General features: G+C 65.0%; 60 protein-coding genes and 1 tRNA gene (2 of these 61 running past the window's edge). 36 read left to right on the top strand and 25 right to left on the bottom strand.

The window, feature by feature from the left end:
* Window positions 1-1,796, top strand: the 3' portion of a protein-coding gene (locus ABIA30_RS17670; protein ID WP_370067641.1) for an RND family transporter. It extends 1,087 nt beyond the left edge of the window; the window shows 1,796 of its 2,883 coding nt (coding positions 1,088-2,883); the start codon falls outside the window, past its left edge; the stop codon is at window positions 1,794-1,796.
* Window positions 1,797-1,818: 22 nt separating this feature from the next.
* Here ABIA30_RS17670 and ABIA30_RS17665 read toward each other — a convergent pair whose 3' ends face one another.
* Window positions 1,819-2,451, bottom strand: a complete 633-nt coding sequence (locus tag ABIA30_RS17665) for an NAD(P)-dependent oxidoreductase (RefSeq protein WP_370067639.1) — start codon at window positions 2,449-2,451, stop codon at window positions 1,819-1,821.
* Between the two features lie 307 nt (window positions 2,452-2,758).
* Between ABIA30_RS17665 and ABIA30_RS17660 the strand changes: the two genes are divergently transcribed.
* The 3 genes from ABIA30_RS17660 (at window position 2,759) to ABIA30_RS17650 (ending at window position 3,893) form a co-directional block, all read left to right on the top strand.
* Complete coding sequence (locus ABIA30_RS17660) at window positions 2,759-3,202, top strand: MarR family winged helix-turn-helix transcriptional regulator (RefSeq protein WP_370067708.1); 444 nt, start codon at window positions 2,759-2,761, stop codon at window positions 3,200-3,202.
* A gap of 188 nt (window positions 3,203-3,390) precedes the next feature.
* The gene (locus ABIA30_RS17655) at window positions 3,391-3,660 is read left to right on the top strand and encodes a hypothetical protein (protein WP_370067637.1); all 270 of its coding nucleotides are present in this window, start codon (window positions 3,391-3,393) and stop codon (window positions 3,658-3,660) included.
* Window positions 3,657-3,893 carry a hypothetical protein gene (locus tag ABIA30_RS17650; protein WP_370067635.1) on the top strand — a complete coding sequence of 79 codons (237 nt, stop codon included), beginning with the start codon at window positions 3,657-3,659 and terminating at the stop codon, window positions 3,891-3,893. Before ABIA30_RS17655 ends, ABIA30_RS17650 begins: the two co-directional genes overlap by 4 nt.
* Before the next feature lie 143 nt (window positions 3,894-4,036).
* Here ABIA30_RS17650 and ABIA30_RS17645 read toward each other — a convergent pair whose 3' ends face one another.
* Together ABIA30_RS17645 and ABIA30_RS17640 are read right to left on the bottom strand one after the other, a co-directional pair.
* Window positions 4,037-6,019, bottom strand: a complete 1,983-nt coding sequence (locus ABIA30_RS17645) for an ATP-dependent DNA helicase (protein WP_370067633.1) — start codon at window positions 6,017-6,019, stop codon at window positions 4,037-4,039.
* Entirely contained in the window at window positions 6,016-7,287 is a 1,272-nt protein-coding gene (locus tag ABIA30_RS17640; RefSeq protein WP_370067631.1) for a nicotinate phosphoribosyltransferase, read from the bottom strand. The genes ABIA30_RS17645 and ABIA30_RS17640 overlap by 4 nt, the downstream gene beginning before the upstream one ends.
* Window positions 7,288-7,340: 53 nt before the next feature.
* Here ABIA30_RS17640 and clpS point away from each other — a divergent pair, with 53 nt between their 5' ends.
* From clpS to ABIA30_RS17600, 8 genes are all read left to right on the top strand, one after another.
* Window positions 7,341-7,652, top strand: coding sequence for an ATP-dependent Clp protease adapter ClpS (clpS, locus tag ABIA30_RS17635; RefSeq protein WP_370067629.1), 312 nt, complete (start codon window positions 7,341-7,343; stop codon window positions 7,650-7,652).
* 4 nt (window positions 7,653-7,656) lie between these two features.
* Window positions 7,657-8,217 (top strand): DUF2017 domain-containing protein, encoded by a 561-nt coding sequence (locus ABIA30_RS17630; protein ID WP_370067627.1) that lies wholly within the window; start codon window positions 7,657-7,659, stop codon window positions 8,215-8,217.
* The gene (locus tag ABIA30_RS17625) at window positions 8,214-9,248 is read left to right on the top strand and encodes a P1 family peptidase (protein ID WP_370067625.1); all 1,035 of its coding nucleotides are present in this window, start codon (window positions 8,214-8,216) and stop codon (window positions 9,246-9,248) included. Before ABIA30_RS17630 ends, ABIA30_RS17625 begins: the two co-directional genes overlap by 4 nt.
* Window positions 9,245-9,898: a rhomboid family intramembrane serine protease gene (locus ABIA30_RS17620; RefSeq protein WP_370067623.1), complete on the top strand. Its 654-nt coding sequence runs from the start codon at window positions 9,245-9,247 to the stop codon at window positions 9,896-9,898. Before ABIA30_RS17625 ends, ABIA30_RS17620 begins: the two co-directional genes overlap by 4 nt.
* A gap of 162 nt (window positions 9,899-10,060) precedes the next feature.
* Window positions 10,061-10,828: a cyclic nucleotide-degrading phosphodiesterase gene (locus tag ABIA30_RS17615; protein ID WP_370067621.1), complete on the top strand. Its 768-nt coding sequence runs from the start codon at window positions 10,061-10,063 to the stop codon at window positions 10,826-10,828.
* A 26-nt stretch (window positions 10,829-10,854) separates the two neighbouring features.
* Window positions 10,855-11,637: a ribonuclease PH gene (gene rph, locus ABIA30_RS17610; RefSeq protein ID WP_370067619.1), complete on the top strand. Its 783-nt coding sequence runs from the start codon at window positions 10,855-10,857 to the stop codon at window positions 11,635-11,637.
* Complete coding sequence (rdgB, locus tag ABIA30_RS17605; RefSeq protein ID WP_370067617.1) at window positions 11,630-12,235, top strand: RdgB/HAM1 family non-canonical purine NTP pyrophosphatase; 606 nt, start codon at window positions 11,630-11,632, stop codon at window positions 12,233-12,235. The genes rph and rdgB overlap by 8 nt, the downstream gene beginning before the upstream one ends.
* Before the next feature lie 212 nt (window positions 12,236-12,447).
* On the top strand, window positions 12,448-13,359 hold the full coding sequence (locus ABIA30_RS17600) for an endonuclease domain-containing protein (RefSeq protein ID WP_370067706.1): 912 nt from the start codon (window positions 12,448-12,450) through the stop codon (window positions 13,357-13,359).
* A gap of 105 nt (window positions 13,360-13,464) precedes the next feature.
* On the opposite strand, the gene ABIA30_RS17595 is transcribed toward ABIA30_RS17600, so the two are convergent.
* Entirely contained in the window at window positions 13,465-14,082 is a 618-nt protein-coding gene (locus ABIA30_RS17595) for a TetR/AcrR family transcriptional regulator (protein WP_370067615.1), read from the bottom strand.
* Window positions 14,083-14,138: 56 nt separating this feature from the next.
* On the opposite strand from ABIA30_RS17595, the gene ABIA30_RS17590 reads away from it, so the two are divergent.
* A complete protein-coding gene (locus ABIA30_RS17590) occupies window positions 14,139-15,023 on the top strand; it encodes a haloalkane dehalogenase (RefSeq protein ID WP_370067613.1) in 885 nt (294 codons plus the stop codon).
* 6 nt (window positions 15,024-15,029) lie between these two features.
* On the opposite strand, the gene ABIA30_RS17585 is transcribed toward ABIA30_RS17590, so the two are convergent.
* The 5 genes from ABIA30_RS17585 to ABIA30_RS17565 all read right to left on the bottom strand — a co-directional run bounded on the left by ABIA30_RS17585 (window position 15,030) and on the right by ABIA30_RS17565 (window position 19,120).
* Window positions 15,030-15,362 (bottom strand): DUF3817 domain-containing protein, encoded by a 333-nt coding sequence (locus tag ABIA30_RS17585; RefSeq protein ID WP_370067611.1) that lies wholly within the window; start codon window positions 15,360-15,362, stop codon window positions 15,030-15,032.
* The gene (locus ABIA30_RS17580) at window positions 15,359-15,724 is read right to left on the bottom strand and encodes a hypothetical protein (RefSeq protein ID WP_370067609.1); all 366 of its coding nucleotides are present in this window, start codon (window positions 15,722-15,724) and stop codon (window positions 15,359-15,361) included. Before ABIA30_RS17580 ends, ABIA30_RS17585 begins: the two co-directional genes overlap by 4 nt.
* A 32-nt stretch (window positions 15,725-15,756) precedes the next feature.
* On the bottom strand, window positions 15,757-16,836 hold the full coding sequence (locus ABIA30_RS17575) for an alpha/beta hydrolase (protein WP_370067607.1): 1,080 nt from the start codon (window positions 16,834-16,836) through the stop codon (window positions 15,757-15,759).
* Between the two features lie 3 nt (window positions 16,837-16,839).
* Window positions 16,840-17,616, bottom strand: a complete 777-nt coding sequence (locus ABIA30_RS17570; protein ID WP_370067605.1) for a glucose 1-dehydrogenase — start codon at window positions 17,614-17,616, stop codon at window positions 16,840-16,842.
* Between the two features lie 118 nt (window positions 17,617-17,734).
* A complete protein-coding gene (locus ABIA30_RS17565; RefSeq protein WP_370067603.1) occupies window positions 17,735-19,120 on the bottom strand; it encodes a wax ester/triacylglycerol synthase family O-acyltransferase in 1,386 nt (461 codons plus the stop codon).
* A 368-nt stretch (window positions 19,121-19,488) separates the two neighbouring features.
* Between ABIA30_RS17565 and ABIA30_RS17560 the strand changes: the two genes are divergently transcribed.
* The 6 genes from ABIA30_RS17560 to ABIA30_RS17535 all read left to right on the top strand — a co-directional run bounded on the left by ABIA30_RS17560 (window position 19,489) and on the right by ABIA30_RS17535 (window position 22,982).
* Window positions 19,489-19,571, top strand: a tRNA-Leu gene (locus ABIA30_RS17560).
* A gap of 548 nt (window positions 19,572-20,119) precedes the next feature.
* Window positions 20,120-20,692 (top strand): MspA family porin, encoded by a 573-nt coding sequence (locus tag ABIA30_RS17555; protein WP_370067704.1) that lies wholly within the window; start codon window positions 20,120-20,122, stop codon window positions 20,690-20,692.
* Window positions 20,693-20,718: 26 nt separating this feature from the next.
* Entirely contained in the window at window positions 20,719-21,348 is a 630-nt protein-coding gene (locus ABIA30_RS17550) for a hypothetical protein (RefSeq protein WP_370067601.1), read from the top strand.
* A 17-nt stretch (window positions 21,349-21,365) separates the two neighbouring features.
* On the top strand, window positions 21,366-21,740 hold the full coding sequence (locus ABIA30_RS17545; RefSeq protein WP_370067600.1) for a hypothetical protein: 375 nt from the start codon (window positions 21,366-21,368) through the stop codon (window positions 21,738-21,740).
* A 152-nt stretch (window positions 21,741-21,892) separates the two neighbouring features.
* Complete coding sequence (locus ABIA30_RS17540; RefSeq protein WP_370067599.1) at window positions 21,893-22,450, top strand: hypothetical protein; 558 nt, start codon at window positions 21,893-21,895, stop codon at window positions 22,448-22,450.
* Between the two features lie 100 nt (window positions 22,451-22,550).
* Window positions 22,551-22,982, top strand: coding sequence for a DUF732 domain-containing protein (locus ABIA30_RS17535; RefSeq protein WP_370067598.1), 432 nt, complete (start codon window positions 22,551-22,553; stop codon window positions 22,980-22,982).
* A 52-nt stretch (window positions 22,983-23,034) separates the two neighbouring features.
* Here ABIA30_RS17535 and ABIA30_RS17530 read toward each other — a convergent pair whose 3' ends face one another.
* Complete coding sequence (locus tag ABIA30_RS17530) at window positions 23,035-23,166, bottom strand: hypothetical protein (RefSeq protein WP_370067597.1); 132 nt, start codon at window positions 23,164-23,166, stop codon at window positions 23,035-23,037.
* A 231-nt stretch (window positions 23,167-23,397) separates the two neighbouring features.
* Here ABIA30_RS17530 and ABIA30_RS17525 point away from each other — a divergent pair, with 231 nt between their 5' ends.
* The 6 genes from ABIA30_RS17525 to ABIA30_RS17500 all read left to right on the top strand — a co-directional run bounded on the left by ABIA30_RS17525 (window position 23,398) and on the right by ABIA30_RS17500 (window position 29,646).
* A complete protein-coding gene (locus tag ABIA30_RS17525) occupies window positions 23,398-24,486 on the top strand; it encodes a fatty acid desaturase (protein WP_370067596.1) in 1,089 nt (362 codons plus the stop codon).
* A gap of 52 nt (window positions 24,487-24,538) precedes the next feature.
* Complete coding sequence (locus ABIA30_RS17520) at window positions 24,539-25,267, top strand: GAF and ANTAR domain-containing protein (RefSeq protein WP_370067594.1); 729 nt, start codon at window positions 24,539-24,541, stop codon at window positions 25,265-25,267.
* Window positions 25,268-25,283: 16 nt separating this feature from the next.
* Window positions 25,284-25,622, top strand: a complete 339-nt coding sequence (locus tag ABIA30_RS17515; protein WP_370067592.1) for a hypothetical protein — start codon at window positions 25,284-25,286, stop codon at window positions 25,620-25,622.
* Window positions 25,623-26,015: 393 nt separating this feature from the next.
* On the top strand, window positions 26,016-27,161 hold the full coding sequence (locus ABIA30_RS17510; RefSeq protein ID WP_370067702.1) for a glycosyltransferase: 1,146 nt from the start codon (window positions 26,016-26,018) through the stop codon (window positions 27,159-27,161).
* A complete protein-coding gene (locus tag ABIA30_RS17505; RefSeq protein ID WP_370067590.1) occupies window positions 27,149-28,171 on the top strand; it encodes a glycosyltransferase in 1,023 nt (340 codons plus the stop codon). The genes ABIA30_RS17510 and ABIA30_RS17505 overlap by 13 nt, the downstream gene beginning before the upstream one ends.
* Window positions 28,168-29,646 carry a glycoside hydrolase family 130 protein gene (locus tag ABIA30_RS17500; protein ID WP_370067588.1) on the top strand — a complete coding sequence of 493 codons (1,479 nt, stop codon included), beginning with the start codon at window positions 28,168-28,170 and terminating at the stop codon, window positions 29,644-29,646. The genes ABIA30_RS17505 and ABIA30_RS17500 overlap by 4 nt, the downstream gene beginning before the upstream one ends.
* A 9-nt stretch (window positions 29,647-29,655) precedes the next feature.
* On the opposite strand, the gene ABIA30_RS17495 is transcribed toward ABIA30_RS17500, so the two are convergent.
* From ABIA30_RS17495 to ABIA30_RS17475, 5 genes are all read right to left on the bottom strand, one after another.
* Window positions 29,656-30,525, bottom strand: a complete 870-nt coding sequence (locus ABIA30_RS17495) for an NYN domain-containing protein (RefSeq protein ID WP_370067586.1) — start codon at window positions 30,523-30,525, stop codon at window positions 29,656-29,658.
* A 66-nt stretch (window positions 30,526-30,591) separates the two neighbouring features.
* Window positions 30,592-31,719, bottom strand: coding sequence for an FAD-dependent oxidoreductase (locus ABIA30_RS17490; RefSeq protein WP_370067585.1), 1,128 nt, complete (start codon window positions 31,717-31,719; stop codon window positions 30,592-30,594).
* 16 nt (window positions 31,720-31,735) lie between these two features.
* A complete protein-coding gene (locus tag ABIA30_RS17485) occupies window positions 31,736-33,010 on the bottom strand; it encodes an ABC transporter substrate-binding protein (protein ID WP_370067583.1) in 1,275 nt (424 codons plus the stop codon).
* The gene (locus ABIA30_RS17480; protein WP_370067581.1) at window positions 33,007-34,314 is read right to left on the bottom strand and encodes an MFS transporter; all 1,308 of its coding nucleotides are present in this window, start codon (window positions 34,312-34,314) and stop codon (window positions 33,007-33,009) included. The genes ABIA30_RS17485 and ABIA30_RS17480 overlap by 4 nt, the downstream gene beginning before the upstream one ends.
* Window positions 34,315-34,356: 42 nt before the next feature.
* A complete protein-coding gene (locus ABIA30_RS17475; protein WP_370067579.1) occupies window positions 34,357-34,482 on the bottom strand; it encodes a hypothetical protein in 126 nt (41 codons plus the stop codon).
* A gap of 76 nt (window positions 34,483-34,558) precedes the next feature.
* On the opposite strand from ABIA30_RS17475, the gene ABIA30_RS17470 reads away from it, so the two are divergent.
* Together ABIA30_RS17470 and ABIA30_RS17465 are read left to right on the top strand one after the other, a co-directional pair.
* The gene (locus ABIA30_RS17470) at window positions 34,559-35,215 is read left to right on the top strand and encodes a DsbA family protein (RefSeq protein WP_370067577.1); all 657 of its coding nucleotides are present in this window, start codon (window positions 34,559-34,561) and stop codon (window positions 35,213-35,215) included.
* A gap of 55 nt (window positions 35,216-35,270) precedes the next feature.
* Window positions 35,271-35,672: a DUF4267 domain-containing protein gene (locus ABIA30_RS17465; RefSeq protein ID WP_370067575.1), complete on the top strand. Its 402-nt coding sequence runs from the start codon at window positions 35,271-35,273 to the stop codon at window positions 35,670-35,672.
* Window positions 35,673-35,726: 54 nt separating this feature from the next.
* Here the strand turns inward: ABIA30_RS17465 and ABIA30_RS17460 are convergent, their stop codons facing one another.
* Complete coding sequence (locus ABIA30_RS17460; RefSeq protein WP_370067573.1) at window positions 35,727-36,446, bottom strand: ion channel; 720 nt, start codon at window positions 36,444-36,446, stop codon at window positions 35,727-35,729.
* Between the two features lie 147 nt (window positions 36,447-36,593).
* Between ABIA30_RS17460 and ABIA30_RS17455 the strand changes: the two genes are divergently transcribed.
* From ABIA30_RS17455 to ABIA30_RS17445, 3 genes are read left to right on the top strand one after another with little or no spacing between them, the layout of a single operon-like run.
* Window positions 36,594-37,592 (top strand): glycosyltransferase family 4 protein, encoded by a 999-nt coding sequence (locus ABIA30_RS17455; RefSeq protein WP_370067571.1) that lies wholly within the window; start codon window positions 36,594-36,596, stop codon window positions 37,590-37,592.
* On the top strand, window positions 37,589-39,280 hold the full coding sequence (locus tag ABIA30_RS17450; protein ID WP_370067569.1) for an alpha-glucosidase: 1,692 nt from the start codon (window positions 37,589-37,591) through the stop codon (window positions 39,278-39,280). Before ABIA30_RS17455 ends, ABIA30_RS17450 begins: the two co-directional genes overlap by 4 nt.
* Window positions 39,281-39,328: 48 nt before the next feature.
* The gene (locus ABIA30_RS17445; protein ID WP_370067568.1) at window positions 39,329-40,747 is read left to right on the top strand and encodes an SDR family NAD(P)-dependent oxidoreductase; all 1,419 of its coding nucleotides are present in this window, start codon (window positions 39,329-39,331) and stop codon (window positions 40,745-40,747) included.
* A gap of 356 nt (window positions 40,748-41,103) precedes the next feature.
* Here ABIA30_RS17445 and ABIA30_RS17440 read toward each other — a convergent pair whose 3' ends face one another.
* Complete coding sequence (locus ABIA30_RS17440; RefSeq protein WP_370067566.1) at window positions 41,104-41,988, bottom strand: HNH endonuclease; 885 nt, start codon at window positions 41,986-41,988, stop codon at window positions 41,104-41,106.
* A gap of 212 nt (window positions 41,989-42,200) precedes the next feature.
* Window positions 42,201-42,899, bottom strand: coding sequence for an SDR family oxidoreductase (locus tag ABIA30_RS17435; RefSeq protein WP_370067564.1), 699 nt, complete (start codon window positions 42,897-42,899; stop codon window positions 42,201-42,203).
* A gap of 186 nt (window positions 42,900-43,085) precedes the next feature.
* Here ABIA30_RS17435 and ABIA30_RS17430 point away from each other — a divergent pair, with 186 nt between their 5' ends.
* Window positions 43,086-43,997, top strand: coding sequence for a mechanosensitive ion channel family protein (locus tag ABIA30_RS17430; protein WP_370067562.1), 912 nt, complete (start codon window positions 43,086-43,088; stop codon window positions 43,995-43,997).
* Window positions 43,998-44,018: 21 nt separating this feature from the next.
* Here the strand turns inward: ABIA30_RS17430 and ABIA30_RS17425 are convergent, their stop codons facing one another.
* A complete protein-coding gene (locus tag ABIA30_RS17425; RefSeq protein WP_370067560.1) occupies window positions 44,019-44,771 on the bottom strand; it encodes a GreA/GreB family elongation factor in 753 nt (250 codons plus the stop codon).
* Between the two features lie 254 nt (window positions 44,772-45,025).
* On the opposite strand from ABIA30_RS17425, the gene ABIA30_RS17420 reads away from it, so the two are divergent.
* The 3 genes from ABIA30_RS17420 to ABIA30_RS17410 all read left to right on the top strand — a co-directional run bounded on the left by ABIA30_RS17420 (window position 45,026) and on the right by ABIA30_RS17410 (window position 47,207).
* Window positions 45,026-46,057 carry a hypothetical protein gene (locus tag ABIA30_RS17420; protein WP_370067558.1) on the top strand — a complete coding sequence of 344 codons (1,032 nt, stop codon included), beginning with the start codon at window positions 45,026-45,028 and terminating at the stop codon, window positions 46,055-46,057.
* 150 nt (window positions 46,058-46,207) lie between these two features.
* Window positions 46,208-46,717, top strand: coding sequence for a hypothetical protein (locus tag ABIA30_RS17415; RefSeq protein WP_370067557.1), 510 nt, complete (start codon window positions 46,208-46,210; stop codon window positions 46,715-46,717).
* A gap of 160 nt (window positions 46,718-46,877) precedes the next feature.
* A complete protein-coding gene (locus ABIA30_RS17410) occupies window positions 46,878-47,207 on the top strand; it encodes a hypothetical protein (RefSeq protein ID WP_370067555.1) in 330 nt (109 codons plus the stop codon).
* A 62-nt stretch (window positions 47,208-47,269) separates the two neighbouring features.
* Here ABIA30_RS17410 and ABIA30_RS17405 read toward each other — a convergent pair whose 3' ends face one another.
* From ABIA30_RS17405 to ABIA30_RS17385, 5 genes are all read right to left on the bottom strand, one after another.
* Complete coding sequence (locus ABIA30_RS17405; protein ID WP_370067553.1) at window positions 47,270-48,889, bottom strand: peptide chain release factor 3; 1,620 nt, start codon at window positions 48,887-48,889, stop codon at window positions 47,270-47,272.
* Between the two features lie 68 nt (window positions 48,890-48,957).
* Window positions 48,958-50,763, bottom strand: a complete 1,806-nt coding sequence (locus tag ABIA30_RS17400; protein ID WP_370067551.1) for a sulfatase-like hydrolase/transferase — start codon at window positions 50,761-50,763, stop codon at window positions 48,958-48,960.
* Window positions 50,760-51,203, bottom strand: coding sequence for an SRPBCC family protein (locus ABIA30_RS17395; protein WP_370067549.1), 444 nt, complete (start codon window positions 51,201-51,203; stop codon window positions 50,760-50,762). Before ABIA30_RS17395 ends, ABIA30_RS17400 begins: the two co-directional genes overlap by 4 nt.
* Before the next feature lie 203 nt (window positions 51,204-51,406).
* Window positions 51,407-53,233: a fatty acyl-AMP ligase gene (locus tag ABIA30_RS17390; protein WP_370067547.1), complete on the bottom strand. Its 1,827-nt coding sequence runs from the start codon at window positions 53,231-53,233 to the stop codon at window positions 51,407-51,409.
* 110 nt (window positions 53,234-53,343) lie between these two features.
* Window positions 53,344-54,198, bottom strand: a complete 855-nt coding sequence (locus ABIA30_RS17385) for a hypothetical protein (protein WP_370067545.1) — start codon at window positions 54,196-54,198, stop codon at window positions 53,344-53,346.
* A gap of 117 nt (window positions 54,199-54,315) precedes the next feature.
* On the opposite strand from ABIA30_RS17385, the gene ABIA30_RS17380 reads away from it, so the two are divergent.
* On the top strand, window positions 54,316-54,684 hold the full coding sequence (locus ABIA30_RS17380; protein ID WP_370067543.1) for a DUF6153 family protein: 369 nt from the start codon (window positions 54,316-54,318) through the stop codon (window positions 54,682-54,684).
* Between the two features lie 50 nt (window positions 54,685-54,734).
* A complete protein-coding gene (locus ABIA30_RS17375) occupies window positions 54,735-55,361 on the top strand; it encodes a DUF305 domain-containing protein (RefSeq protein ID WP_370067541.1) in 627 nt (208 codons plus the stop codon).
* A 127-nt stretch (window positions 55,362-55,488) separates the two neighbouring features.
* Here ABIA30_RS17375 and ABIA30_RS17370 read toward each other — a convergent pair whose 3' ends face one another.
* A protein-coding gene (locus tag ABIA30_RS17370; RefSeq protein WP_370067539.1) for a lysylphosphatidylglycerol synthase domain-containing protein crosses the window boundary here: on the bottom strand, window positions 55,489-55,652 show its final stretch. 2,200 nt of this gene lie beyond the right edge of the window; the window shows 164 of its 2,364 coding nt (coding positions 2,201-2,364); the start codon falls outside the window, past its right edge — the gene reads right to left on this strand; the stop codon is at window positions 55,489-55,491.

Genomic DNA, 55,652 nt, shown 5'->3' with positions numbered 1-55,652 from the left:
GCAAGCCAGGCCATGGCATTTGGCGCAAGGTCGGCACCGTGACGGTGCGCTGGCCCGGACGAATTCTGGTGGCCAGTTGCGCCGTGGTGCTGGTGGGATCGGTGACAATCCCGTCCTATCGCCCGAATTACGACGACCGCATCTACATCAGCGACGACATCCCGTCGAAGGCCGGCTACACCGCCAGCGACAGGCACTTCCCGATCAGCAAGCTCAACAGTGAGATGCTGATGGTCAAGTCTGATCACGACATGCGCAACAGCACCGACATGATCGCCCTGGACCGGGTGGCGCGCAGCATCTTTCACACCCCTGGCGTCGGAATGGTTCAGGGTGTCACCAGACCGCTCGGGACGCCCTTGGAGCACTCGTCGTTCACATTCACCATGGGGACGATGGGCACCAAGATCAAAGAGCTACTCCCGTTCATCACCGACATGAACGACCGGCTGACCAACATGGCCGACGTCACCGACAAGATGATCGCTATCGTCCACCATCAACAGGAGCTCACCTCCCTGCAGTCCGACTCGGCACATGTCGCCCTCGACGCTGCCCAGGGACTCAAGACCGTCGCCGACACGATGCGTGACAACTACGCGAACTTCGACGACTTCTTCCACCCGATGCGCAACTACTTCTACTGGGAGCCGCATTGCGCCGACATCCCGATCTGTTTTGCCATGCGATCACTGTTCGACATGACCGACCAGATCGACCAGATGAGCGACGAGATGCAGAAAAACGTTCAGGCAGCCCAGATTCAGGACGTCGTCACGCCGCAGTTGGTTCAGGTGATCGGCCAGACGGCTGATCAGCTCACGCAGATGAAGCAGATCATCGAGACCGAGCACAGCACAGCCAAGCCCATGCTCACTCAACTCGATGAACTCGGCCGGCAGATGATGGACCTCGGATACGCCTTCGACAGCGCCAAGAACGACGAGTTCTTCTACCTGCCGCCCGACGCGTTCGATAATCCCGACTTCAAGATCGACTTGAAATACTTCATGTCACCGGACGGTCATGCGGCCCGATACCTGATCTACCACGACGGCGAAGCACTCACCCCTGAAGGCATCATCCACGATCGGACGTTCCTGCCCGCAGCCAAGGAGGCACTCAAAGGCACGACCCTGGCCGGTTCGCACGTTTACCTGGGCGGTGCCGCCGCGACCTACTGGGACATTCAGGATGCGACCAAGACCGATCTGCTCATCGCCGCGGTCGCCGCACTGGCGCTCATCTTTCTGGTGATGCTGCTCATCACGCGCAGTGTGGTGGCGGCGACCGTCATCGTCGGCACTGTGGCCTTCTCGTACTCCGGAGCATTCGGGCTGTCAGTGCTCATCTGGCAACACATACTGGGGATTCCGCTGAGTTGGCTGACGCTGCCACTGACTTTCATCATCTTGGTGGCCGTCGGTTCGGACTACAACCTGTTGCTCATCGCGCGCTACCTCGAAGAGAGCAAAGCCGGGCTCAACACCGGATTGATCCGCGCCGTCGCCAACTCCGGCAAGGTCGTCACCACCGCTGGAATGGTCTTCGCGGTCACCATGATGGCCATGCTGTCCAGCGACCTGCTATCTGTGGGACAGTTCGGCGCCACCATCGGTGTCGGTCTGTTACTCGACACCCTCATCGTGCGCTCGTTCATCACGCCGGCCATCGCCCGACTATTGGGCCCGTTCTTCTGGTGGCCCAGGATCATTCGATCCCGGCCGCTGCGGACCCCTGCTCCGGCAGATGCGCGTGCCGCAGCGCGTGACGACGACGGAGTCGTACTCAGATGACCTGCCTATCGTATGCAGCGACCTATTTGGTGTCGGTGACGACGGCGATCTGACGGACGAAGGTGTTCTCCACGGCGGAGTGGAGGAGAAAGTCAGCGACGTTTTCGCGAGAGGTTGAGGGCAGGATCGGCAATGTCGTGACGTCCTCCAGTGCGACCGCGGTGTAGCGATCGGCGCTCCCGTCGTTCAAGGCCCCAGGGTATTGGAGGGTCCACTTCAGGTCGCTGGCTTTCAAGAGCACCTCGGACGAGGCCTTGTCTTCGTATTTCTTGCGCAGCGCAGTGCGAAAAATCAGACGGGCGAGCAGCGATGCCTTAGATAGGGAGTCGCCGACGCCGAACGCGGACACGATCACGAGCCGGTCAACACCCGATGTTTTCGCGGCCGCGATGACGGCACGAACTGTGTCCGTGATGAGCGTTGGCGTTTTGCGGATGCTTTTGACACCGAGCGCGCTGATGACCGCGTCGTGCCCGCGGGCTGCCGCGGTGATGACAGCGGCGTCGGTGACGTCGCCGCTGACGATTCGAGCGCGCGGGTCAACGGTGGCGTCGGTTCGCCGAACGAGGGCAGTGACCTGGTGGCCCTGGTCGAGTGCCTTTTTGACGAAGGTGACGCCGGTACGGCCGGTTGCTCCAAGGACGAGAAACTTCACAGCATTTCACTTTCTATAGAACGAATGACGGGGCGTGTTGGTGGGCGGGCCCGTGTATCTCGGTTGCCGCCCTCTGTTGATAAGTAGTCAGTAACATTGACTACTATTGCCGTTGCATCTGGTACATGTCAAGTGGTGGAAGGTAACTAGCCTCGATCGGCATCGACAATAGTCAATGAGATGTACAATTGTGATTATTTGGCGGCAGTGCTCGTGAGAGCAGCGGGTACGGGTCGGTGAGGGTGCGTGGCGGCGAACGTAGGGTGTGGATTTCGTGGGATCAGGTGGCGATGGAGCCGAGGGTGGCATGGACGACGAGCAGCGGATTGATCTAGGGATGTCGTTGTTCATCCCGTACCGGTACGCCGAAGACCGGATTTTCCGGGCGCTCCAGGACGCCGGATTCGATGACTGGACCCTCGCCCAGTGCCGCGTGTTTCAACGCATCGCCCCGGACGGTTCGCGCCTCACGGACCTTGCTGAACAGGCGCAGATGAGCAAGCAGAGCGCGGGCGTGCTGGTCGATCAACTGGAACGATTGGGTTATGTCCGCCGGGGTCCCGACCCCGTCGATGGCCGCGCCCGATTGATCGTGATCGAGCAACGTGGCCGGCGTGCGATCGAGGTAGCTACGGCAACACTTGACGAGATCCACGCGGAGTGGAGTACCTACCTGGGCACTCGCAACTTCACACTGTTGCAGCAGATCCTGGATCAACTCCGCGAGATCACCGACCCCTACGCGCAGTAACGTGCGCCCAGCGTTTCTTGTATCCCAGCAGACGTCGGGGCAAACACATCTACCGAACGGGATCCGAACAGGACACGCATAGGGTTCAAATCGTGACCGGATCTTGTTAAAAGAGTGACTGGTGTCAAGCATCGTTACCAAAGTGAGTTATCACCTCGGCTGAATCGACCCCACGCGAGGAGCGGGACGTGACTGCGCTGAAGTACCGATGGGTTCTGCGAAGGCCCAGCCAAAAGGTGCCTGTCTACCAGGTGACCAATCGGCTGCGGGCCGGTCGCACCGTGCAGGTGCCAGGTGACGAGATCGCGGCCACCGTGTCGGCCTGGCTGACCGAATTGGGTACGGACAGTCCGCTGGTCGAGGATCTGGCCCGGGCTGTTCGTGCCGGCGATTGGCCGGCTGTGCACGCCATCGGTGATCGGCTGTCGGTGCGGGTAGCGTCGGTTCCGGCCTCATGATCGGGAACCCGACCGAAGCCGAAGTTCATTCGCTGACAACGGAATTCGTCAACTCGGGTTATCGCGGCGCCGAGTACGCCAATTGGCCGATCGAACGGCGCCTCGAGCGTTTCCTGCGCCGGCGCGGACTGGCCCGACATGCCGACAACGGTGACCTGTGCAAGGTCATTCTCGAGCGCTTGATGACCCACCGGCACCACGGCCACGGCGGGAGTCAAGCCGCAACAGTGTGATTGACGGCCGGGCGCACTCGGGTGTGTCGGGTTCGCCTGCGGCACTTGCCGCCCGGCGTTGTCAGCATGTGTTGACATTGTCAGCACATGTTGACAGGTCCCGGTGCGAGTCTTGTCGGGAGACACCGACGGCGGCCGGCCGCTCAGCGCGACGACGCGAGTCGCTCCAGCGCGCTGCGGACCCGCGCGGGATCGGTGGTTGCCCAGTACGGCGGCAGCGACGACTGTAGGAACCCACCGTAACGAGCGGTCGCCATCCGCGAATCCAGGATCGCGATCACCCCGCGGTCATCGACGCTGCGCAACAGGCGGCCGGCACCCTGCGCCAACAACAGTGCCGCGTGCGAGGCCGCCACCGCCATGAACCCGTTGCCTCCCCGCGCCGCGATGGCGCGCTGGCGCGCGGTCAATAACGGATCATCGGGACGCGGGAACGGAATTCGGTCGATGATCACCAATGACAGCGACGGTCCCGGTACGTCGACGCCCTGCCACAGCGACAGGGTGCCGAACAGTGACGTCGCCTCGTCCCCGGTGAACCGGCGCACCAGCGCGGCGGTGGTGTCCTCGCCCTGGCACAGCACTGGGGTGTCCAACCGCTCGCGCATGATCTCGGCGGTGGCCTTGGCCGCGCGCATCGAGGAGAACAAGCCCAGGGTTCGGCCGCCGGCAGCGGTTATGAGAGAAGCGATTTCGTCGAGCTGCTCTGGTGAGGACGCCTCCCGTCCGGGCGGTGGCAGATGTTTGGCGACGTAGAGAATGCCGGACTTGGCGTGGGCGAAGGGCGATCCCACGTCCATGCCCTTCCACTTGGGGGCCGGCGAGTCGGAACCTTCCGGTACTGACAGTCCCCAGTTGCGGGCCATCGATTCGAAACGTCCACCGATGGTCAACGTGGCCGAGGTCAGCACCGCGGTCACCTCGGTGAACAGTCGCGTCCGTAGCAGACCGGACACCGACAGTGGCGCCACCCGAAGAATGGAACGGGTTGTGCCCCTTGATTCGTCGCGGTCGAGCCACACCACGTCGTAGCGGTCGGGAATGGCCGGCACGAACGAGTCGAGCACCCGGGAGGTGGTGTCGCTCAGGTCCGAGAGGGCGGTCACGGCTTCGGTCCGCGCGGCGGCGGCCTTGGGATCGGTGGGCGCGGTGTCGATGGCCATCCGCACCTTGTCGGCCGAATCGCGCAGCGCTGTCAGATAGGTGGCGAGTTCCTCGTCCAGCACATCGATACGGCCGGGGTCGATATCGTGCATGGCCGACGACAATGTCGCCACGCAGGCTTCAAGTCGTTGCGCCAGTTCGGGTTCCACCAGTCTTGCCGCCCGCCGGTGCGCCACGCCCATCGACGTCGCCGACAGCTCACCGGTGGCAACGCTGGTCACCCGGTCGACCAACTCGTGGGCCTCGTCGACCACCAGCAGCTGGTGCTCGGGCAGCACGTTGACTTCGGAGATGGCGTCGATGGCCAGTAGCGCGTGGTTGGTGACGATGATGTCGACAGCGCCGGCCTTGGCGCGCGCCTTCTCCGCGAAGCAATCTTGGCCGTAAGGGCACCGGGTGGCGCCGATGCATTCTCTCGCGCCGACGCTGACCTGCGACCAGGCCCGGTCCAGCACGCCCGGGGCCACCTCGTCGCGGTCCCCGGTCTCGGTGTCCGACGACCACTCGATCAGTCGTTTCACGTCGCGGCCCAGGGCGGACGCGGCTACCGGATTGAACAACTCTTCCTGCGGAAGGTCTTCCTCGGCCGAGCCCCCGCTGTGAACCTTGTTCAGGCACAGGTAATTTCCGCGGCCCTTGAGCAACGCGAACTCAGGCCGGCGGGGCAGGTGCGGGGTCAATGCGTCGGCCAGTCGCGGTAAGTCGCGGTCGACCAGCTGGCGCTGTAGCGCGATGGTCGCCGTCGACACCACCACCGGCTGGTTGGACGCCATTGCGTGCGCGATGGATGGCACCAAGTACGCCAACGACTTTCCGGTGCCGGTGCCGGCCTGCACCGCCAGATGCTCGCCGTGGTCGAAGGCGTAGCCGACCGCCTCGGCCATCTCGATCTGGCCGTCCCGTTCGGCGCCGCCCAGCGCGGTCACTGCGGTCGACAGCAGCGCTGAGACATCGGACGTCACGGGCCCACCCGACGGGTCGGGATGGCTGGCTCGCCGCTGGAGAGCTTCAGGCCGTCCCAGGGCAGGTGCCGCAATCCGGCAGCGACGCGGTCCCGTGCATCGGCCAGTGAAAAGTCGAAGACCGTTGTGCCGGAACGCACCAGTGGCACCGTCAGCTGGCGGCCGTCCACCTCGGGCCGGGCCTCAGCTGGATAGACCACCTCTTCGATGTAGGTTCCGGAAGGCTTGGACACGCGCAGAGCTTCCTTGCGTCCGCCATGAGATTCCTTGTGGCTGCTGCGCTTTGCCACGGGGCGGCCCTCGACCTCGACCAGCTTGTATACGAACGACGCGGTCGGGGCGCCCGACCCGGTGACCACCGAGGTGCCGACGCCGTAGACATCGACCGGCGCCGCCGCCAGCCCGGCGATCGAATACTCGTCCAGATCACCCGAGACGACGATGCGGGTGCCGGTGGCGCCGAGCGCATCCAACTGCGCGCGCACCTGGCGGGCCATCACGCCCAGGTCACCGGAATCGATCCGCACCGCGCCGAGCTCGGGCCCGGCGACCGCCACCGCATTCGCGACCCCCTGGGTGATGTCGTAGGTGTCGACCAGCAGCGTGGTGCCCACGCCCAATGCGTCGACTTGAGCGCGGAACGCGGCCGGCTCGTCGCCGCAACCGGTGTGGAGCAGAGTGAACGCGTGCGCGCTGGTGCCCAGTGCCGGCACTCCGTACGTGCGTTGCGCCTCCAGGTTCGACGACGCGGTGAAGCCGGCCAGATATGCGGCGCGGGCTGCTGCGACGGCGGCCTGCTCATGGGTACGGCGCGAGCCCATCTCGATCAGTGGCCGGCCTGCTGCGGCGTTGACCATCCGGGCTGCCGCCGAGGCGATCGCGCTGTCGTGGTTGAAGATCGACAGCGCCAGGGTCTCCAGGATTACGCATTCGGCGAACGACCCGTGCACCGACAGCACCGGGGATTCGGGAAAGTACAGCTCACCCTCGGGGTAGCCGTCGATGTCGCCGCGGAACTGGTAGTCGGCCAGCCAGGCCAAAGTCGCCGGATCCAGGAAGTCGAGCGAGGCCAGTGCGGCGTCGTCGAATCGGAACTCCGCGAGCGCCGCGACGAACCGCGCAGTCCCGGCGACCACGCCGTAGCGACGTCCGAAGGGCAGTCGCCGGGCGAACACCTCGAACGATGATCGGCGGTGCGCAGTGCCGTCGCGCAGCGCGGCCGCGAGCATGGTCAGCTCGTACTTGTCGGTAAGTAGCGCCGCGGTCACAGCCTTACCGTAGTGGTTCTGTCCGATCACCCCTCCCGGCTATTGTTGAGTTCATGGTTCTGGCCAGCCCCACTGCGCGGACCAGCCCGGCAACTCACGAGGAACAGGCGGTCGAGACTGTCGATCAGCTCGACAGTCCGTGGGTGACGGTCGTCTGGGATGACCCGGTGAACCTGATGTCCTACGTGACCTACGTCTTCCAGAAGCTGTTCGGTTACAGCGAGACGCATGCCACCCAGCTGATGATGCAGGTGCACACCGAAGGCAAAGCCGTGGTGTCTGCCGGCAGTCGCGAGTCGATGGAAGTCGACGTCACCAAGTTGCACGCCGCCGGACTCTGGGCGACCCTCCAGCAGGATCGCTGAGCCGGTGCGCAAGTGGAAGCGGGTGGACACCGCCGCCGGAGTCCGGCTGCGCGCCGCCCTGGAACCGCACGAGGTGCAGCTGCTGAGCAACCTGGTGGGCTCATTGTGCGAGATGCTCGATGATCGCGAGTCATCTACTCCGCAAGACGAACTCGCGCAGCTGACCGGTATCAAGGTCGGTCATTCGCAGGCGCCGGACGATGACACCATGCGCCGGCTGCTGCCGGACTTCCACCGGGACGAGCAGCCCGACGAAAGCCTCAACGGCGCGCTGCGCAGCCTGCATGAGCCGGCCATCATCGAAGCCAAACGGCAAGCCGCCCAGCGGCTTCTGGACACCCTGCCGGCCGGCGGCGGACGGTTGGAGCTGACCGAGGAGGACGGGCAGGCGTGGGCCGGTGCGGTCAATGACGTGCGGCTGGCGCTGGGCACCATGCTTGACGTGGGACCCGATGGGCCAGAACAGCTTTCGTCTGATCACCCGATGGCCGGGCACGCTGAGGTCTACCACTGGCTGACCTACTTGCAGGAGTATCTGGTGCTGAGTCTGATGGACGCCCGGTGACTCACGGCAGCATCACCGACGTCGAGGGCATCTTGGTCGGCAACCACCAGCGGATCGAGGATGCCGCACTCGGCAGCGGCTGGGCCGTGGGCACCACGGTCGTCATCGCCCCTCCCGGCACCACCGGCGGGGTCGACGTGCGTGGCGGAGCGCCCGGCACCCGCGAGACCGATCTGCTCGACCCGGCCAACAGCGTCCGCCACGTCGACGCGGTAGTGCTCACCGGTGGCAGTGCGTACGGACTGGCCGCTGCCGACGGTGTGATGACCTGGTTGGAGGAACACGACCGCGGCGTGAAGATGGCCGGCGGCCGCGTGCCGATCGTGCCCGCCGGAGTGATCTTCGATCTGCCGGTGGGCGCGTGGGCCAACCGACCGACCGCCGAATTCGGATACCGCGCGGCGAGTGCTGCCGGCACCACCGTCGAGTCCGGCACCGTCGGCGCGGGAGTCGGCGCCCGCGCCGGTGCGCTCAAGGGCGGGCTGGGCACGGCGTCGGTCCGACTCGAGAACGGCGTGACGGTCGGGGCCATCGTGGCGGTCAATGCAGCGGGCAACATCGCCGACCCCACGACGGGCCTGCCGTGGTCCGCCGACCAGATCGTGCGCTTCGGTCTCAGGCGGCCGCCACAGGAGCAGATCGAGGCCTACGCGAATCTCAAGAAGGAAGAGCCGCCGCTCAACACCACCATCGCCGTCGTGGCCACCGATGCCGCACTGAGCCCGGCCGGCTGCCGCAAGGTCGCCACCGCGGCGCACAACGGACTGGCGCACACCATCCGGCCGGCGCACACGGCAGTTGACGGAGACACCGTCTTCGCGTTGGCCACCGGAAGGGTCCATGTCGATCCTGACCCCGAGATACCCGAGCAGATGAGTCCGGAGACGGTGCTGATCTCGCAGATCGGAGCCGCGGCGGCCGATGCGTTGGCTACCGCGGTCATGGTCGCGGTGCTGAGTGCGGAGTCGATCGCCGGAATTCCGACCTACCGTGGAGTGATGTCGGGTGCATTCGCGGAGGTGATCACATGAGTGAACTGTCTACCCAGACGTCGCCGAAACCGCCGGCGAAGTGGAAGGTCGGCGCGGTCACCATCGCGCTGTTCGTGGGGCTGCTGTACCTGATCGAGGCGTGGGACTCGGTACATAACCAGGAGCTCAACGCCGACGGTATCCGCCCGCTGGAAACCGACGGTTTGTCCGGCATTTTGTGGGCTCCGTTGTTGCACGCCAACTGGCAGCATTTGTTCGCCAATACCGGCCCGGCAGTGGTGCTGGGTTTCTTGGTGACGTTGTGCGGGCTGGGGCGGTTTGTGGTGGCGACGGCGATCATCTGGATCGGCGGGGGACTGGGTACCTGGTTGATCGGCAACATCGGTGCGCCGCATGGTGTGGAGTCGGTGCACATCGGCGCGTCCGGGCTGATCTTCGGTTGGCTGACCTTTCTGATCGTGTACGGGTTCTTCACCCGGCGGATGTGGCAGATCCTGGTTGGGCTGGCCGTCATGTTGGTCTACGGCGGTGTGCTGTGGGGCATGCTGCCTGGCACTTTCGGAGTGTCCTGGCAGGCCCACACCTGTGGTGCGATCGCGGGGGTTTGTGCTGCGTATGTTGTCAGCGCGCCAGAGCGAAAACGACGTGAACTGCACAAGGGCGGGCAGCTGCCGAGGCTCCAACCCTGATTTGCTGAATTTGCACGATCCCGCACAAACAACACTCAATGGGTGTAGCGCGGCCCTCACGGCACTGTGGCGCGTCACCTTGTTTTCTGTGAATCGTGAAACTGGTCGCCGAAAGGTGCGGTCTTTTCGTCACAGGCGATAACGACGTGGCAAGCTAGGGGCGTGCGCCTTACCATCCTCGGATGCTCCGGCAGTGTGGTCGGGCCGGATTCTCCGGCATCGGGCTACCTGTTGACCGCACCTGACACTGCGCCGATGGTGATCGACTTCGGCGGTGGCGTACTCGGCGCGCTGCAGCGTCATGCCGACCCCGGCGATGTGAACGTCTTGTTGTCGCACCTGCATGCCGACCACTGTCTGGATCTCCCGGGACTGTTCGTCTGGCGTCGCTATCACCCGACCCCGCCGGTCGGCCGCGCGCTGCTCTACGGACCGTCGGACACCTGGCAACGAATGGGTGCGGCGTCTTCGCCCGAGGGCGGGGAAATCGATGACATCTCTGACATCTTCGAGGTGAACACCTGGGTGGACGGCCAGGCCGTGGCGGTCGGCGCGTTGACCGTCACGCCGCGCGCGGTGTGTCACCCGACCGAGTCGTATGGCATGCGGTTCGCCGATCCGTCCGGTGCGACGCTGGTCTACTCCGGCGACACCGGCTACTGCGATGCGCTGATCGACCTGGCGCGCGGTGCCGACGTGTTCTTGTGCGAGGCATCGTGGACCGAGTCGCCGGACCGTCCGCCCCGGCTGCATCTGTCGGGTGCCGAAGCCGGCCGGGCCGCCCGCGAGGCCGGGGTCGGTGAACTGTTGCTGACCCACATTCCGCCGTGGACCTCTCGCGAGGATGTGATCAGCGAGGCCAAGGCCGAGTTCAACGGACCGGTGCATGCGGTGGTGTGCAACGAGTCGTTCGACATCACCCGCGGGTAGCGATCGCAGCCCGCTAGGGTTGTCGGGTGTCCAGACGTGAAGACGGTCGCCTTGACGACGAGCTCCGCCCGGTAAAGATCACCCGAGGTTTCACCAATCACCCGGCAGGGTCGGTGTTGGTGGAGTTCGGCCAGACGCGGGTCATGTGCACGGCCTCGGTGTCCGAGGGTGTGCCGCGCTGGCGCAAGGGTTCCGGGTTGGGCTGGCTCACGGCCGAGTACGCGATGCTGCCGGCCGCTACTCATGACCGCTCGGACCGCGAATCGGTGAAGGGCCGCGTCGGTGGGCGGACCCAGGAGATCAGCCGGTTGATCGGCCGCTCACTGCGGGCATGCATCGACCTGAGTGCGTTGGGCGAGAACACCATTGCCATCGACTGCGACGTGCTGCAGGCCGACGGTGGTACCCGCACCGCGGCGATCACCGGCGCCTACGTCGCACTGTCCGATGCGGTGACTTATCTGGCGGCGGCCGGCCGGCTGAAGGATCCGCAGCCGTTGTCCTGCGCGATCGCCGCGGTGTCAGTCGGTGTGGTCGACGGCCGGGTGCGTACGGACCTGCCGTACGTCGAGGACTCGCGCGCCGAGGTCGACATGAACGTCGTCGCCACAGACACCGGGACGCTGGTCGAGGTACAGGGCACCGGCGAGGGGGCGACCTTCCCGCGCTCGACGCTGGACAAGTTGTTGGATGCCGCGCTGGCTGCGTGTGATCAATTGTTCGCGCTGCAACGCGAGGCGCTGGCCGAGCCCTACCCGGGCGAACTGCCCGAGCCGTCGGGGCCGCCCAAGAAGGCGTTCGGTGCCTGAGCTTCTGGTCGCCTCACGCAACTCGAAGAAGCTCCGTGAACTGCAGCGTGTGCTGGAGGCTGCCGGGATCACGGGCCTGACGCTGCTGTCGCTGGACGACGTGCCCGCCTACCCCGAAGCGCCCGAGACCGGGGCCACGTTCGAGGAGAACGCCTTGGCCAAGGCTGCGGACGGGTATGCGGCCACCGGAATTGCTTGTGTCGCAGACGATTCCGGCGTTTCGGTCGATGCGCTGAATGGCATGCCGGGGGTGTTGTCGGCGCGCTGGGCGGGCCGACACGGCGACGACACGGCGAACTTGGAACTGCTGCTGGGACAGCTCGGTGATGTGCCCGACGAACGGCGCGGCGCGGCTTTCGTGTCGTGCTGCGCGTTGGTATCGGCGGCCGGGTCGACGGTGGTGCGCGGCGAGTGGCCGGGAGCTATCGCGCGGGCGCCCCGCGGGTCGGGCGGCTTCGGTTATGACCCGATTTTCGTGCCGTCGGGCGGTTCGGTGTCTGCGGCGGAGCTGACGCCCGCGGAGAAGGACGCCGCGTCGCATCGGGGCCGCGCGCTGGCGCAGTTGGTGCCGGAGTTGAGGGAGTTGGCGGGCGGTTAGCGGTCGCGGTCGGCGGTCGGTGGTCGAAGTGCCCGCCGCTGTGCGACAACTGGGGTTGCGGTGCCCACCGAGATCCGCCAGACCAACTGCACGGCGAGTTTCTGGCCGTTTTTCCGCCGCCCAGTTGGTCTCGATGGCGCTGAGGCGAGTTATTCACAGCTGCTATGGACTTGGGCTGGTCGGCTCGACGACCTGTTGGGCACGCTTTGGTGATGGGGGAGCCATTCATCGGGAGTGAGGCGTTGTCAGCGGGGCGTCTGACTCGGCATCAGTTGCGGACGAGTTTCGTGGCCGTGCACAAGGACGTTTACGTGCCGAGAGGTACGAGGCCCACCGCGATTACCCGGGCGAAGGCGGCATGGCTGCGATCCAAACGCAGGGGTGTGCTCGCTGGTTTCTCGGCGGCCGCGTTGCACGGGGCCAGGTTCGTCGGGCCCGAGGTTCCTGCCTGCGTCATGGACCGCTATTGCCGCCCGACGCGTGGTGTCGTCGTATGGGAGGACACACCGGATGATGACGAGACCTGCTTGATCGGTGATATGCGACTGACTACTCCGTTACGTACCGCTGTTGATTTGGCACGAAAATATCCGGAGGACGTTGCAGTCGCTGCGATCGATGCGTTGGCTCGCGCCGCGCGGTTGACGGTGGCTGATATCGAGGTGGCAGCGGCGCGCCACCGAGGACAGCGGGGCATTCTCCAGGCGCGGAAGACCATTGCGCTTGTCGACGCAAAATCGGAATCGCCTCGGGAAACGGCGTTGCGGCTGTTGATCATTCGGGCGGGGCTCGCTAAACCGGAGAGCCAGTACCCGATTTGCAACGAGTACGGAGCGCTGATCGGGGTTGTCGATTTCGCGTGGCCGGAGTTGAAGATCGCCATTGAGTACGAGGGTGTGCATCACACCGATCCAGATGAGGTTCGCCGGGACATCGCAAGGATCGAGAGCATGGTCGAGGTTCGTTGGCTCGTCGTTCGGATCACGGCGCGCGATCCGGCGGGAGTGATCCTGCGGCGGATCCTGAACGCACGGGCATCCCGCGGCGCGGTTGACGAGGCGGCGTGGCATTTTTCGCGGGATGAAATGGAAAAGCTGTGGCCCACCGAGGTTCGGGCTTCGTAGCCTGGATGCACCGTTGCCAGACCAACTGCACGGCGATTTTCGGGCCGTATTGCCGCCCTCCGGTTGGTCTCGACAGCCAGTCTGCCCGCGATTCGTAGCGGGCCCTCAGTCGTTGCTGTTGCGTCCGTTGGTGTCGGCCAGGTAGCCGTCGATGAAGTCGTGTAGTGCCGGGGCCAGGTTGGCGACGCCGGCGTCATTCAGTTTCGCCAGCAGGATGATGCCTTGATACTGCGCCAGTAGGGCGTGTGCGAGTTGCGCGGGATCGGTGCCCGGTCGCAGGGCGCGGGCTACCTGTGCTTCGTGGCAGATGAGCGCGAGGTGATGCTCCATCGCCCCCAATGTTCGCGCGAGGTGCTCGCGTAGGTCGTCGTCGGTGGTGGAGAGTTCGGCCGCGAAATTGCCGAACGGACAGCCGACTGCGCGGCCGAATTGTGCTTCGAGGGCGGACTGGATGACGCCGATGGCATCGGGCACCGCGTGCAGTTTCTGCGCCGGCGTCGCTGTGGGGGAGCTGGCCAGCTGCCGCGCGAACACGGCGGCGTGTTGGTCGATAACCGCTTTGCCCAGTTCGGATTTCGACGAAAAGTAGTGGTAGAAGCTGCCTTTCCGGATATCGGCCGCACGGCAGAGTTCGTCGACGCCGACCGCTTGATAGCTGCGCTCCAGGAAGAGCCGGGCCGCGGTCGACACCAGGCGTTCGCGGGCGTCGGAGCTTCGGGGCACCTGTGAAGGTTAGGTAATAGTTGACCGGTCGGTCAACTCGTGGCTAAGTTTGCGCCATGGCTGCTGAGGTTTTCCGCACTCCCGATGACCGCTTCGCGAACCTGCCGGGTTATGACTTCGCCCCGAACTATGTCGATGTCGACGGCTTACGGATGCACTATCTGGATGTAGGCCCGCGCGACGGCAGACCGATCGTGTGCTTCCACGGCGAGCCGAGTTGGGCCTACCTCTACCGCAAGATGATCGGGCCGTTCACCGATGCCGGGCACCGGGTGATCGTGCCCGACTTCGCCGGCTTCGGCCGGTCCGACAAGCCCACCGATCGGCGTTGGTACAGCTATGACCGGCATACCGAATTGGTGACGCGGGTGCTGGGCGGTCTGAATCTGAGCGACGCCATTGCCGTGGTGCAGGACTGGGGTGGGCCGATCGGCTTGCGCTGGGCGGTGGAGAACGCCGATCAGGTTGGCGCGCTGGCGATCTTCAACACCGGACTGTTCACCGGCCGGGTCTCCAAGGGCTTTATGGCATGGCGGGATTTCGCCGAGAAGAACCCCGATCTGCCGGTCGGCTTCGTCATCCAGGGCGCCACCGCAACCGAGCTCGCGCCCGAGGTGGTGGCCGCCTACGACGCGCCCTTCCCGAATGTCGAATCGAAGGCCGGCGCAGCCCAGTTCCCGCTTCTGGTGCCCACAACCGAGGAGGCAGTCGGTGCCACCGAGATGCGTGCCGTCACCGACGAATTGTCACGCTGGCGTAAGCCGGCCTTGGTGGCGTTCTCCGACCAGGATCCGGTGTTCCCGTATCCCCGTGCGGGAGAAGCTTTTTGCGAGCTGATCCCGACCGCGGGTGAGCAGATCCGAATCGAGGGCGCCTCACACTTCCTGCAAGAGGACAAAGGCGAGAGGCTTGCGGTCGAGGTACTCAAGCACCTCGGTTGAGTGGCCTCAGAGGTCGAAGCGCTTCTTGACGTCCTCGGTGCGGAAGTGCTCGACGATGATGCCGAGCAGCGGAATGGTGCCGGCGAACAGGGTGCCGATGGTTTGGCCGATCGGCCAGCGCACCTTCACTGCCAGGTTGAAGGTGGCCAGCAGATACGCGAAGTACACCCAGCCGTGCACGATGCCGATCCAGTTCAGGCTGGCGTCGTTGAACATGTAGTGCATGACCAGCTCGTAGCACAGTGCGATCAGCCAGATGCCCGTCGCCCACGCCATGACGCGGTAAGGGATCAGCGCCTTGCGCACGGAATCCTTGGAGACGGCTTGCGGCTCGGTCATGTGGTGGTCCTGTCTTGTTTGTCGTCCTTCGCCAGGGCAGCGAGGTAAGCGTTGTATTCGGCCATCTCTGGGTCTGTTTCGGTCGCGGCAGCCGGGCGTTCGGGCAGCAGGCCCGAGGGGATTTCGGTCACCTCGTCCGTCGACGGTGCAGGCGGAGCGTCTTCGTAGCGCACGAATTTGTAGTACGCGTAGAAGCAGAATGCGCCGAACATCGGCCATTGCAGCGCGTAGCCCAGGTTCTGGAAGGTGCCCGAGTTCGACTGGAATCGGGACCACTGCCACCATGCCAGGCCCAGGCAGCCCAATGCGGCGAGGGTCACCAACGCGATGAGCGCCGGCCTCCTACGCCGTGTAGTGGACATAGGGCAACGGTACCGCGCAGGTGGAGGGGTAGTCAGTGGCGAGGGGTGGCCAGCGACTCGGACAGTCGGTCGAGCAAGACCTCTCGCGGGGCGCGGGACCAGGTGAATCCGACATGACCGGTGTTGAACGTCTGCACGTGGCTGTGGCGCCACGCTTCCGCCGTGGCCTCCGACTGTTCGACCGGGATCAACCGGTCGGCTCGTGCCACGAACAGCGAACGGTGCTCGGCCGGGACCACCGACGGCAACGCGAGCGGCGAGATGACGGTGAACGCCTTGCGGGCGTCGTCGCTGCTGATCACCTCGTGGTACTGCACCGGGGGTCCGTGGTGGTCCAGCAGTGCCGGCACGTCGTTGAACGGCAGGGCTGCGACGACGGCGTCGAGCGGTTCGATCCCGGCCAGCAGGGTGGCCAGGAATCCGCCTAGCGAAATGCCATAGGTGCCGACCGGCGCGTCGGTGGTGCTGCGGAGCCAGCTCACCAGTCGCCGGACGTCCCAGACGGCCTGGGTGATGCCGTGGATCACGGCCATCAGATCCAACGACAGCAGCTGCGCGTCACCGGATTGTCTGCGCGGGCCATGCAGGGGCGCCACGGGCAACGCCACATTGAAGCCGAGTTTGGTGTGCAGGTGGGTGGCCCACGTCGCGGCCAGGTCGAAACGGTTCGAGCCCATGCCGAACCCGTGCAGGCACACCACCCATGGGGCGGACGAGTCCTGATGGCGCAGCAGTCTGACCGAGACGGTGTCGTTGAAGTTGTTCGGGGGCCAGCGGTCAGCACCGGGTTCTATTGCGCGCGGGTGGAATTCGGACGCGAACGTCATCGTCTCGTGCGACAGTGGCCACCCGCTGCCGCCCCATTGCAGGACCTCGCTGTCGGCGAGCGGGGGCGGCGTGCGGTGATAGGTAGCCGGTTCGTCCAGCCAGCCTTCCTCTGCGAAAAGCTTTGCCGCTTGGGCCATATCGATCGCAGCGGTGTGCGCGGCGTCGGGCGGCGCGGTCCTCGGCTGGATATTGCGGATGACGGCCAGCACCGCTTCGTCGACGGCGACGTGCGGTGCGGTCGTCATCCACCGCAACAGGTTGGGGTGAACTGAGAGCGCGGTCATGGATTACTGACCCATGACGTATTTCACCGTGGGCCCGGCCGTCCAGCCGCCGTCGACGGCGATCTCCGCGCCGGTGACGTAACTCGCGGCGCTGGACAGCAGATAGCTGACCGCGCCCGCGATTTCATCGGCTTCGCCGACGCGGCCCATCGGGGTGTTGGGGTAGTTGCCCTCGCCCTGGACGATTCCGACCTGGGCGGTCATCGGCGTGTAGGTCATGCCGGGGTGCACCGAGTTGACCCGGATGCGGTCTGGGCCCAGTTCCACGGCGGCAATCTTGGTCAGGCCGCGCACGCCCCACTTGGAGGCGCCGTAGCCGGCGGTGAGGGCCAGGCCCATCAGCCCGGCGGCCGAGGAGATGTTGACGATCGAGCCACCGCCGGCGGCGCGCATCGGGGTGATCACGGCCTGCATGCCGTTGAATACGCCGACCAGATTGACCTCGAGGACGGTGCGGAAGTGGTCCACCGGCTCGTGCTCGAGGAACTGTCCGGTGGAGATGCCGGCGTTGTTGACCAGGCCGTTGAGGGCGCCGAATTCGTGGAGGGTGAGCTTGACCGCCGCGTCCCATTGCGCCGCATCGGTGACGTCGAGGTGGGCGTAGCGCGCGTTGGCGCCGAGCTCCGCGGCCAGTTCGCTGCCTTCGTCATCAAGCACGTCGGCGATGACGACCTTGCCGCCGCCGGCGACGATGTGCCGCGCGAAGGAGGCGCCGAGGCCGCGCGCGCCGCCTGTGACGATGGCGACCACGTCTGCCAGGTTTGCCGAGTTTGCTTGCATGTCAGGACCTTCCATTGCACATCATTGAGCTCGGGCGGGTGGGCCCGTATTTCTGGAGGTGAGGCAATCACGTCGAGCGGGGCCGCGCGACGGGATTTCCCACCCAATGGGCGGCTGATCAGCCAGCCGCGGCGACCAGCTTGTCGAGTTCGGCGGTGGCGCTTTCGAGGATTTCCCATGGATCGTCGACCAGGTCAGGGTCGGCCTGGATGCCGACATCGACCGAATCGCCGTAGCTGAACACGGTGACGTTGATACCCATCCCGACGGTCAGCGGACCGACCGGCACGATGTGTTCGATCTTGGCGCCGGCCATGTAGAGCTGAATCGGCGGACCGGGGACGTTCGAGACGATGAGGTTGCTCGCCAGGGGCAGCTTGTCCTCGAGCTTGGCGGCCCGGAAGCCCTTGAACACCAGATTCAGCAGCACCGGCGGGGCGAAATCGGTCAAGCCGATGGATTGTCCGGCCTGCAGATCCTCGGCCAGCGCCTTGGCGCTGTTCATCCCGCTGTGGATGGCCGACAACCGTTCGGCCGGGTCAGCCACCTGGGTGCACAGCGAGGCGACCATCGTGTGCACGTGATTGCCGGGTGTCTCATCGCCCGCGTCGCGGGTGGACATCGGCACGGTGGCCAGGATCGGGTTGTCCGGCAGGGCGTCGCGCTTGAGCAGATAGCTGCGCAGTGCGCCCGCCACCACGCTCAGGATCACGTCGTTGACCTTGACCCCGAGGTTGTTCTTCACCTGCTTGACGTCGGCCAGCGGCAGCGAGGTGTAGGCGAAGCTGCGGTGTGAGCTCAGTGCGCCGTTGAAGCTGGTCCTCGGTGCGCTCATTGGGCGCGGCGGTGGGTCGTCACGCCGCAAGTGGCTGATGGTGGTCACCGCGTTGCGGATGGTCTGACCGAGGTACTGGACCGCCTTCGGCGGAGTGGTTGCCGCGGCGACGGTGCCCTTCGCGAACAGTTCCAGACTCGAGTGCCGGGGCTGTTCATCTTCCGTGGGCAGGTCCACCAGGGGCCTGTCGGCGTTCGGCGTCACGTCGCACAGCACGGACGACAGGCCGGCGCCAGAAACCCCGTCGACGATGGAGTGGTGGGTCTTGGCGACGAACGCGACGCGGCCGCCTTCGAGGCCCTCCACGAACCAGCTCTCCCAGAGCGGCTGGTTGCGGTTGAGCTGGCGGGCCAGGATCTCGCCGACCACATCGGCGAGCTCTTTGGCGCCACCCGGCGCGGGTAGCGCCGCCCGGTGGATGTGGTAATCGAGCTTGAACGCGGGATCGTCGACCCAGACCGGCCGGTCGAGCCCCAGCGGAACCTCTTGGATCCGGCGTCGGAACGAGGGGAGATAGGGCAGACGCCGGTCCAGGTGGTCCTTGAGGTGCTCGAAGTCGAATCCGGGTGCGTCGCTGGGGTCGAGAATCATCAACCCGAGCGTGTGTTGCGGCCACTCGGTGCCTTCCATCGATAGGAACATTGCGTCCATGCCTGAGAGGCGCTTCACACCGAACTCCATTCATTTTTGAGGTACTGCGAAAGTAGCGGCGGCGGGGGTCTATACCAGATGCCTTTCTCGGCTAGTGGTTTGTACTGGCGAGTGTTCTCGGCTAGTGGGAAACCGGCGAGTAGGTCGGACCGCCTGAACAGGACGTTCTGCCCGGCCAAAGCGGTATTTGATATTCGCCGGATATATTTTTCGAACCGGGTGAGAGCGCTGATCGTGCGATTTAGGTTGCGCCTGCAATTTGTGCCGAGGACTATGTGTTTCCGCGGTTGTCGAATTTGTCGAGTTCCTCGCCCATGGCCTGCCGCGCAGCCTGGGGTCTATCTGACGGATCCGGTGGCTGTGGTGCCAGGTACGATCGGCACGTTGCGGGCGTGGCGAAATGGCAGACGCGCGGTCTTTAGGTGTCCGTGTTCGAAAGAACGTGGGGGTTCAAGTCCCTCCGCCCGCACTCATACGTTGAGTCGAGTTGTCGATCCCAAGGAGCCCCGGCCAGTTGGCTGGGGCTTTTTTGGCGCGATCTACCTTTTTACGGAATCTGTACGTCGGAGCTGGTGACGCAGCGCGACTGCCCGTCTAGCGTGAGAGCGCGCCCGTCGAGGCGGACGCCGACGTGCCTTGTGTGAGGTGCGTTCCTGTTGGAAGCCGTTGTGGCAGTTGATGATCAGCTGGATGTGGAGGTGAGTATGGACGCGCCGGCGTGGTTCGGGCCGGTTCGCGAAACCCCTTATGTCACAACATGCTTCCAGCCGCAACTCGCGGGATTTTGGCTCGGATGACGAGAACTTCTTAGCGGTACCGCAACCAGCGGATAACAAAGTAGTAACAAACGCCAGGCTATATGTCCTTGCGGCAAAGACCGAACAAGCAACAAGGCCTGTTAGGCCGCTACGAAAGCTGAGGCATCGCATGACACAACTGTCTCTCCTGGGTTCCGTGACCCTGTCTCCCAAGCGGATCGCGGCTGTTGTTGCCGCGTCAATCTGCGCACTCGGAGTAATGGAGGCAACGCCCGCACACGCAGATCCTGCGGTGATGGCACCGCAGATCTACAACAAGGTGAGCCGGGATGGCTGGCACCTGCAGATCAAGATCGACGAGGAGTCGATCAACTCGGTGCCCAACCTGGCGGCGGCGGTGAACTCCCGGGAGGGCTTTGTGACGGCCTCGGGGACGGCGACCGCTACGGGTGGGGCGAACCCGATCACGGACAGCATCTTCATCCTGGGTTACCAGTTGGGTTGCCAGTCCGACGTTTCGACGGGTCTGCAGCTCGGTGGTACCGGTGGCCTGGCGGGTTCTGCTGGGCTTCCGCTCACCGGGGTCAGTGGTACCGCGGGTCTGGCCGGTTTCGTGCAGACGGTGGTGCAGCCCGGTGTGATCGTGGATCTGCCGTTGGCGAACATGTCGTTGGATGACAGCGGCACCGCCATGCTCGACATCGACAACATCCACATCAAGGCCGACGCCTGTGGTGGTGACGTCAACATCCGTTCCTACGCTTATCTGCGTATCTCGACCGCCAAGGAGCACACTGAGTTCGCGATCTATGGCGATCCCAGCAAGATTTGATGCGGATCGCAGAGAGGCGAATCGATATGTCAGTCAAGTCGCTAACGACTAAGGCACTGGGGGTTGCTCTCGGCGTGCTGGGGGTGGGGTTTGCCCCCGGTGTAGCCGGGGCCCAGCCGGCGCCGCCGGTGCTGCCATTTTTCCCGAGCCCGCCGGTGCCGTACAGCCCCACCATGGGTAGCTACACCTTTGCGCCCAACTGGATCACCAGCCCTCCGCCAGTGGGATTCGACGCTCGCGGTGTTCGTGCAGGAATCACCAATGACCCTGCGGCGGCGACCAGTGGCATGCCGGGCAGTGCGTTGGGGGTCAGTCCCAATAAGTCCAACCTGTTGACCTCCAGTAGCACGCGGTACCGGATCGGAGCAGGCATGGGCCCGAGCACGGCGCTGCCGTCGGTGGCGCCGGGTACCAACGTCGGGGCCGGTATGGAGGCTCCGGTGCTGGAGGATCCGGGCGGCGCGGCGCCGAAGTCGCCGGTGGCTGCGGAGTCGTCCGAGCCGACCGTGGCACCGGCCGTTCCGGGGCAGCCGGCACCGATCTTGGAGGCCGCGAGCGGTAGTGCGGCTGCGGCGACGCCTTCGCCGACGCCGACACCGGCTCCGTCAGGACCGCCGCCGCCAGAGGTGCCTGCAGCATCGGGGCCGCCGAACTAGTGGGACGGAGTATTGAATTGGCTGGGGCCATAGCGGTTTTCGCCGCTATGGCCGCTGGCTGCTCAGATCAGCAGGCGGGCTCGCCGGAGGCATCGCCGTCGGCGAGCAAACCATCGGCGACCGCGGCGGCCGGCACGTGTGCATTGCCGCACTTCGGTTACCTTCTCGAGTGGCGGCATGTGCCGGGAAAGCCAGACCAGGCATCCCTCATCAGCGACATCGACAAGGTGAAATGCGAACCCGCACTGAATAATTGGTCGGAGAACCTGCCGCTGGTACCGGGTGCTTGCTACACCATCGGCTGGGCCTCGGACAATGCCGGTTACGCTCTCAGGGCGGTGCCGGCGCCGCGGCCCCAGAAGGTGATGGACAAGATCGGCGACGGTTGTTGACGGTCGGAGAGTGAGTAGAGATGTTCACACGTACTTGGTGGATCGGTACGGCAGGCCTCGCGGCGTCGTGCGTGCTCCTGGCGGCTCCGGCCGCGGCGCGGCCGACGACTGATCTTCCGCAGTCCCCGGCGACAAGTTGTTCGGAGTCGATCGTGAGCGGGGGCACGGCGACCGCAATTCCGGTTATGGGTGATCCCACCGCGTACCAAAAGTGCGGGCCCGCTGGGCCGATCGGCATCAAGCACTGCGCCACCGGCTCGAATTTCGATGCGTCGACTGGTTATTGCGTTGTCAAGGAAGGCTCGGCGACCCTCGGTGTCGATGCGGTGTGGCAGGAGGGCGATGGCTCTGACTGCACGTCGGGTTGTCCTCCCCGGCCTATCAAGGTGCGCCTGACGTACAGCGGCAGCAGCGTCGGGATGGCGTCGGTGACGCTGACCGATCCGACTTCGCCCAACAATTCGTGGGGTGGATCGGCTTCTGCACTTACCGCGGGCGGTGACACCCACACGGTGGTGATCACCACGAACAAGCTGGTGCCGACCGCTCCGGACTGGACGCTCAAGCCGGGGACGCCCGTGCTGGTGCAGGGGTATCTGACGGACGGCAAGTCGAACCCGGATGGCGATCCCACCGTGGCGGTGGCGACGTTGAACCAGACGGTGACAGCTATCAGTAAGCCCGCAGCGGCCAGCGGCGCAACCTCGTAAGGAGGCCATGATGTTGAGTCGCATACTTCTATGCGCGACGACGGCGGTCGCACTGGCGATACCAGCGGTCGCACACGCGGACGCCCGCGATGATGCCTTCGTGAATAGCCTTGCCGACCAAGGGATTACCGGAGATCCGTCCAAGCTCATCTCTACTGCGCACACGGTGTGCACGACGAGTACCGAAGCGAATTCGGTGGTGCCCGCAGGCCTGGGGCGGATGATGCCGATGGGTTATGTCTTGACTTCGCTGCACCTGAACATGGGGCAGATCAATCAGTTCATGGACACCGCGCAGACAACGTACTGTCCGCCCGCGGCTGCGCCGGCTGCCCCGCCGCCACCACCGGGTGCTCCCGCTGCTGACCCGAACGCACCCGCTGACCCGAACGCGCCTGGTGCCCCGGTTCCCGCCTCTACGCCGGCCGGGGCCACGCTGCCGAATCTTCCCTCGGTCGCGGGGGTTTCTGGGCTCGATAGGTTCCCCGGGATGGGCAGGTTGACCTCGGCGCTGGGTGCTCCGCAGCAATAGCTCGCTTCACCGGCCGAGGCCGGTGAAACGAGCCGATTGGTCTTGACGCGGTTCAGCGTTTCTTGCCGTGCAGCGCATTCTCGATCGGTGCAGGGTCGGTCTTGGCGCGCTTATCCGCGCGTTTCTCCTTGAGCGACTTACCGGATTTCTTGGCCATGCTCTGCCGCGGGTTCTTGTCAGCCACAACGGGCCCCTTTGGTTGGGGGCCTGGGTGGTCCCTGTTACCCGACCATACGCGCACTTCGAATAGCCGTGCAATGTTGTGCGTCAACGGTGTTGATACCACCGCTGGGCTGCGGACATGGCCCATCGACGTTGCCGGGTGGCGGGCACACGGGCTGCCGCCTAGGCTGGTCTCAATACGCTCTAGGTGGCCTGGACCCTGCTACCGCACACAGACGGACCGGGATTTCAGGTGGCAATCAGCGACATCGCCGTATATGCACGGTTGAGCACGGCCGATATCGAGGCTCTTGGAGCCGAACTCGACACGATTCGCGCCGATATCGAGGACTCGCGCGGCGCGAAAGACGCGGCTTATATCCGTCGCGTCATCGCGTTCCAGCGAATTCTCGATATCGTGGCTCGGCTACAGATCGTCCGAAGCCGGTCCAGGGTTGGCTGGACTGTGGGCACGGTGGCATTGGCGTACGCGAAATCCGTTGAGAACATGGAAATTGGACACAATGTCTGCCACGGCCAATGGGACTGGATGAACGATCCGGAGATCCATTCGAGCACCTGGGAGTGGGACATGGTGGGGCCGTCGGCCCAGTGGCGCTACTCGCACAACTACCGGCACCATGTGTTCAGCAATGTGGTCGGCGTCGATGACGATCTCGGGTTCGGGGTGCTGCGGGTGACCCGCGATCAGCCGTGGAAGCTGGAGCATCTGTTTCAGCCGCTGCGAAATCTGTTGCTGGCCTTGATTTTCGAATGGGGGATTGCCCGCCACGGCTATCACTCCGAAACCGAACGGGCCGGCACCGAAGACGGTAGGCGGGCCGCGGTCAAGGCGATGCTGGCCAAGATCGCTCGGCAGACCGCGAAGGACTACCTCTTCCTGCCGGCGCTCAGCCTGCGCCGCTGGCGCCGGACTCTGACCGCCAATATTGCCGCCAATCTGCTGCGCAACCTCTGGGCATACGTGGTGATCTTCTGTGGGCATTTCCCCGACGGTGTGCAGACGTTCAGCCCCGAGGTTCTGCAGCAGGAGACCAGGGCGGAGTGGTATCTGCGCCAGATGCTGGGCGCCGCGAACTTCAAAGCTGGTCGGGTACTGGCACTTTCGAGCGGCAATCTGTGTTACCAGATCGAGCATCACCTGTTCCCGGATTTGCCGAGCAATCGGTATGCAGAGATGAGTGTGCGGGTCCGTCAGTTGTGCGAGAAGTACGACTTGCCCTACACCACCGGCTCGCTCGCACGCCAGTACCTGCAGACCTTGCGGACCAACTTCCGGCTGGCACTACCGGATGGTGGCTGGGCCGGCATTCGCCGATAACCTCCGCCGGCTGATCAGCGAGGTGGGAAGATCGGAGCCGGGAGGAAGAGCGATGGATCGCTACGAACGTCTCGCGAACGCATTCGTAGGCTTGGCGGACACCCTGGTCGCTGACTATGACGTGGTGGAACTCGCTCAGCAGCTGATCGACAGTTCCATGGCGTTGTTGCCGATTGCCGCCGCCGGGATCGTGCTCGGGGACGCGCGTGGCGCATTGCATGTTTTTGCATCGAGTAGTGAGCAGACCTGGCTGCTCGAACTGCTTGAGGTGGAAGGCGGCGCAGGCCCGTGCCTGGAGGCATACCGGACCGGGCAGGCGGGTTTCGTCGACGACCTCGGCGTTGATGCACAGCGGTGGCCGGCGTTCGCCAGGCAAGCCGCCGAATGCGACTTCCGGTCGATGTCGGCGCTGCCAATGCGGTTGCGAGAAGACCGGATCGGCGCACTCAACCTGTTTCGGACCGAGGTGGGTCGACTACCGCGGGCTGATATCGCGGTGGGTCAGGCACTGGCCGACGTTGCGACCGTTGGGATTCTGCATCAACGGATCATGAACCGCTCGGAGAGCGTCAACCAGCAGCTACAGACGGCATTGAACACCCGGGTCATCATCGAACAGGCCAAGGGCGTACTGGCCGAGCGTGGAACGCTCGATATGGATGAGGCGTTCCGGCGTTTGCGTGCCTACGCTCGCCAGACACATCAGCGGCTGGCCGACCTGGCCCGCGCGGTGGTGGACGGGGTGGACACCTTTGCCATCCTCAACGCCAAATCCGGATAGCGGTCACGCTGCCTGCATGGTGATTGTCGACTGGTGCGGGTCAGCAATTCTCTTGCGGAATAGCACAATTCATTTGGGTCGGGTTGAAACAGGGGTAGATCAACTGACGACCACATCAACGTTCAAAGACATCCTCGACTTTCGCGTCGGCCTGTTCGGCATCAGAGCTGACGTGATCAGCCTGTCGCCTTTCGCGTTGCATGTTGTCGCCGGTAGCCAGACCGAAGTAGCTTCGGGCGGCGCCCGAAGCGCCCCTTGCTTTTTGCGCCAATGTCCTACGGATGTCCATGCTGATTTCTCCAATGTCGTGACTAGGTCAGCCCGCGATCTGCTGACAGCGGTCGAATTACTTTGATCTCGTTGGCATTTAGTGAGGATGAGCGAGTTCTCTGTGGAAACATGCTCTGTCCCTTTAGATTTGGCGTGAGTTGCTCAACCGGGACGGCTGCGTGGTGCAAGTCAGGGCAATCCTGAATCGTCGATGCACCTGCGACGCTACACCTATTTCGAGTGCGTGAAGCCCGATATTGTGCCGGAGCGCGTGCAGGGCGCCGGTCTTGATTCGCTCAAGGCAGGTCCTGAGGGTGTAGCGTTGGGGCTAGTTGGGAACCCAAGTAAGTCCGGGCGCCGGAACCGTCCGCCGTTGATTTCCCCGAGCAGCAGCTCGCGCCGGACACATCGGTGACAACCATGCGATGGGATCACCTTGAAATCTCAACCCAGTCTTCAATTCTCAGGCACATCGGTACTGGATTATGCACGCGCTGGTGTGCCGACCTTCGGGATTCTCAGCACATATCCGCCCACTCGATGCGGTTTGGCGACGTTCAGTGCCGCCCTGGGCGACGGTTTGTCCGCCAATGGCGCTGACGTCAGCGTGGTGCGGGTCGCCGATGGCTTGTCCACCGATGACGGCCGCGTCATCGGTGAGCTGACCAACGGATCTGGCTCGTCTGTCGCGGCGGCCGCGGATTTGCTCAGCCGCAGCGACATCGCGGTGATTCAGCATGAGTACGGCATTTATGGCGGGCCCGACGGGGATGAAGTGGTCGACATCATCGGCGGACTGCGAGTGCCGTCGATCGTCGTCGCGCACACCATTCCCAAAGATCCGACGAGGCATCAACGTTCGGTGCTGGAAACAGTGATGACGCTTGCCGATCAGGTGGTCGTCATGTCCGACGCGGCCCGAGCGCAGCTGCGAGCCGGGTTCGACGTCGATCGTGGGAAGGTCACCACGATCTCCCATGGTGCGACCGTCCCGGCCACCGTCCACACCAAACGGGCGGGACGGCCGACACTGCTGACCTGGGGATTGTTGGGACCCGGCAAAGGGGTTGAGCGGGTCATCGATGCGATGGGTTCGCTGCAGGATCTCAGTGGCCGACCGCGCTATCTGGTCGCCGGTCAGACACACCCACGGGTGCTGGCCGCCGATGGCGAGGCGTACCGCGATGCCCGCGCCGAGCAGGCGCGGCTTGCGGGGGTGTCGGATTCGGTGCACTTCGATTCCACTTACCGCGATATGCCGTCGCTGACCGCGATGATGCTGTCGGCCGCCGCGGTGGTGCTGCCCTACGACTCCACTGACCAGGTCACCTCGGGCGTCCTGGTCGACACCATCGCCAGCGGTCGTCCGGTCATCGCCACTGCTTTCCCGCACGCGGTCGAACTCCTCTCCAGCGGAGCCGGCATCGTGGTCGCCCATGATGACCCCGACGCGATGCGGTTGGCGCTGCGGGCCGTACTGACCCAGCCCCGGTTGGCCGGAGCGATGGCTGCGGAGGCCCGCAGGATGGCACCGACGCTGTCCTGGTCGATTGTTGCGAGGTCGTATCAAGCTATGGCACAACGAATTCTAGGCAGCAGGCCGGAGCGGACGTGGCTGCGTTAGCGCCAGACCCGAGGTTCGACCATCTGCTCGCGATGACAGATCGGCTCGGTACCTTCGAGCATGCGTGCGGCGCCGAACCGCGGCGCGAACACGGTTATTGCACCGACGATATGGCCAGGGTCCTGGTGGTCGCCAGCCGTGAGCCGGACGCCGACGAAGCTGTGCGCGCTCTCTCGCGGTTGGCGGTGCGGTTTCTGAACGAGGCCCAGGCCTTCGCCGGTGGTTGCCGTAATCGGATGGACTGCAACGGCCACTGGACCGACGACTACGCGCTCGAAGACTGCTGGGGCAGGTGTCTGTGGGGCTTGGGCACGGCCGCCGCACACAGTGATGTCGGTTTGGTCCGGAGCCTGTCTGTCGTGCAGTTCGAGCGTGCCGCTCATGGTCGGTCAGCCTCGCCACGGGCCATGGCGTTCGCGGCGCTAGGTGCGGCCGAACTGCTCAGCGTTGAACCGCGCAATGTTGCCGCGCATAAGCTCATCGTCGACTACGCCGCAGGCGTTCCGGCACCCAGCAATGACGTCGATTGGCCGTGGCCTGAGGCGCGCCTGACATACGCCAACGCGCTGCTGCCCGAATCGATGATCGCTGCCGGGGCTGCACTCGGGGACTCGGCGTTGTGCCAGCGCGGGCTGGACATGCTGGAGTGGCTGGTCGACTGCGAGACGCGCGATGGCCACCTGTCGGTCACTCCGGTCGGAGGTTGGTCGGCCGGAGAGCCCAGGCCCGGCTTCGACCAGCAGCCCATCGAAGTGGCCGCACTGGCCGATGCGTGTATTCGGGCCGCAGCCGTCGACGCCAATGCGATCTGGCCCGATACCGTGCGGGCAGCCGTGGACTGGTTCCAGGGCGCCAACGACGCCGGAGCGGTGATGTGGGATCCCGCAACGGGTGGGGGATTTGACGGGCTGCACGCCGACGGAGTCAACCTCAATCAGGGAGCCGAGTCGACGCTGGCGGCGCTGTCCACTTTCCAGCTGGCGCGGCGCCTGGTGGCCGTGTCGCAATGACGTCATTGCGGTCGGGGCTGGTCACGCGAAGCCCATTGCGGTTGGCTGCGGACAGCACGCGGGTCATCACCCGCCTGTTCGTGCCGGGACAGGAAGGGTTCGAGCTCCAAGAATCTCGCGCGGGCGCCGTGCTGGCCCGGATCCTGGCGCTCGATGAGGCCGACGTGCGGGTCGCGCTGGACGACGTCATTGGTCGTTTCGACCGGCGTCACCGCGACCTGGCCGGCACCTTTGCCCGCCATGCCCGCGAACTCGCGGACCGGCTGGACCCCGGCATCAAGGTTTCTGCAGTACGAATGTTGTTGGTGGGTGCGACTTTCACCAACGAGGTCGCCATCGAGGGGGCCGCGCTGTGCAACCCGAGCATCGTCGCTCACCCGGATCAGGCGGGCACGGCTGCCGGCAGCCTGCGATTCGTCATGAGCGTGCGGGGGATCGGGGAGGGGCACCGATCTTCGATCGGTTTTCGCGTGGGCACCGTGGATGATGCGGGTGGCGTCACCATCGATGAGCGGACATCGTTCGCGACTGTCGGGACGCCATCTCCGACGCTGCTTGACGCGGGGGTGTTCCTTAGCGAGTTGGCCCGGCTCAACGACGCCGGTGAGGCCGCCGACTATGTGTTCGATGCGCTGGGTGACCAGTTCACCCGCGCCGATCTCGACGAGCAGCTGGACAGGTTGCGACGCAACCGCAGCACCCGTGTCCATGCGCCGGAGACCATCGCGCTGATCCAGGCGATAGCCGATCGATTTTATGGCGTCGAATTCCCATCCGACACAACGATTTCCGAGCGCGTACTGTGGCCCGCGACCGGCGCCGAGGCGGTCGGCATGGAGGACGCGCGGTTCGTCCGCTTTGTGGACGACGACGGCGCCGTCACGTATTACGCCACCTACACGGCATACAGCGGATCGCACATCAGCCAGCAATTGTTGACCACCAACGACTTCAGGTCGTTCACCTCGGCGCCGATGGTCGGTCCAGCCGCGGCGAACAAGGGGATGGCGCTGTTTCCCCGTCGGGTACGTGGGCGGTTCGCGGCGATGTCGCGGTCGGATCGAGAGTCGAACTCGGTTGCTTACGCCGATCAGCTGTCGGTGTGGTCGGGCACGTCGCCGTGTCAGTACCCGATGCAGGCATGGGAGACACTGCAATTGGGCAACTGTGGGCCGCCTATGGAGACCGACGCCGGGTGGCTGGTGCTCACCCACGGTGTCGGTCCGATGCGGACTTACTCGATCGGGGCGATACTGCTCGACCTAGAAGATCCCACCCGGATCATCGGCCGAATGCGGGAGCCGTTGTTGAGCCCCGCTGTCGACGAGCAGAACGGGTATGTGCCCAACGTGGTGTATTCGTGTGGCGCACTGGTACACGCGGACACCCTGGTGTTGCCCTACGGCATCGGCGACGCCGCGATCGGCGTCGCCACCGTGCCGCTGCCCGACCTGCTGGCGGCATTGCGTCCTTAGGTCAGCCGTCTATTGCGCGCCGTGCAGCCGCACCATCCGCGTCGTTGAGCTCTCGTCCAGTTCGACGACGTCGGTACGAGACCGCAAGAAGTCGCTGAAAGACCGGAATCCCAAGGACTTTTCGCTGAATGAGGGATCCATCCGCTTCATCTGCGCCTTGACCGCAGAGTTGTGCAGCCATTCGACATCATCCTTCTCCAACCCGATCTGCAGCGCGCGGGTCAGCAGTGCCGTCGCCGAGGTCTGTGGGTCTGGTGGCTCGGGCTCCTCGGATTCGGTCTTGGTGGTGCGGCGCTGGCGTTTCGGTGGTTCCGGGTCTGATGAGGGTTCCAGCGGCGGGATACCGGGCAGTGCGTCGTAACTGACGAACTCGTCGCAGGCCGCTGCGAGCGCCCGGCTGCTCGACCCGGCTACGCCGATCCCTACGACGTAGCGGCCGAGCCGCTTACAGCGTTGGGCCAATGGGATGTAGTCGGAATCGCCGGCCGCAATGACCACGTGGGTCAGGTCGGGCAGCCGGAACATGTCTTCCACAGCGTCGACGGCCAACCGGATATCGGCGCCGTTCTTGCCGTAAGCCGCAGCAGGGAAGAGCTGCACCAGGTCGACGGCCCGCCCCACGAGCTGCTGGCGGTACCCCGCATTGACGTCGGCGGACCAGTCGGCATAGGCCCGGGTGAGTACCAGCGTGCCGAAGGACGAGGCGAAGTCCAGCACGGCACCGACGTCGACGGTGGCACGGGTCAATCGCTCCGGCTCGAGTCCCTTGGCCTTGTCCTTCTGAAACGAGTTGCGGCCGTTCACCTGGTCATAGCGGGAAATGACGATGTTGTCGAAGTCGAGGTAGACCGCGACGCGGGTGGCACTGGTGTCCGTCATGAGCCCAGTCTGGTCTAACGACGGGGGTGTGGGTACCAATAGGGCACCTTGGAGTCCGCGTCTGCGTCAATCTACGGTGACAATATCGGTCAGCCTGAGACTGACAGCGGCCCGCCGATCGGCATAACTGCGTGACACACGCTGGATTTCGGCGGTCTGTTCGGTTCTGATGCGCTGGTAGCGCTGCAGCGCTTCGCTGAACGCGCCGTCCCGGACCGAACCGATCTGCGTCGCCAACTCGCCGGCATCCTGGATGGCCTGGTTGGCGCCCTGCCCGCCGAACGGCGTCATTGGATGTGCGGCATCTCCGAGCAGAGCAATCCGTGCGGTGGTCCACCGGTCGATCGGGCTGCGGTCGTACACCGGATGCATGTAGACCGGGCTCGTCGCGGCGCGGATCATCCGCCCGACCACCGGATCGAACTCGTCGAACTGACGGGCCAGCGCCTCCAGGTCGGCCCGGGCGGACCACAGATGCAACGGCGGCTCGTCCACCCCGAGGGTGGCGTCGACCGCGACCTGCCGGCCGGCGCGTACGGGCATGGAGATGATGTGCTTGGCGTAGTCCGCGGAGTGCCAGGACCGGAGCCGGTCGTTGGGGCCGTCGACGCAATCGACGGGGCTGACCGCCCGGAAGATCACCGACCCGCAGTAGTGAATGTCGTCGTCGCTGAACATCTTTCGCATCGTGGACCGCAGGCCGTCGGCGGCGATGACCAACCCGGCCCGGGTCGCGGCCCCGTTGGCGAATGCCACGTCGACGTGATCGTCGTGCTCGCTGATCGTTTCGAGTTGGTGGGAGAGCCGGACGTTCTCGGGTCCAACGGCGGAGACCAAGAGCGCGTGCAAGTCGGCGCGGTGCACGGTACGCGGTGAAACCTCGGCGTCGGCGTAGCCGAATCGACCATGCTCGGCGCCGGCCTCGGGGGTCGCAGCGTAGTCGGTGATCTGCTCGAGTTCGCCGTTCTGACTGCGGGTCTCGAAATACGGCGTGGCCGAGGAGATTGCGTTGAACTGCGCCAAGATGCCCCACTGGTCGAACAGTCGCAGAGTCTGCGGGGAGATCCCGAGCGGGCCGCCGACCTCGCCCAGTGCGCGGGTCTTGTCGAAGACGATGGGATGAAAGCCGTGGTGCTGCAGGGCAACCGCGGCGGCCAAGCCACCGAGGCCGGCGCCGATGATGATGATTTCCATGGTTGGCCTTTCGGGACTAGGGGATTCGGGTCAGGGCTTCGGTGTCGAGGTACACACCCGTGAGCCCGGGTCGATAGCTGGCGACGGTGCGGACATTGCAGATCGGCAGCCAGAGGCCGGTTTCGGTGATGTGTCGCTGGATGTCGTGGACGAGCTCGCGGCGAGCGGCGGGGTCTGCGGCAGTCAGCTGGGCGTCGAGGAGGGTGTCGAGTTCATCGGGGACGTTGCGGCGGTTCATGTTTCGTTGTGAAAAGGCGAATTGATATCGCAGCGCATCGGGGTCGCCACCGGTGAAGTAGAAGAACCGGAAGTCGTACTCCCCGTCGAGTTGTCGCGCGCGTAGCTCCGGGAAGTCGACGTCGGCGAGCCTGAGTTCGACACCGTGCTCGGCCCACTGTGCGGCGACCGCGGCGAGGAGTTCCGCGTCGATGGGGGAGAAGGTGCTGTTGAACACCACCTCAAATGAGAGCCGTCCCGCGTTCGCGGCGTCAAGCAGTCGCCGGGCGGTATCCGGATCGTATTTCAGTTGGGAATCTTGGTAATAGAGCGTTGACGGCGTCAGCACCGATGTCGCGACGGTGTATCCCGTGGGCTGCAGGATCGACTGCAGCGCGCCGCGATCGATCAGCAGCGACAACGCGCGGCGCACCCGGGAATCGGTCAGCGGTCCGCGAGAGGCGTTGGGGCACAGTCCGTAGCTGATGCCTGGGTTGTGCAGCTCGGCGAGCGTATGGCCAATGACGTGGCCCGCATACAGCTCGCCCGAGCCGGCCTTGCGGAACGCAACGCGGCGAACACCGTCGGTAAGGACTGCGCCGTCGGCTTTCCACCGACCGGTGCCCAGTCGCGTGTCCGCCGCAGGCTTGCTGATGGCGAGGTTGACGCTGGTAAGCGATCGCAGGAACGCCGCATTGTGCCGGGCGAAGTGGAAGGTGACGGTATTGGAACCGGTCTCGATGCGGTCAAGTCCGGCGAGCGCCGTCACGGCGGCCGGTAGCGGTGAAACATGCCGCAGTGTCATGACTTCGGCGAAGCTCGCTGCGACGGATTCAGGGGTGAGCGGCGTGCCGTCGGAGAATGAGCGGTCGGTGCGGATGGTCAATTGCAGTGTGACGGGGTCGCGGTAGCGCCACGCGGTAGCCAGCCATGGCGTCAGCTCTCCGGTCGATGGTTCGACGTCGAGCAGGCTCTCGTAGACCTGACGGCAGAAGGTCTTGGACATGCTGTTGTAGGCCAGGCGTGGATCGTCGGTGAGTTGGTCGGTGGGCCAGCCGAAAACAAGATCGGTCATCCTGTGGTGACCAATCGCGCTGTGCGCCAAGCCGAGTAGGCTGCTGTCGCGGCCACCAGCCCGAGCGCCGCTACCAGGGCGGCCACTGCGCCGAACATGCCGGTATCGAGGCCCTGGATCATCGTCGCACCGACCGTCACGCCGATCGCGGCGCCCAGCGCCCGCAGATAGTGGTAAACGCTGGAGTCGAACGGTATGTGGGTGGAGTTGCCGATCACGTTGGCGGCCAACGAGCTCCAGAGGAAGCCCATCGCGCAGCCCATCAGTGCGGCGGTGGCGGGCAGGACTGGCAGGGCGATGCTGAGCCCAGCCGCGACCAGGCAGAGGGTGCCCAGGAAAATCAGCCGGGTGTTCTTGCGGTTGGTGCCGGGCCGGCCGAGTCTCAGCATCGGGATCAGGCCGGCGAAGAAAGCCATCGGCACGAGAAACAGTGCGGAGCGGTAGGAATCGAGCCCCCGTACTTGCTGCACGAAATACACCACGGAGAGCGTGAAGACGTTGGTGGCGATGCCGGCGAGGAAGATCACGAGGAAACTCGGGTAGAGGATCGATTGGAATTGCCCTGTGCGCCGGGCGGTTTGGCGACAGACGGCGACCACGCCGATGCCGAGTAGTACGGCCGCGGCGCACAGCGCGACCTTCAGGGAGACCGTCTCGGCCAGGCCCGTAGCGAGGAAGATGGCGGTGAGCAGCAGGGCCAAGCCGATCACCGGGGCTGCCGCGCGACCGGTCGGTTGATCGTGCTCGACGGTGGTGCCGGGTGCCCGCGCCATGAGCGCCATCGCCGTGAGTGTGGTCACCACCGTTTCGTACGGGAAGGAGCGCCAGCCCCACGTGTCGTTGAGCACCGCTGTGATCAGCGGCGAGCACAGTGCCGACGCCGACACCACCAGGCCCCAGGTGCCGAGCACTCTCGCGTGGTGATCGGGATAGAACTGCGCCCGGATGATCCGGAAGATCTGCGGGGCCAGCACCGCCGACGCGACGCCCTGGAGGAACCGGATGGCGATGAGCACCCAGAACTGGGGACTGAAGCTCGCGGCCACACCGAGCGCCGCCACCATCGCGGAGGCCGTGAAGAACGTCGCGGTGGGGGAGTGCCGTTGCAGCATCAAGCCGGCCGGCAGCAACGCCAGGCAGAACCCGGCAAGGAATGCCACCCCGACGTAGGAGGCCTGGGCGAACGGGATGCCGAAGTAGTCGGCAATCGCTGAGTTCAGCAAGACGGCCGACGAGGAATTGGAGTAGAGCGTGTACTCGGTCAGGTACAGCGACGCCGCAACGGCGTACAGGGACGGCTTCATGGTGCCTCGAAGCTGATTGGAGGGTCAGTTGGGTCGCGAAAGCTAACCCGAGATCCTCTTCAGCGGTGCCAGGCGGGCGCGGTTCCAGATCGAAGCCAGCAACGTCGGTGCGAACGACGAATCAGCCCGCACAGTGCGTGCGGGTGCTCCATCGAATCCGGCGCCCATGACCCACATGGTACCGAGGGGCTTGCCCTAAGGGTCAACCACGGGCGCCTGTCGGGTGACACGTCATGATGGAGCCATGGCTCGGTCGACGATGAACAGGTTGTTCGCGGTATTCGGTGTGATTGCGGCGCTGCTGCTGTGCGGCCCGATTGCCGGGCAGGCACATGCGTCCGCCGCGGCTCCGGCCGGGGACATCATCTCCATCGGCGATCCGAACGCGCTCGGGCAGATCGATCTCTACGTGGATCCCATGTGCCCCTTCAGCGGGAAGTTCATCCGGGCCAAGGGCGACGAAATGGGGCGGCGCATCGAAAACGGCGCGTTGCACGTCAACCTGCGATTCGTGAACTTCCTCGAAAAGTTTTCGGCCAGTGGCACATACGACCGCCGGACGATCTACGCAGCCTACGTGGTGGCCGATCAGTCGAGAACGAGCGACGTGACATGGCGCTTCGTCCAGCAGATCTTCTCCGCCGAGCAGCAGCCGAAGGAGAAGGGGCCGACCGACCTCGACAATGACCAGTTGGCCGCGTTGGCGGACCGAGTGGGCGCACCGCAAGCTGCGCTGGATCTGATTCGTCTCGGACTGCCCGTCGGTTATGACCCGCTGGCGATCGGGCACAACAACCTGGTGCTGCTGCACGAGTTTCCGGATCCGGGTGTGCCCATGGTGGTGATCAACGGCAAACCCGTGGACGGGGATTCGGACTGGCTGGGGCAGCTGCCGAGCTGAGGAATGCGCTGGGTTTTGCCTACCGGCAGGGGAGCGAGGCCCTACGCTGCGAATCATGTCGGTCGACCGTGCTGGGCTGCTTGTCGGTTGTATTCGTCTCGCGTCGGGGGTCTCGTTTCTGGTCGATCCGGTCCGGGCGAATCGGTTGTGGGGTGATCCTGACGAGCCGAAGGGATCGACGCTGCTGTTGTTGCACTCGATGGGCTACCGCGATGCTCTGATTGGCGGGCTGCTCGCGGCAGTGGCGTTGCGTGGCCGGGACACCCGCGGTTGGTTCCTTGCTTCCGGTGGGGCGGATGCGGCTGATCTGTTGGGCGGGTTGGGCATTCATCATGAGATGAAACCGTCGCAGAAGTACATCGGGCTCGGGGGCGCGGTCGTCGGGATCGGTGTTGGGTTGTGGGGCGCGACGCGGCGCAGGACATCCGGCGCGGCGGTGGACGAACTGTCTCGCTGAGTCCTTGCCGTTCGGCATCGCTGGCCATCCGCACGCGACAAGTCCCAGACGGTGTCATTCCTTTCGCTGCAACAACTCCCGTATTTGGGCGAGCTCGCTGTGCAGCGCGTCGATCTGGGCTGCGGTCGCGGCGTTGTGGGCTTGGTCCTCGACCGCCACGGTCTGGACGATCCAGGAGGCGATGGTCGCGGTGATCGTGCCGACCAGGCTGATCCCGCCGATCATCATCAGGCCGGCGATGAATCGCCCCGTGGTGGTCACCGGATAGATGTCGCCGTAGCCGACGGTGGTGATGGTGGTCATGGCCCACCAGATGGCGTCGCCGAAGTTGGTGATGTGGGTGCCCGGTGCCGTCCGCTCGGTTTGCAGTACGGCTAATGCTCCGACGTACACGAGTAGGACCGCGCCGCAGACGGTATAGATCACCACTCGGCCGCGGATCGCGTTGCCGACCGCTTTCTGCAGGGCACTGACCAGGACCACCAAGCGGATCAGCCGCAGCGGCCGGAGCACGGGCAGCAGCACCACAGCCAGGTCAATCATGTGGTGCAGGAACCACTTTCGCTTGTCCGGGGCCAGATACAGCCGCACGAAGTAGTCGACGGTGAACACCGCCCAGGTCAGGAACGTGGCCAGGCTGACGGCGCGTTGGAGGATGCCGGTCGGCTGCGCCAGCACTTCGACGCTGTACGCGACGAGGAAGGTCAGGGCTACCGCGGCCAGCGGCCATTCGGCGTGCTGTTCCCATTTGTCGAGGCGGGCTTGGGTCGTCACGCCACAAAGTGTGCGGTACTGGCGCGCGATTCGGGCGGCGGATGCTACGAATGCCTCTCGTAGCCCGATCTGCAGAATGGGACCGCGTAGGGTGAAGAGATCGATATTCCCGAGCGTGTCGAGGTCCGCGACCCTATCCGAGTTGCCGTGCTGGCGCCGATCGCGTGGCGGACACCACCCCGTCACTACGGGCCATGGGAGCAGTTCGCCTCACTGCTCACCGAGGGGTTGGTGGCCGCCGGGCATCACGTCACCCTGTTCGCCACCGCCGACTCGATCACCACGGCCAACCTGCACTCGACGTCCGCCTGTGGCTGGTCCGAAGACGAGTCGATCGACGCCAAGGTCGCCGAATGCCTGCACATCGCTTCGGCGTTCGAGCGTGCCGACGAATTCGACGTGATCCACAACGGATTCGATTTCCTGCCGCTCACCTACAGCGATCTGGTCGGCACACCGGTGGTGACCACGATCCACGGTTTCTCCTCGAGCAAGATCGTTCCCGTCTACCAGCGCTATAACGGCGCGGGCGCCTACGTGTCGATCAGTGACGCGGATCGACATGCGGGTTTGCACTACGCCGCGACCATCCACCACGGCATCGATATCGACGGGTTCGAGGTCCATCCGGATCCTGGCGATCATCTGCTGTTCTTCGGCCGGATCCATCCAGACAAAGGCACCGCGCAGGCGATCGAGGTGGCCCGCCGGTGCGGGCGCCGGCTCGACATCGCCGGGATCATTCAGGACGAGGAGTACTTTCGCGACGCGGTTGAGCCGTTCGTCGATGGCGAGCGGGTGCGCTACCTCGGCGCCGTGGATGCCTGCAGGCGCGGTGAGGTACTGGGTGGCGCGCATGCGCTGCTGCACCCGATCGACTTCGATGAGCCGTTCGGCTATAGCGTTGTCGAGGCAATGGCTTGTGGCACACCGGTTATCGCCAACGACAGAGGCTCGATGGGCGAGCTGATCGAGCACGGGGTCACCGGCTATCTGGTCGACGGCACCGATGCCGCGGTGGCCGCGGTCGGTGCGGTCGGCGGGCTCGATCGCCGGCAGATCGCCGCGCTCACCGCGGGCCGCTTCACGGTCGCGGCGATGGTCGACAAGTACGTGGACGTGTACCGCAAGGTCACTGGGGCGTGACCGACGCGCCGTGGTGGAAGTCGGCCGTCGTCTATCAAATCTATCCACGCAGCTTCGCCGACTCGAACGGCGACGGGATCGGCGATCTGGGCGGGATCCTGGAGCATCTGGACTATCTGGCCGAACTCGGCGTCGACGTGATCTGGTTGTCGCCGATCTACCGTTCCCCACAGGCCGACAACGGCTATGACATCAGTGACTACCGCGACATCGACCCGCTGTTCGGGACTTTGGCCGATTTCGACGAGTTGATCGCTCAGGTGCACGCGCGTGGGATGAAGCTGGTGATGGACCTGGTGGTCAACCACACCTCCGATGAGCACCCGTGGTTCGTCGAATCGCGTTCATCGAGGGACAACCCGAAGCGGGATTGGTACATCTGGCGCGACGCCCGCGACGGCGCGGAACCGAACAACTGGGGCTCGTTCTTCAGCGGACCGGCGTGGACGTGGGAGCCGGCCACCGGCCAGTACTACCTGCACCTGTTCGACCGAAAGCAACCCGACCTGAACTGGGATAATGCGCAGGTACGAAAAGCGGTGCAGGACATCATGGTTTGGTGGTTGGACCGCGGTGTCGACGGCTTCCGGATGGACGTCATCAATTTCATCTCGAAGGTCGACGGGCTGCCCGACGCGGTTCCCGTCCCGGGCCGGCGCTTCGTCATCGCCGTCGACGGATTCGTCGACGGGCCGCATGTGCACACCTACCTTGCCGAGATGACTCGCAACGTCTTTGCTTGCCGTGAAGGCGAATTCATTACTGTCGGTGAGATGCCGGGCGTGACGCCCGAGCAAGCCCGGCTCTACACCGATCCGGCGCGCGGTGAACTGGATATGGTCTTTCAGTTCGAGCACGTGTCCGTCGATCAGGGCCCCGCGGGCAAGTTCGATTATCGCGGACTCGACCTGGTCGTCCTGAAGAAGGCGCTGCACCGTTGGCAGGCCGCGCTGGCCGAAACCGGGTGGAACAGCCTGTACTGGAACAACCACGATCAGCCCCGCGTGGTGTCCCGGTTCGGCGATGACGACCCTGCTTACTGGGCCGCCTCGGCCAAAGCGCTCGCTACCGTGCTGCACGGCATGCGCGGCACCCCGTTCGTCTATCAAGGCGAAGAACTCGGAATGACGAACTACCCGTTCCGAAATCCGCACGATCACAAAGATCTTGAGGCCGTCAACTACTACAACGAGGTGGTCGAGCGGGGCGGCGATGCGGCCGCGGCGCTGGCCGGGCTGGCAAAGATGAGCCGCGATAACGCTCGCACACCCATGCAATGGGACGGGGGACCGGGCGCCGGATTCACCTCCGGTGAGCCGTGGCTGCCGGTCAACCCCAACCACAGTTGGCTGAACGCCGAGTTCCAAACGGGCGCAACGGATTCGGTCCTCGCGCACTATCGTGCTCTCATTCGGCTTCGCCACGAGTTGGCCGTCTTCGCCGATGGTGACTTCACGCCGTTGATGGCCCAGGATCGGCAGATCTGGGCTTACACCAGAGCCGCGGCCGGCAGACAGCTGCTGGTGATCGCGAACTGCGGACGCACCCCTCGGACGGTCGAAGTTGGTCTGGAATGGATCTCGGCCGAGCTGTTGCTCGGTAACCTGTCCGGCACTGCGACCACATCGACATCGACGTCACTGGAGCTTCTTGGGTGGGACGCGCGCATCTACTCGGTCGGGGAGTAACCAACCGTCCCGCGTGTGGTCGCGCCCAAGTCCCCGTACCCTTCCACGGTGACCGCGATCGATCCCGACCAGCTCAGCACCTGCCTGCGGGTGCTGTCTGAGGTGCAGGCACTGCCGCCCGAGCATCCCGATGCCGTTGCTGTGCGCCTGGCCACCGCGGGCCTGTTCAAGGCGGTGAAGAAGGCTCGCCGGAACGCCAAACGCGACGCGATCTCGGCTGCTGACCGCGCCGTCATCGCCGTCACCGCCACTGGCGCGCCCGGACGGATCGACGACGAAACCGAGGGTTTGCCGCTGGTGTCCACCGCGGTCGGGGCCAGTGCGGGCACGCTGCTGCGCCCGCGGGCCTGCTATATCTGCAAGAACCACTACACCGTGGTCGACGCGTTCTACCACCAGCTTTGTCCGGAATGTGCCGCGTTCAACCGGGCCAAGCGGGACGCCCGCACCGACCTCACCGGGCGCCGCGCCCTGCTCACCGGCGGGCGCGCCAAGATCGGCATGTACATCGCGCTGCGATTGCTGCGCGACGGCGCGCACACCACGATCACCACCCGGTTTCCCAACGACGCGGTGCGCCGCTTCGCCGCGATGGAGGACAGTGCCGACTGGCTGCACCGGCTGCGGGTAGTGGGCATCGACCTGCGTGACCCGGCCCAGGTGGTCGCCCTGGCCGACGAGGTGGCCGCGCAGGGTCCGCTGGACATCCTGATCAACAATGCGGCCCAGACGGTGCGCCGGCCGCCAGGCTCCTATGCCGCACTGGTCGAGGCCGAGCGCACCCCGGCTCCGGCGTTGGTGGACGTGGTCACGTTCGACCATGTCAGTGATGCTCATCCGCATGCCCTGGCCGGCAGTCTCGGTGAGCACCCGGCGGCTCACGCGCTGACATCGCTCGCCCTGGTTGCGCGCAGTGCCTCGCCGGAACGGATCGCCGCCGGGACTGCCATTGACGCCGGTGGGCTACTGCCCGATACCGCATCGGTCAACAGTTGGACCCAGCGCGTGCACGAGGTCGACGCGATGGAACTGCTCGAGGTGCAGCTGTGCAATCAGACGGCGCCGTTCATTCTGGTGAGCCGGCTGCGCCCGGCCCTTGCGGCATCACCCGCCCGGCGAAAGTACGTGGTGAACGTGTCAGCGATGGAAGGCCAGTTCAGCCGTGGCTACAAAGGGCCCGGGCACCCGCACACCAATATGGCCAAGGCCGCGCTGAACATGTTGACCCGCACCAGCTCTGGCGAAATGTTGGAGCAGGACGGCATCTTGATGACCGCGGTCGATACCGGCTGGATCACCGATGAGCGTCCGCACCCGACCAAGCTGCGGCTGGCCGAGGAGGGCTTTCACGCACCGCTGGATCTGGTGGATGGTGCTGCGCGCGTGTATGACCCGATTGTGCGAGGGGAACTGGGCGAGGATCTCTTTGGGTGTTTCTTGAAGGACTACTCGCCGAGTAGCTGGTAGGCGGTGCGCCGGACCAACTTGCGTACCGGCAGGGGAGCGAGGCCCCACGCTGCGAACCATGTCGGTCGACCGTGCTGGGTTGCTTGTCGGTTGTATTCGTCTCGCCTCGGGGGTTCGCTGGCGCCGATCAGGTTTGGCCGCGCCCACTGCAGGGTGCCGGTCATGATCTCGACCACGATTCTCGAGGTGGCCTCGGCGCCGTCTCGACTGGTGCGTGGTCGCTCCGTGCTGGCGCGCCGCCACCTCCGGCAGAAAATATACTGTCAGTTAGCTGTGCCTTGTGCCAACAGACCGATTTTGGCGGCATGTGATGCCGACTAGCTGGTAACGCCGTGTGACGGTGCGCGTTGCTGTCGTCAGCCGGCCGCGCGAAACTCGTTGAATCGCTCCTCAAGGCGATCTCTCGCTGGTTGATCACTCGTGCGCGCCGGAATTGTGATCGTCCGCCCATTCATCTCTTGAAGGCCGTGCCGCAGCATGGGACCGTCCACTTCCTCCATGAGTTCGCGATTGATGCGGACGACGTAGTTGGAGTCGATACCTAGGAGGTTGGCGTCGTAAGCCGCGTGATGAATTTTGCACAGGCTCAGCCCGTTTTGGACGATGGGCACGCCATGTGGCTTGTTGTCTCCGATGATATGAGCTGCATCTAATAGCTTTCCGTGCTTCAAAGTGCATACGGCACAGCGTTGTTCGTAGGCCATGAGGATTCGGCCTCGGAATTCCGGTTGGTGGAGGCGAAGCTTTACGGTGCGCTCGGCGTAATCGCGTTCAGCAGGCTTTAGGTGTAGCGGGTCTGGAATGAATCTGAGGCTTTCGTCGAGCGCGAGGATGAATCGGCGATTGGGCATGTCATCGGCGACGACCCAAACTGGGAAGACCGGAACGTAAATGCCGTCTTTTATCTTGCGTAGCAAGATAATTGGTAAGTCGAGTTCCCGAGCCCGGCGGAGCTTGCGATTGTCCCCGTCGACACTGCCTGCGCGGTAGTCGTACGCGAACAACGAATCGCTGATGTCCGCATCCGAGTAGGGTCCGCTCGGGTTGGAAACTACTGACAGCGTGGCGTTCAGCTCGCGCGGGTTCCAGATGCCACGATTGCGGTCGATCGCCTTGTGGATTTCGCCGTTTACGGAGATAGATTCCAATTCGGCGCGGGTGACGACGCCGCGATCGGCGACTAGCTCGGCCAGCCGATCGAAAATCATTCCGCGGAGCAGCCGCTCGGCGTTGCTTTCCATGCGTGGAGTCTAGGTCCAGGGCTATGGAGTCGTGAGCTGCTCAAGTCGTCACTGGGCGCTGAGCGTCCATTGTTGACCGTGGCCGCCGCTATCGAATCAGATGGCGCCGGCCCGCACGCGGTACCCGGCGTCGACCAGGTTTGTGACTGTGGGCGCGCCGGTGTTGCCGGTCGCGCCTATCGCCAAAAATGTTGACACGTCTCGACCTTTCGCTAGGATCGAGTGAAGGCCAAGTTCTCCACCGGCCCCGACAGTGCAGCCTTGACTTGCGCTGACAGCTCGTCGACCAATACCTCGGAAGCCCCGTCCTCCAGCCCGTCGATGATGCGTCGCGCCACCTCTGCCGGAGCGAGTTTGGGAGCGTCGATGCCCTCGGTCATGTCGGTGTCGATGTACCCGACGTGCACGCCGACCACCTGGGTGTGCTGTGGCTGCAGCTCCTGCCGCAGTGAATTGGTGATCGACCAGATGGCGGCCTTCGACGCGCCGTAGGCGCCCGCGCCGCCGAGCCAGGACAACACCGAGTGCACGTTGACCAGTGCGCCACCGCCGTTGGCGGCGAGGATCGGCGCGAATGCGCGCGTCACTCGTAGCGGCCCGAACACGTTGGTGTTGAAGGTGTCCTCGATGTCGTCGAAGTCAGCAGTCAGCAGGTCGTCCAGGTGCGAGACTCCCGCGTTGTTGATGACGATGTCGACGTCGGTGGCGATATCGGCCAGTGCGGCAACCGAATCCGTCGAACCGACCTCAAGGCCGTACGTGACCACCTCGGACCGCTCGTCGGCGAAGGCCGTCCGAGCGGTGGAGTACACCTTGCGGGCCCCGCGGGCCAGCACCTCGTCGACCAGAGCGGCGCCCAAACCGCGCCGACCGCCAGTTACCAGAACCACCTTGCCTGCTACATCGGTCATGTTCCCGTCCCTTTCTTACTGACTAACGATTGCGTTACTGAGACACAACCGCCGAGGGCTGGATAATGCAACCATTAGTCATGTGTGAGGTTCGTGACACGGGATTGGGGGAACAGTCCCAAAGCGTCCAGCGTTAGTGCGCGCACGATTCGACGGCGCCGAGTGTCCTTCCGTACGGTCGAAACAATGAATGTCTACGTGAAGGCCTTCGAATGGACGGAAACCAACCGGCACTGGCTGATTGAAGTTCCGATCCGGATCGTGGCCTACGTCGTCGTCGCGTTAATCGCACGCTTTTTGCTGCACCGGGTGATCGACCGCGCTACCACTGGCCGCGCGGGCAAGTCCGATAGCCGAGACGAACAGGCGCAAGACCAGAAGCCGCCATTGCTGCGCTACCTGCGAGACCGGACGTCGGCAGCGGGTAATGGCAGGAGGGCCTTCGAACGCCGCCGCCAGCGGGCGCAGACCATCGGCTCGGTGTTGAAGTCAACGGTGTCGACGATGCTGTTGGTCTGGGTGGTGCTGGCCGTGCTGAGCCTCCTGGGCGTGAACATCGCGCCATTCATCGCCTCCGCCGGAGTGGTCGGACTCGCCGTCGGATTCGGCGCGCAAAACCTGGTCCGCGATTTCGTCAGCGGTGTCTTCATGCTGCTCGAAGACCAGTACGGCGTCGGTGACAACGTCGACCTGGGCGAGGTCTCGGGAGAGGTGCAGGGCGTCGGCTTGCGAGTGACCACCGTCCGCGACATCGACGGCACCCTCTGGTACGTCCGCAACGGCGAGATCAAGCGCGTCGGCAACATGAGCCAGGACTACGCCATTGCGCGCGTTGAGGTTCCGGTCGCGGTGACCGCCGACCTCGACCGCGCCGAGCAGGTCGCGGTCCAAGCAGCGGAGGTCGCCATCGCCGATCCGCTGTTCGCCCGCAAGGTGCTCGGTGCACCGGAAATGCATGGCGTGCAAGAGTTGTCGGCCGATCTGATCAAACTACGGATCACCTTGAAGACCCGGCCGAACGCCCAATGGGCCGTGCAACGCAAGCTCCGGCGCGAAATCGTCCGCGCCTACGGCGAACACGGGATCGCGCTGTCCTGACCGCAGCAAGCGCGGCCGCGGTCAGCGCCCGGCCGTCTCCTTCGGGTTCATGGTGTCCACGGCCAACACCGTGATGGTCATGCTTCGCCCGGATTCTGTTGAATACCGGCGTGTTTCGCCGATATGTGCAGCCAGCAGCGCTTTGCCGAGCGGGCAGTCCACTGAGCAGGTGTCACCTTGCGCCTTGGCGTCGGCGGGCAGGACGAGCTGGTAAACGTCGGTGTCGTCGGGATCGCCGTTGAAGGCGACGGTGACCCACGCCCCCGGTACGGCCTGGCCACTCAGGATCAATTCCTGCCGAGCATCGAGTTCTGCCTGGCGTTGCAGAGACACCCGACGGTGGCTGCCCGCCCCGATACCGGCTTGCTCGCACAGGCGGCCGCCGATGTCGACCAGGGTGCGGCGGGTGGGTGGCACGTCGGCCCCGAAGTGCGCGTAACACCGTTGCCGTTCGCGGTCGGCGTGCAACTCGCTCTCGGCAAAGGCGATGCCCAGAGAATCGTGTATCCACGCTGCGTAACCGAGGTGAACGCGACCGTCGGGCAGCGCGCAAAGTGCAGGCAGGATCGGCTCATTCAGCGCGAGGCAGTGGTCGGCGACCGCGCTTACGAGGGTGTTGGTGGGCGGCATCCCTGCGATTCCCGCAGAGTGCTCGATCAGGTCGCGGAGGTAACGGTCACCGATGACCGCACCGTATTCTTCAGCGGCTTTCAACAACACCGCGCGCGCATGCAGAATCCACGGCGCAGTGTCCGAGTGATTGTCGGCGTACACAGTGTCACTATGCGCCGCCTCACCGGGAGCAATGGTGATCCACGCCAACCTGTTTGCCGTGATGTCATGCGATGTACGTCCGTAGGTCAGGATGCCCGGTTGGGCTGCCGCCCGCCGCTCGGACCTGCGAGTCGCAGATCGCCGTCTCAAGTGACTGGTGTGACTGCCGCCGACACGCCCAAGGTTGACCGCGGTCGTCAGCGCCGGCCGAAATCGCCGCCGCACCCGATCGGTAGGCTCTGAGGCGATTGACGATGGATCGGGGGAAATCCATGGACGTCGCGCTGGGTCTTTCGCTGACATCGAAAGAGGTCCGGGGCGTGCTTGTCGAGAAAGTCACGGGCGAGAATGCGCCGGTCGGACGCCGCGTGCTGGACATCGCAGACGTTGAGGCGTTCGACGCCGAAGACTTCCTGGAGACGCTGCTGGGCGACGAGGTGGTGCTGACAGCTGGCCTGACCTGGTCGGCGGACGCGGAAGCCGCGGCGATCAAGGTTCACCAGGCTCTGGGCGTCCTCGGTGGCGGCGCACCCGCGGTGCTGGTCTCGGAATTCGAAGCCGCTGACGTCCTGACCCGTGGCATCGCAGATGTCACCGGAGACAACTTCCTGGTCGTCTGCCTCGTCGAAGCCGACGGCGTGGTCGTCGCGTCGCTCGAAGAGGACCGCATGACGGTGGACCGATTCCAGCACGATGATGCCGGCCCGGTGACCGACCGCGTCTGCGCAGCCGTGCGACGAGTGCGCCCGCGCCCCGACAAAATCCTCGTCCTTGGTTCCGAAGATGGCGATGAATTGGTGTCAGCGCTGCGCGATATGACGACCAGACCGGTCTTCACCGCGGCCGAAGGAGCCTTTGCGCTGGCTCAGGGTGCCGCGCTGGCATCGGTGCGCGCCTCCCACGCTCCCGCGCAGGCCGCGAAACCTGGAATCTCACGGGTAGGAGTCTTGTCGTCAACGTTGGCGGCCGCGGTTGTGGTCTTCGTCATCTCGGTGTCGCTGGCGATGACGCTGCATCCGCAACCGAATTCTGTTGAGCCCCAGCATATTGTTGCCAGCGGCGCCACATCGCCATTGATCGCCGGCGCGGCCCCTGTGCCTGTGCCTACCGTGCCGCCGGCGCCGATACCGCAGGCCGCGCCGATTCCTGCTCCGTATGCCCCGGTCGACATTCCGCAACCGGGCGCAGCCGTCGCGCTGCCACCGCAGCCACCACCTCCGCCCGCGCCGCATCTGCGCGACCGGCTGGTGCAGAAGTTGGCCCCGATCATCAGCCGGTTCCGTTAGCCACACTCATAGCCTCGTCCTAACCCAATCTGGGCGGCGACCCAGCTAGCTGCCGAATCATGAATCATGGCAACAACAGTCGGGGATCACACCAACGTTGGTCGCGTCAGCGCGACAAGTCGTACCCACAGACGCTTCCACGCAAAGCGTGTGGGTATCGGCGTAGCAGCGACCGTCGGTCTGCTGTTTACGGCTGTGCTGCCGCTGAACGCAGGCGAGATGGCAGTCGCATCCGCGTCGGTGCGGCCGATGGACGTGCCGCCTCCGGTCCCGGTGCCTGGACCCACACCGGGTTCGGTCGCCCAGAACCTTGCGACGGCTGGCCAAGCGCTGCAAAGCCTTCCGCTGCCTCCCAATGTCCAGCAGGATCTCGCGGCAGCGCTCGCCGGGATACCGAACCCTGCTGGGATCAGCGATGACGCGGCGCCATCAGACGACGACGTCGACAACTCTCAGGCCGAAGAGCAGCAGCAGGCCGAGCAGCAACAGCAGGATCAGTGGGACCAACAGCAGGAGCAGCTGAACATCGACCAACAGAACGACGAGCAAGCGGAGTTGAACTCCGAGCAACAGGCTCAGGAGCAGAACGACGCGGCTCAGCAGCAAGTCGATGAGGGCATACAGCAAGCTCAGCAGGACGAGATCAACGCCAACCAGTAGTCCCTCAACGGATCACCACCGAACTTTGACTTCGTTCACAGCCCTCGCTTAACGGGCGGCGTAAAGCTGAGGTTGATGCCTCGCATCGGCGCCTGTACGCGCTCGTCGCGCGTCAGAACGACGGAGCCAGGGCGTCACGAGTTGGAAGGAGCTGATCACCGTGAATTTCACCAAAGTCGTTGCTGCTGTAGGTATCACAGGAGCACTTGCCGCCGGTGCGCTGGGCGTGGGCCCAGCGGTCGGCAATGCGGCGCCGTTGCCGGGCATCGGACCGTTGCCTGCTCAACCTCCGCCGCCGGGATACTGGCACCACCCCGAGTGGGGCCCGGGATGGAATGACGGCTACCCGCAGCCCGGATGGGTGCCCCCGGAGGGGTGGATCCCACCGCAGGGTTGGGCGCCGCCTCCGGGTTGGGCGCCGCCGGCGTGGTACCACATTCCTTGTGGCGGCCCGCTGTGGAACCTGTTCCACCCGTTGCACTGCTGGTAACACGCTTCACCATGCGTCTGCCGTCCGTCACCTGACGGGCGGCAGACCGCGTGAGGCGGGTGTCAGCCCTCCGCGGCCACCAACGACCGCAGCGTGATGTCCGGGTTGTCCCGCTGGAATCCCTCGAGACGCCACGGCGTGGAGAACAGCACCAGCATGACGCCGTCGGTGCGGGTGAGCACCTCGCAGGACACCTGCTTGCTCATGAATTCGGCGTCTTCGGGCGCGACGATCCGCGCCACCTGATAGGGCAGTGACTCCAACGCGATCGGTGCGCTCAGCTCCGCGGCCATGCGGTGCACCGCCACCTCGAACTGCATCGGGCCGACGGCTGCGAACACGGGAGCCTGTTCGCCGCGGCGGTCCGAACGCAACACCTGTACGACGCCCTCTTGATCCAACTGCTCGATGCCACGCCGAAACTGCTTGTGCTTGCTGGGATCTTTGCCGCGGACCACCGCAAAATGCTCGGGGGAGAAGCTCGGAATCGGCGGATACTGCACGGCTTCGTCCATGTACAGGGTGTCGCCGGGGCGCAGCGCAGCGGCGTTGGCCAGGCCGATCACATCACCCGGCCAGGCGTCGTCCAGCGTCGACCGTTGCTGTCCGAACACCGACTGCGCGTACTTGGTGACGAACGGCTTACCGGTCGCGGCGTGGGTGAGCACGTCGCCACGTTCGAAGGTGCCCGAGACCACGCGGGCGTAGGCGATCCGGTCGCGGTGCGACGAGTCCATGCCCGCCTGCACCTTGAAAACGAAGGCGCTGAAAGGGGATTCGACCTCGCGCTTGGTGCCCTCGACGGATAGCGCGCCGCTGGGCGGCGGTGCCAGCTCGACCAGGATGTCGAGCAGCTGGTTCACGCCGAAGTTCAAAGCCGCCGAGGTGAACAGTGTCGGCGACGACTCACCGGCCAGGAAGGTCTCGCGGTTGTAATCGCCGTCGTCGGCGCTCAGCAGCTCGGACTCTTCAACGGCGGTGTCCCAGTCGATTCCGGCCGCGTCATGACCGTCGGCAGCCGCAATGTGCTCTTCGGGGGCCGCGGTAGCGCCACCGGCGGTCCGGGTGAAGCGAATGTAGTGGCCTTTGCGGCGATCCATCACGCCCTTGAAATCACCGGCAATACCGACCGGCCACGTCAAAGGCGTGGGCCGCAAGCCGATTCGGGTCTGGATCTCATCGATCAACTCCAGCGCGTGCCGACCCGGCCGGTCCCACTTGTTGATCACTGTGATGATCGGGATGCCCCGGTGCTTACACACCTGGAACAGCTTCAGTGTCTGCGGCTCAAGGCCTTTCGCCGCGTCGATCAGCATCACCGCGGCATCGACGGCCGTCAGCACCCGGTAGGTGTCCTCGGAGAAGTCGGCGTGGCCGGGGGTGTCCAGCAGATTGATGACGCAGTCGCGGTAGGGGAACTGCAACGCCGTCGAGGTGATCGAGATGCCGCGGGCCTTCTCCATCTCCATCCAGTCCGACACCGTGGACCGCCGGCCCGCCTTGCCGTGGATCGCGCCGGCCTCGGTGATCACCCGGGCATGCAGCGCCAGCGCCTCGGTCAGCGTGGATTTACCGGCGTCAGGATGGCTGATGACGGCAAAGGTGCGGCGGCGGGCAGCTTCGGTGGCGATCCGGCCGGGTGGGCCGGTAGGCGAGGCGGATTCAGTGGCGGTTTCGGTCATGGCACCAGACATGATATTGGCCGACCAGGCAAAACCTGTAATCGCGACGGCGTGACCTGCAGGTTTGTCTATAGCCTGAGCCGGCCCAGCATCCGTCGGACCACGCCGTCGTCAGCAGTCGGCCGGCGGTCGGCGTAGGGCCACGGCCGGTTGCGCTCCGGCACCGACGCCGCCCGCACCTGCTTGAGCTGCGTCCGCAGATGCTGACGCAACTCGTGCAGGCCGGTATCTGCCCAGCGATTGGCGGCCTCGATCGGATCGGCAGTCAGGTCGTACAGCTCCCACTGATCGTCGAGCGGATCAGTCCGATACGTCTCGCCGCCGATGCTGGTCGATGCAAGATCGCGCACCCCCGGTTCGGTCCACGTTGCCGGGTCGTCGAAGGTTCGCACCAGCTTCCACAGATGACCGGCCCCGCCGGGCACCTCGGATTCGGCGACCCGAACCACCAACCCCTCGAAATTGGATGCCACATACGCAGGAACTTGGATGCGCAGCGGGACAGGTGGATTCGCTGTCACCCCGATCGTTCGGGCTACGCCCGACGCGCCGCTGTCGCCTTCGAGCACGTTGTCGCGGGTCAGCAGATACACGGGCCGGTTTTCATCGGCGGGTGCGCCGTCGATCACCGGCATCAGGTCGCAGCCGGGCAGCGGATGCACCTCGCTGAACTCATCGGCCAGCGCGTCCGCCGTCGCCTCGACGTCGATACCGGCGGCCCCGAGCAAGGTGGGCACCAGGTCGACATGTGATGTGGGAGAAGCAATTTCGTGAGCCGTCGTCGCACCTGAGCCGATCCGGGCGATGACGAACGGCACCCTGGTGGCCTCGTCGTACAGGTTGAACCACTTCTGGTGTAGCCCGCCGTGTGCTCCGAGTAGATCGCCGTGGTCGGAAGTCCTTACCAGAACGGCATTTTCGGATCCGCCCTCGGTCACCGCCCGGCGCACCCGGTCCAGTGGACCATCGACCTCGGCGTGCAGCCGGTAGTACAGGTCGCGGTACTGCTGGGCGTTGCGCCGGTAGGTGCGTCCTACGGCCCGCGCCGGGCCGTAGCCCGAGTAGTACGCCTCGCGAAAGGCGATCTGGGCGGCCGGTTTGGTGCGCAGATCTTCGGTGGCGGTGGGCGCGGCCGGCACCGGTGGCGGGTCCAACGCACCGGAAACGGGCAGCGGGTTGCGGTTGATCCAAGCTGGAAACAGCACGATGTCATGGGGATTGACGAAGCTGGCCACCAGCAGGAACGGGCGCAACGCCGCCGGATCACCGGCGCGGCGTCGCGCGTAGCGATTGCCCAGCCACGACACGATTCGGTCGGCGACCAACGGATCACGCCGAAAACCGCTGTTGGACAGGGCCGCTCCGTGCGGCTCCGGGCCGACCCAGCCGGAGAACCCGTACGGCTCCAGCGGATCGGCATCCAGGTAGGCCTGCACGGCGGCCGGGTCGATGATTCCGCGGTCGTCGTTGGTGGCCAGCGGCGCTCCGGTGGCCGGATCTTCCAGATCGGCGTGGGAGATATGCCACTTGCCGTCGTAATGGGTGTCGTATCCCGCCGCGCGGAACCAGTTGCCCAGCGTCGGTACCTCGCCGCGGCGCAGCCACCGCAGCCGCGAGTCGTCGAACCGCTTGCCGATGCCGTCGGTCTGGGTGACGCCGTGTAAGTCCGGGTATTGGCCGGTGAACAGCGTCGGCCGGCTCGGTACGCAGGCCAGCGAACCGGTGTAGTGCCTGGTGAAGCGCACGCCGTGCTCGTCGAACCAGCGGCGGCCGGCCAGGGTGCGGCGGCGCCAGGCCAGCACGTCGTCGGATTCGTACGGCGGGATCGCGCGTTCTTCGTCGGTCATCAGGATGACGATGTCGGGCTTGTTCATCTCAGGTCCTCCAATCGGTGGGCCAACCCGGCCAGCATCGCGTCGGATTGTCTGGCCATGACCCGGCTGACGATCCATCCGACTGCGACGGCCAGCGGTCCGGAACCGTTGGCCGTGCTCGTGACGGTCACGTCGGTGCGGTCACCGACCGGATGCAATGTCCAGCGGTTGGCGAGCGCGCCCAAGCGTCGCGGTAGACCCTCGACGGTGTAGGCGAGGGCGATCGGCGGATTGAACTCGGTGATCTGCTCCACCAACGCATTACGGCCGGCCTGCACGCGACGGGTGGTGCCGACCGCCACGCCGTCGGGCCCGGTATGTAGCAGGCAGGAGTGGTCGGCGCCGTCCGCCCAGGAACTGATGGCACCGAAGTCCGCCAAGACGTCCCAGATTGCCTGCGGCCGGGTGGATATCGTGCGGCTGCGGCTGACATGTGCCACAACGACATCCAACACGACCTGGGGCAGATCCGCCGTCTATTGGCATGTTCGTCAATTGGCGGCGGGCTTGGGGCATGAGTGCGCGCCGGCAGCTGTCACAAAACGTGACATTGTCAACCGATGCTGACAGCTCCAGATCGCAACTACTGCAGCAGAGCAGGCACGCCGCTCGCGGTAGGAACGCACCCGTGCCGGAACGGCTGTTAGTCGAACGCCCCGGCCAGGTACTCGGTCCGCGACGCACTGCGGGCCAGCTTGCCCGAGGTGGTCCGCGGAATCCGACCGGCTGCGACCAGCCGAACGTCGGCCACCCGAACCTGGTGATGACGGGATACCGCAGCCCGAATCGCTTCGGTGATCGGCTCTGACTCGGCGCGACCCGAACCGGCAGCGCGCTCGGCCACCACCACCAACTGCTCACCGGAATTGCCCGGCACCGCAAAGGCCGTCACGTAGCCAGAGCGCACCGCCGACGACGCCAGACTGACCGTCGCCTCGACGTCTTGTGGGTAGTGGTTGCGGCCGTCGACGATCACCAGATCCTTGATCCGGCCGGTCACGAACAGTTCGCCGTTCACGTACACGCCGAGATCGCCTGTGGCCAACCATGTTCCGTTGTCCGGGGCGCCCTCGGCATGGCTGCGGGTGGCCAACCGGGTTTGGAACTTGTTGCCGAAGACGCGCTGCGACTCGTCGGGGCGACCGAAGTAGCCCTGTCCGATGTTGTTGCCGTGCAACCAGATTTCGCCGACGACGCCGTCCTCGGCTTCGTTGCCGTCAGGGGTGGCGATCGCCACCCACTGGTTCGGGATGGCCCGGCCGCACGACACGTGGACGACGGCGCCTTCGGCGTCGGGGTCCACGACGACTGCATGGCCGGCAGCCAGTTTTTCGCGATCCAGGTAGGTGGCCTGGGGCTTCTCGCTCGGCGCGATGCTGGCCACCGACAACGTCGCCTCGGCCATCCCATAGGACGGCTTGACCACGGTCTCGGGCAGACCGTACGGGGTGAACGCTTTCATGAACTGCTCGATCGAGGGCAGTGTCACCGGCTCGGAGCCGTTGAGCAGCGTCACCACATTGCTCAGGTCGATGGTCTCGCCGGCCGGGGGCAGCCCGCGCTGTGCACACAATTCGAACGCGAAGTTCGGCGCCGCGGCCAGCGTCGGCCCTTCGGCGGCTGCGTCAGACAGTCGCTTGATCCAGCGATACGGGCGTCGCACGAACGCCATCGGGTCCATCAGGTTGATGTGACCGCCACACAAGGCCGGGAACATGATCATGATCAGGCCCATGTCGTGGTACAGCGGGAGCCAGCTGACGCTGCGGATGGTGGTGTCGAGGTCGCCGGCCAGGATCATCTGGATGACGTTGGTGCACACGTTGCGGTGGGTGATCTCCACGCCGGCGGGGGTGCGGGTAGACCCCGACGTGTACTGCAGGTAGGCGATGTCGTCGGTGCGGTTCTCCGGATCGACGTACATGTCGGCCAGGGTGTCCGGAACGGCGTCCACGGCGATCACCCGCGGGCGTTCTGCGGCGGGCAGCGTCTTGGTGAAGGTGCGGACCGACTCAGCGGCGGCACTGGTGGTCAGGACCACTGTCGGCTTGGCGTCCGACACCACCGCGGCCAGCCGCTCGGCGTGGCCGGACAGCGCCGGCGCGAACAGCGGTACGGCGATATTGCCGGCGTGCACTGCCGCGAAAAATGCGGCGACGTAGTCGACGCCCTGCGGCGCCAGAATTGCTACTCGGTCGCGGGGTGAGGTGACCTGTTGCAGCCGGGCCGCGACGGCGCTGACCTGCGCCCACAGCCCATTCCAGCTCAGCTCGACGACCTCGCCGTCCGAGTTCTGCGAGTAGTCGATGAACCGGTACGACGGCTCGTCGCCATGGATGGCACGGTTGCGGGTGAGGAACGACGTCAGCGTGATGCCATCGGGTATGACAATGGTGCCGTCAGCGCGGACGTAGTTCTCGATCGCCTGTGCCGATTCAGCTTCAGTCCCACTCAATGCTTCCCGACCCATACGTGAATAATAATAGCGCCACTAAATATTCTTAGAATCGCTTCAGTATGACGGTTGACACGCTGGCCCTCAGCCGTGACGCGCGTCGCTCTCAGGGTGTTGGCAGGATCCTAGGGCGAAGCTGGGACGATGCAGTAAACCACCGCGGGATCGGGGAAGGCGATGGCCTTGGTTCCGAGGCACGGGCCCGTGTCTGTGCTGCCGTCGATGCGCAATTGAACCTTGAGATCACCCTGTCCGCAGCTGGCGGAGTAGCTGATCGATGCGGTCGCGTCGTCCGGGGTGTAGCACTTGCCGACCTGCATGTTGGGTTCGAAGCACAGCGTGACGGCATCGTTCTTCAACACCGAGTAGATGGAGTCGTCGCGCTTGCCGTCGGGGCAGGTGGCTGTCTGGTCGCCCTTGGCCGAGAGCAGGAACGTCGACGTCACGTCGTTGCAGTCGTGTGCGTCGAGGAACATGCGCGACCGAAATCCGGCGGAGGTGATGCATTGGCCGACCTGCAGGGCCGCGCCGGGCGTGGAGTCGGTGGTCTGCGTGGTCGGCTGGCTGGTCGGCAGGCTCACCGTCGACTCGTGCCGCGTGCTGTTCGCGGCCAATCGCCCGACGACGCCGAGTAATCCGAACGCCACCAGTAGCGCCCCGATGATGATCAAGGCGGTGCCGCGCTTGGCCGGCGGTGGTGGCGGCGGCGGTGGGTAGTACGGGTTCGGATAGCTCGGCGGCTGTGGTGGATAGCCCGGTTGCGGATAGCCGGGCGGTGGATAGTCCGGTTGCGGATAGCCGGGCGGGGGATAGCCCGGCGGCATCGGCGGGTAGGGGTACTGCGGCGCGGCGGTTTTGGATCGACTGCGTTGAACCAGTCCGAGGATCAGCAGCACGAGTCCGAGCACCGGGATGCCGATCGCTCCGATCAGGTAGCCGACGGCAACCAGGGGACGCGCCGCTTCGATCGTCGTCGACATGCCGAAATGCTACGTCGGCCAACGATTCGGTGACGCCCTTCTGGCCCCGGGCTTCCCGGGTATACCCCCGCGGGGTATGGTTGCCACACCGCCCGCCAAGTCGAACCGGAGGCCGATGTGACGCAACGCTACGTGCGCTGGCGTCTGCTCGGTGTGCTGGTGCTGATCGTGGGCGTCATCGGGATGCACTCGCTGGTCGTCGCTCGGGGGCATACCCTGCACGCTGAGCGCGCCGCTGTGCATGTGGCGGCGCACCAGGTGCAACTGGGCGACCCGTGCGACTGCAACGGGCACAACGCTTTCCATGCATGTGTCTTCGTCATGACCGATCTGTTGGTCTTGGCGGCGTTGGCGCTCTTGTGCTGGATCGGCGCGACGGCCGATGCGCGCACCCCGTCTCGGATCCGAGAAGTGTTGCGGCGCAGGCAACGCGCGCCGCCATGGACCGTGTTGACCCTGGCTGAAATGTCCCTGCTGCGGATCTGATGGGCCGCGCTCCGGTCAGCCCTCAAGTCCAATTCCCAAGGAGTTCAACCATGTTCAAAATCACAACCATCGCCGTCGGTGCCGCCGCAACGGTCCTCGCGCTCTCTGCGTGTAGCCCGCCCAGCGAACACGACTCGACACAGAAGCCGGCCGGCAGCAGCTCCAGCATGGCCATGTCCGGTCATGACATGCCAGGTATGCAATCGAGCACGGCGCCCGCTGCCAACTTCAACGACGCCGACGTGATGTTCCTGCAGATGATGTACCCGCATCACGCCCAGGCCGTCGAGATGGCCAAGCTGGTGCCGACTCGGTCGCAGAACCAGCAGGTCACGGACCTGGCTACGGCCATCCAGAACGCCCAGGCACCGGAGATGCAGCAGATGACGACGCTGCTGGCCGGTTTCGGCAAGCCCGCGCCGTCGGCCACCATGAATCACTCGATGCCGGGTCTGATGACCTCGCAGCAGATGACCGCACTCGAGGGGCTCACCGGTCCGGCCTTCGACAAGATGTGGCTGCAGATGATGGTCGAGCACCATCAGGGCGCGATCACCATGGCCGACGATGAGCTGAAGAATGGCACCAATCCGGACGCCAAGGCCATGGCGCAGGCGATCGTCACCGCTCAACAGGGCGAGATCACCAAGATGCAGGGCATGCTCGCCGGGATGTAGCGATATCGCATGCTTGCCCATAGAGCGGCGATGTGGCAGTAGTCCATCCCGAAACCAACTGCACGGCGGTTTACTTGCAGATTTTTCGCCGTGCAGTTGGTTTCGAGGTTGTCTCGCGGGTGGTCCGCTAGATCATGTCGTTCTGGGTCAGCCAGCGCATGACCGGCCACCCGATGAATACCGGCAGCCAGCACGTCAGCACCCGGTACAACAACACCGACGGCACCGCCACCGCGGCAGGCAACCCGAATGCGGCCAGACCACCGATCAATGCCGCCTCGACCGCGCCCA

It is taken from the genome of Mycobacterium sp. MAA66, assembly GCF_041261665.1.
In the GTDB taxonomy this organism is placed as follows: Bacteria; Actinomycetota; Actinomycetes; order Mycobacteriales; family Mycobacteriaceae; genus Mycobacterium.
The sequence above is the reverse complement of the archived record's forward strand: the minus strand, read 5'-3'. Positions and strand labels throughout refer to the sequence as shown.

Excerpts from the sequence above, each read along its gene's own strand:
- ABIA30_RS17660 (WP_370067708.1), top strand. The coding sequence starts at position 2,759 with ATGGACGACGAGCAGCGGATTGATCTAGGGATGTCGTTGTTCATCCCG.
- ABIA30_RS17650 (WP_370067635.1), top strand. The coding sequence starts at position 3,657 with ATGATCGGGAACCCGACCGAAGCCGAAGTTCATTCGCTGACAACGGAA.
- clpS (WP_370067629.1), top strand. The coding sequence starts at position 7,341 with ATGGTTCTGGCCAGCCCCACTGCGCGGACCAGCCCGGCAACTCACGAG.
- ABIA30_RS17620 (WP_370067623.1), top strand. The coding sequence starts at position 9,245 with ATGAGTGAACTGTCTACCCAGACGTCGCCGAAACCGCCGGCGAAGTGG.
- ABIA30_RS17600 (WP_370067706.1), top strand. The coding sequence starts at position 12,448 with ATGGGGGAGCCATTCATCGGGAGTGAGGCGTTGTCAGCGGGGCGTCTG.
- ABIA30_RS17590 (WP_370067613.1), top strand. The coding sequence starts at position 14,139 with ATGGCTGCTGAGGTTTTCCGCACTCCCGATGACCGCTTCGCGAACCTG.
- ABIA30_RS17585 (WP_370067611.1), bottom strand. The coding sequence starts at position 15,362 with ATGACCGAGCCGCAAGCCGTCTCCAAGGATTCCGTGCGCAAGGCGCTG.
- ABIA30_RS17580 (WP_370067609.1), bottom strand. The coding sequence starts at position 15,724 with ATGTCCACTACACGGCGTAGGAGGCCGGCGCTCATCGCGTTGGTGACC.
- ABIA30_RS17575 (WP_370067607.1), bottom strand. The coding sequence starts at position 16,836 with ATGACCGCGCTCTCAGTTCACCCCAACCTGTTGCGGTGGATGACGACC.
- ABIA30_RS17570 (WP_370067605.1), bottom strand. The coding sequence starts at position 17,616 with ATGCAAGCAAACTCGGCAAACCTGGCAGACGTGGTCGCCATCGTCACA.
- ABIA30_RS17555 (WP_370067704.1), top strand. The coding sequence starts at position 20,120 with ATGGAGGCAACGCCCGCACACGCAGATCCTGCGGTGATGGCACCGCAG.
- ABIA30_RS17550 (WP_370067601.1), top strand. The coding sequence starts at position 20,719 with ATGTCAGTCAAGTCGCTAACGACTAAGGCACTGGGGGTTGCTCTCGGC.
- ABIA30_RS17520 (WP_370067594.1), top strand. The coding sequence starts at position 24,539 with ATGGATCGCTACGAACGTCTCGCGAACGCATTCGTAGGCTTGGCGGAC.
- ABIA30_RS17515 (WP_370067592.1), top strand. The coding sequence starts at position 25,284 with ATGGTGATTGTCGACTGGTGCGGGTCAGCAATTCTCTTGCGGAATAGC.
- ABIA30_RS17500 (WP_370067588.1), top strand. The coding sequence starts at position 28,168 with ATGACGTCATTGCGGTCGGGGCTGGTCACGCGAAGCCCATTGCGGTTG.
- ABIA30_RS17495 (WP_370067586.1), bottom strand. The coding sequence starts at position 30,525 with ATGACGGACACCAGTGCCACCCGCGTCGCGGTCTACCTCGACTTCGAC.
- ABIA30_RS17490 (WP_370067585.1), bottom strand. The coding sequence starts at position 31,719 with ATGGAAATCATCATCATCGGCGCCGGCCTCGGTGGCTTGGCCGCCGCG.
- ABIA30_RS17485 (WP_370067583.1), bottom strand. The coding sequence starts at position 33,010 with ATGACCGATCTTGTTTTCGGCTGGCCCACCGACCAACTCACCGACGAT.
- ABIA30_RS17480 (WP_370067581.1), bottom strand. The coding sequence starts at position 34,314 with ATGAAGCCGTCCCTGTACGCCGTTGCGGCGTCGCTGTACCTGACCGAG.
- ABIA30_RS17475 (WP_370067579.1), bottom strand. The coding sequence starts at position 34,482 with ATGGGCGCCGGATTCGATGGAGCACCCGCACGCACTGTGCGGGCTGAT.
- ABIA30_RS17470 (WP_370067577.1), top strand. The coding sequence starts at position 34,559 with ATGGCTCGGTCGACGATGAACAGGTTGTTCGCGGTATTCGGTGTGATT.
- ABIA30_RS17465 (WP_370067575.1), top strand. The coding sequence starts at position 35,271 with ATGTCGGTCGACCGTGCTGGGCTGCTTGTCGGTTGTATTCGTCTCGCG.
- ABIA30_RS17440 (WP_370067566.1), bottom strand. The coding sequence starts at position 41,988 with ATGGAAAGCAACGCCGAGCGGCTGCTCCGCGGAATGATTTTCGATCGG.
- ABIA30_RS17435 (WP_370067564.1), bottom strand. The coding sequence starts at position 42,899 with ATGACCGATGTAGCAGGCAAGGTGGTTCTGGTAACTGGCGGTCGGCGC.
- ABIA30_RS17430 (WP_370067562.1), top strand. The coding sequence starts at position 43,086 with ATGAATGTCTACGTGAAGGCCTTCGAATGGACGGAAACCAACCGGCAC.
- ABIA30_RS17420 (WP_370067558.1), top strand. The coding sequence starts at position 45,026 with ATGGATCGGGGGAAATCCATGGACGTCGCGCTGGGTCTTTCGCTGACA.
- ABIA30_RS17405 (WP_370067553.1), bottom strand. The coding sequence starts at position 48,889 with ATGACCGAAACCGCCACTGAATCCGCCTCGCCTACCGGCCCACCCGGC.
- ABIA30_RS17400 (WP_370067551.1), bottom strand. The coding sequence starts at position 50,763 with ATGAACAAGCCCGACATCGTCATCCTGATGACCGACGAAGAACGCGCG.
- ABIA30_RS17390 (WP_370067547.1), bottom strand. The coding sequence starts at position 53,233 with ATGGGTCGGGAAGCATTGAGTGGGACTGAAGCTGAATCGGCACAGGCG.
- ABIA30_RS17385 (WP_370067545.1), bottom strand. The coding sequence starts at position 54,198 with ATGTCGACGACGATCGAAGCGGCGCGTCCCCTGGTTGCCGTCGGCTAC.
- ABIA30_RS17375 (WP_370067541.1), top strand. The coding sequence starts at position 54,735 with ATGTTCAAAATCACAACCATCGCCGTCGGTGCCGCCGCAACGGTCCTC.